Source organism: Clostridium sp. AF19-22AC (assembly GCF_003479085.1).
Taxonomy (GTDB): Bacteria; Bacillota; Clostridia; order Lachnospirales; family Lachnospiraceae; genus Faecalicatena_A; species Faecalicatena_A orotica.
This window is the reverse complement of record NZ_QUGN01000030.1, coordinates 1-53,871: the sequence shown is the minus strand read 5'-3', so window position 1 is coordinate 53,871 and position 53,871 is coordinate 1. Positions and strand designations below refer to the sequence as shown.

Below are 53,871 nucleotides of genomic sequence, written 5' to 3'. Positions count from 1 at the left end.
TATTAAAGGGACATAATATCTTCGAATATAAAAGCCCGGAAGACACCCTGAATATTGATGATTTTTATAAGGTTTATGGCTATGCCTGCTTTTACAAGTCCAATTCAGAGCAGACGAATGCAATTAAACAGGATGATATCACTATAACATTCGTCTGCAGCAGGTATCCGCGTAAAATGCTGGAAGAAGTTACACGTTTTCGAAAACTTGAAGTCCGAAAGACTGCCCCGGGAATTTATTATCTGGAGGGTGACCCCTTTCCAATACAAATTTTAATATCAAAAGAATTATCCCTGGAAGAGAACCGGTGGCTGGGCAGTCTGCGTACAGACTTACAGCCTGACCAGAGTCTGAATGTTTTGTTTGAAGACTATGAGCAGCATAAAGATTCTAAACTCTATCAGGCTGCTATGGATTTAATAGTGCGGGCTAACCCCGCGGCAATGGAGGAGGCGAGATCAATGTGCGAAGCGCTGCATGAATTATGGGCTGATGATCTGGAAAAGGCTACTAAGGAAATTGCTAAAGAAATTACTAAAGAAGTTACCAAAGAAGTTACCAAAGAAGTTACCAAAGAAGTTACCAAGGAAGTTACCCACAATGATATCCTGCTTTTTGTTGAAATTCTGCTTGAAGACGGATACGGGGAATCCACCGTCTGTGAAAAACTACATCAGAAGTTTCACATTCAGAAAGCGGATATTCAGGATTACATACGGCAGGTACAGGGCAAAAATGCTGTTTACAGACAGGCTTGTGAGCAGTGATTTGGAACATATAATTTATTTTTTGCATTTACCATAATTAAATATGAAGATACCGGGTAAGCGTCCACATCGTACCCGGCATTACATCAAGTTATCCACATAAGATATCAACAGTAAGCTTTCATCTTATGTGGATATTTTGTAGCTTTTCAAGATTTTGAACAGTTACGAGATTTTTTCTTAGACCCGTAGTACTGCTTTTTCACACAAGGAACAGTTTGAGTCTCCGCCGGCATAGAATACAAACTCTCCCGGGTCAATTACATAGTTCATGTTCCAGTCATAATATCCCAGTTCTGTAAATGGTATGATGAATTCTACCGATTTTGTCTCTCCTGCCTCTATTAGAACTTTCTCAAACGCTTTCAGCTGCCTTATGGGACGTACTCTTTTTGCAGTTTTATCCTGGACATAGCACTGCACGATCTCTTCTCCGTCCCGGCACCCGACATTTTTTACGCTAACATGGATTCTGAATGCAGACTCCTCACATCTCACCTGCAGACCACTGTATTCATATTTTGTATAGCTGAGTCCATATCCGAAGGGATAGACCGGGTCAAGGGGGGTGTCTATATACTTGGAAGTGAATTTTGACTTTCCACCCGGCCGTCCAGTTTGAATATGTGCGTAATATACCGGGCACTGTCCCGACGCATATGGAAACGTCGCAGTCAGCTTTCCACTTGGATTCGCATCTCCAAACAGGATATCCAGCACTGCGCTGCCCGCTTCTGTACCGGGATGCCATGCTTCCAGAATCGCAGGGACCTTTTCTGCAATATGCGGAATGGACAGAGGTCTGCCATTAAACAGTATCGCGACCACCGGTTTTCCTGATGCCAGCAGTTTTTCCACAAGCGCAATCTGTTCTCCGGGCAGCGTGATATCAGCCCTGCTGGCCGCTTCTCCACTTTCATCTTTCTTTTCACCAAGCACGGCAAGGAAAACGTCTGACTTCGCCGCCATTTCCGATATATTCTCAGCATCACGGCTGTAGTTATACGTAATCCCACTTAGCTCGCATGCCTCCAGAATACTGACACAATCCTCCGGATTGGAGCCAATGGCCCATGCGCCTGTCATCTCTTTCTTGTCTTCAGCCAGTTCCCCGAAAATGCCGAGACATGTGCCTTTCTGAAGAGGAAGAAGCGGTCCGGCATCAGATTTTCTCCGGGTACCATCCTTATCTGGCATGCAGTCGTTCTTGAGGAGCACCATCGACTTTACTGCCGCCTCTCTTGCCAGCGCTCTGTGATCTGTTTTCAATAATGTACTTTTTTCACGCTCTTCATTCGTCTGGTATGGGTTGTCAAACAGTCCCAGTTCAAACTTCACCCTGAGGATATGTTCCACGGCACGGTCTACAGTTTCAATTTCTGTCTCAGAATCCTGCACCAGTTTTAGAAGCTCCCCGGCATAGACATTTGAGGTCATATCCATCTCCATGCCCGCTTCCAGGGCTGCCTTTGCAGCCGTTTTTCTATCCGGGACAATCCCATGTTCCACGCATTCCGCAATGGCGTTGGCATCACTGATGGTCATCCCGTCAAATCCCCACTGTTCGCGCAGCACATGCTTCAGCAGCCAGCCATTTACAGAACAGGGCACACCGTTTATGTCATTAAAGGCCGGCATGATTGCCCGCGCCCCGGCATCCACACACGCCTTATACGGCGGAAGATATTCCTCGAACAGCTTTTGCATGGACATATCCACACGGCCATAGTCTTTTCCCGCCTCCACGGCCCCATATGCCGCAAAATGCTTTACACAGGCAGCCATCGAATCTGTTTTTTCAAGGTCTGCCCCCTGAAATCCACGAACCTTGGCCGCACCATATGCAGAATTTAGAAAAACGTCTTCCCCTGCCCCCTCGCTGATGCGTCCCCAGCGTGCATCCCTTGCGACGTCCACCATCGGGGCAAATGTCATATGGACACCGCCGGAGGTCGCTTCTTCGGCCGCCATTCTGGCCGTCCGCTCCCAGAGCCCGGGGTCCCACGCACAACTTTCCGCCAGCGGGATCGGGGTTACTGTGCGAAAACCGTGAATTACATCATACCCGAACAAAAGGGGAATACCAAGTCTCGTCTCTTCCACGGCTATTTTCTGCAGTCTGTTTGCAGTCTTCGCATCGCCTACGCCATTATAGGATCCAATCCGGCCCGCTTTCAGGTCATCTTCGTGAAAATCCTGTTCCGCAGTACTCATCAGTCTGCCAAATTCCTCTTCACTGATACGCCCGTCAAACATCATATCCAGCAGTTCTTCAAAACTAACCTCGAAAGCCCCGACTAAAGAAGGACCACACTGCCGGAGCTGTCCGATTTTTTCTTCCAGTGTCATTTGAGACATCAGGCTTTTAATTCTCTCATCATAATTTTTCTTCATTAAATACACCTCCGAAACCTGCAGGCACATGTTTCCTATTCGTTACTGTGCATACCTTTCTGATGCGCACAGTACTCCTATTCTGGCATCAGGTTTAGTTTTGCATGCTTTCCGTCTTCTGAACTGACTTGGACATTTATCTCACCGGGACCTGTCCTCATAAGAATAATCTGGGCCCGTCCATGAAATGTTTCTGTTACACCTTCGTTAAAATTATATGACGGCTTCGGATTCCCACTGCCGAAGCCCGCCGCCACCGCGCAGCCCTCTACATGCAGGTTCAGCCGGATATCCCGGTCTGTTACCAGATTCCCCGTACTGTCCTTAAGCAGCACGTCGATATAGAAGAAATCCTCCTTCATCTCCGGTTCGGCCGCCATTACAATCCTGTACTCCTCTGCCGCAGTATGAAGCTCCATTCTTCCCAGTTCATTCCCGTTCTCATCATAGGAAACCGCGGTTACCGTGCCCAGCTCATAAATGGTCTCAAAAAGTGTCCTGAATCCAGCTTTCTTTCCCGCCGTCTTTCTGCCGCAGGACTTTCCGTTGACCAGCAATTCTGTTTCGGTTCCCGGTGAATATACCTCCACTATGGCAGGCTGTCCCTCACAGCCTCTCCATGTCCAGCTTGATACCGTGTCACTTATGACCCACGGTGTTTTGATCAGCTTCTGTCCATACCGGTTCGGGTCCTGCACTGCAATATAAGGATCTTTTCTCAATCCAAAAACAACTTCACGGAAGTAAGATGCGGGCCTCCTGTAACCCGTAATATCCAGATCTCCCGGATACGCAAGCTGGCACGGGAATCCGGCACCGAATCCGCCTTCTCCCCATTGATAGGCGGGTACACCAACACCTGCTTCGCCAATATAGTCCCAGCCGGTCCATGTGAAATCACCAATAACATGGTTATGCTTCTCAACCAGATTCCAGTTTCTTGCAATTTCAGGTGGGTATGTCTCACTTCCCACAATCACACGGTTCGGATATTTCTCCCCATCTATCTCATATCTGGCTGTCATATAATTATAGCCTGCAATATCCACGCCTGCACATGCCTTTTCCAGCCGCTCTGTGATCGCCTCATGAACCACGATTTCATCCAGATGCCCATCCATCAGTGTCATGAAATCATTCACATTTCCGTCGATTTTTCCTTCCCGGCTCAGATCAGATACAACATCAGACACAATCCTGTCCACCTGGTCTCCAGCTGCAAACACACCATTGATCGATGCCAGTGTGTATCTCGTATCATCCAGCTCTTTTATTTTCCCGCTCAGGTCACTGCATATTTTTGCCCCGTGATCCGTTCCGATCTCGGGAATCTCGTTGCCGACAGAATACAGGATGACGGACGGATGATTATAATCTTTTCTTACCATAGCCGTCACATCGCTTTCCCACCATTCCTGAAAATACAGACCGTAATCATAATTGGACTTGCACCGGTTCCACATGTCAAAAGTCTCATCCATGACATACATCCCGAGAGCGTCGCATGCCCGGAGCATGGCCGGGGCCATCGGGTGATGGGACATACGGACCGCGTTAAATCCTGCTTCTTTCAGCTTCCTGATCTCACGGAACTGCACAGGTTCATACGTGGCAGTTCCCAGCAGCCCGCTGTCATGGTGGATACACGCCCCCCTTAATTTTACTGTTTTTCCGTTTACGCGCAGCCCTCTTTTTGCATCCAGCTGAAGCGTCCTGATCCCGAATTGTTCCTTGCTTTCATCCAGTACACCCTCTTGGTTAAGAAGTCGTGTCATACAGGTATACAGTGCAGGATGATCCTCTGACCAGAGCTCTGGCGCCTCCACGGTCACCCGCTGTGATACCGTCCGGGTTTCCTGAGAAAAGAGCACAACAGGTGTCACCTCACTCGATACAACGTGCCCTTTTGCGTCCCTGACCACCGTTTCCAATGTCAGTTCTGATGCCCCATGACAGTTGTTTTGCAGCTCCGTATTTATATGCAGTACTGCGTATTCCCTGTCCGCCGATTCTGTTTTAATCTGCACCCCTTCCGGTACAATATGTACAAGGCCGGATACCAGCAGATATACATCACGGTAGATGCCGCCCCCGGAATACCAGCGGCTGTTTGTCATCGCGCCGTTCCTGACCTGGACACGGATTTCATTTTCCTCACCAAATCTCAGGTAGTCGTTAAGAGCCACATAAAATGTCGTATACCCGAACGGGTTCTTTCCTGCAAGCTGCCCGTTCACATAGACAAAGGCGTTCATATAAACACCTTCAAATTTCAGCATAACCACCTTATCTTTATACTCTGCCGGAGCCTGAAACAAGTTAACATAGGTATAAATATCACCGTCCCGGTATCCGGTATTGCCTCCATTTTCGCTTTCCGCATGTGCGGGCTTCTCACTCATTGCATCGTGCGGCAGTGTCACATCTGACGCAATATCAGGTATGTTCCACACCAGGGCAAACGAGTCCTTATCCACCCAGAATTTCCAGTTATCATTAAATTTTTGTTCAAACATTTTTTTCTCCTCTTCTCTATCTTATAAATCTATATAAACCTGGGGTCAGTTCGTGAGTTTCCCCGTCCGGAAACTTGATTACGGCTCCGGCATGAAACGGCACCTGAACTTCATATGCCGCAGTCCCGTCATCCAGACAGTCCCACCTGCATCTGTAAGTCCCCGCCGCGGTATCCATTTTACACTCGGCGTATCCCAACCGCTTATCTGGATGCGGCTCAAACGCAGCCCTCCTGAATCCCGGTTTTACAGGACGGATTCCGCAAAGGTCACGGTACATCCACCCCACAATACTTCCATAGCTGTAATGGTTCAGACTGTTCATCCCCTCTTCGCTTATCCTGCCATCTGCAAGTACCGAGTCCCACCTCTCCCAGATCGTGGTCGCCCCGAGATTCACACAGTAAAGCCATCCGGGAAACTCTTCATTCAGCAGCAGGTCAACCGCTGTCTTATGGTGTCCCGTATGGGTCAGCGCGGGACACAGAAGCGTGGTCCCCACGAACCCGGTATTCAAATGCCCCTGATTCTCCCGGACTCTTTTTTCCAGTTCCCTGCCTTCTTTCTTCTGCTTACCCGGCATAAGGCCAAATTCTGCCGCGATTGCCGCTCCCGTCTGTGTCCTGCATTTGCACGTGCCATCTTCTTCAAAATAAGTATCCTGCACCGCCCTTAAAATCTCATCCGCCAGTCTGCCGTATTCCTCCGCATCTTTTTGATAATTCCTGCCTGTCAGTATTTCCGCCGCCTGGGAAACTATTTTCGTACACCTGTAATAATAAGCACTCGCTATATACAATGGGTCTGTCGCCCCGAATGGCCCCGGCTGCTCATTGTCCAGTGCCAGCCAGTCCGCAAAGTGGAACCCGTCTTTTACAAGATGGGGTCCGCCCAGTGCTTCTTCCCGCCTTCTCTCACATTCCACCCATGCCTTCATGCCCGGATAACATTCTTCCAGCAGTGTTTTGCTTCCATAATAAAGATACACGTTCCACGGAATTATGACCCCCGCGTCCGCCCACGGACAGGATCCGTGCTCCGCGACCATCCCCTGTTTCAGCCTCGGCACAACGTTCGGGACCGAGCCGCCTAAAATACTCTGCTCCGCCCTCATATCCCAAAGATATTTTCTGTAAAACGCAGGCATATACATGTTGCAGCATGCGGTTTCCGAAAATACCTGTGCATCTCCGGTCCAGCCGAGGCGCTCATCCCTCTGCGGGCAGTCTGTAGGAACATCCAGAAAGTTATCCTTCTGGCTCCAAAGTGCATTTAAAAACAGCCGGTTCACTTTTTCGTTTCCCGTTTCAATCCAGCCCGTCTGGTCAAAATCACTTCTTATGTGGTATGCCATAAAGTTTTCTGGTTCTATGTCAAACGGACATTCCACCTTCATATAACGGAATCCATAAAATGTAAAATGAGGCCTCACATGGGCTTTTTTTCCGTTTGAAATGTATGTGAATTCCGTTTTTGCCGTCCTCAGATTGTCATGGTAAAAGCACCCGTCCTGCAAAATTTCGGATGCCGTCAGCCTGATCCTTGCACCTTCCGGCAATTCACAGTCAAATTCAACCCAGCCTGTCAGATTCTGTCCAAAATCCAACACGAGTTCTTCTTTTGGCGTCCTGATAACCTGACAGACAGAAAGCTTCTCCTTTTTTACAATGGGAAGACTGAACCGGTCCGTCAGCGCTCCGCATTTTTCAGGTTCATACAGTCTTACGGGGCCCCAGTTTTGTGCATCCTCTAACCGGGCGTCGTATATTTCCCCATCATAAATATTGCTGAATGTAACCGGTGATGCCTTGCTCCTCCAGCTCTCATCCGTACAGACCAGTGTATTTGGGCCATCCTCATGCCCAATATGAAGTTCCGCTGCTGCACAGCACCTGTCACCATACAAATTCACATAGCCGCCGTCAAATCCAAGCCTGCCTTTATACCATCCATCGCCAAGCCAGATTTGAATTTCATTTTCCCCTTCCTTCAGATAATCCGTTACATCGTAGGTTTGAACCTGAAGGTGAAAATCATACGAATGATAGCCAGGGGCAAGGAATTCGTTCCCGGCCTTTTCCCCATTCAGATACAACTCATACACCCCGAGGCCGCAGACATACATTCTGGCTCCTGTTACACTTTTGTTTAGCGTAAATTTCTTCGAAAGAACAGGCTGTACAGATTGATCCAGTTCAGGAGTGATCCATTTTCCCTGCCACCCCTCAGTCATCTTTCCAGTCTCAAACCAGCTTTCCGCATATGCCGTTTCTCCGTTATCCGCCGTCACACAGACTGACCACTCATATCTTGTACGCGGTAAAAGTTCTATATCTGCCCGGTAATCCAGACTATCTGCTTTCGAATCTTCCCCGCTGTCAAAGACAGTCACATCCTTCCTTTTTACTATTATCCTTGCCGTCTTTTGGAACTTAGCGTTACCCGCGTCTTCCACCTTCCACGAAAGGCTTACCGGTGTAATATTAAACCCTGCCGGTGTTTCTATATGGTTCACCCTCAACTGTGTCAACTTCATATTGCACATCCTCTTCCTTTTCTTTCTGCTACCCTTATTTTAAAAGTGTTTTTCCTGAAATACCACTTCATAAATTTATGGAAATCCGACATTTTATAAGATGATCGATATAAGAGCACTTTTATGCATCGGATTTCTTTTAACATGATATAATAAAATTAAAGAAGAAGAGAAACAAGTATTGATGGAAGGAGGCCATACCCATGATGAAATCCCACAAAATGTCCCTCGCTGTTTTATGCATATTTGTCACCCTGTTTTCTGCCGCCTGTGCAAAGGCTCCAAAGCAGGAGGAGGATACCGAATGGGTATTCAACTCCATCCACACTTATAATCAGGACAGGGTAAAACAGTTCAGTAAAACCATCATCACAGAAACAGCAGCCGGTACCTATGAAAAGACGCAGATCCTGATTTCAGACTCCAATAATGACATCGTGTATATGAACTGTGTACAAAAAGGACCCGGCAATTATCATTTATATACCCGTGACTACATGATGCTCAAAGACGGGAAAGGTTATGACATTTACAAATATGACACACAGGAGACTTTTTACAAAACAGAAATCAACACAGACTTCATAAACAATGCTTTTAACTCTATGTATATAATCCTCTCGGATAAAGCAGAAGCCAAAATTCTGGGAAATGAGACAGTCGACGGGACCGACGCCGTCAAAGTTCTTGTGACGGACCGTGATTTCCCCCGCATCCAGAACTCCAGTGATTTCTCAAAACTATATGCACAGGCTGTTGTCTCTGACGTTTATCAGGAGGAACTAAAGGCTGCTCACGATAATTATATGAATATGAAAGAAAAGGAATGGACCTTCTGGTTTTCCAAAGAAGACTCTCGTCTGCTCAAGATGGAATATGACAACACGCTGGACACGACATTTACATATTACACCCTTGCCGCTGCCAATCAGGGGATCTGTGCTGAAAAAAATGTCCCGTCAAAGGAGATTGTAACAGGTTATATAAAGTCAGGAAATGACTGTGACAAGATTGAAGTTCCTTTAGAATATCAGACTTTATAGATGAGTTCGCGCTGCATCAATGCGGCACGTATATTTAAAAGCTATACAGGGCTGCTTTGTCCTGTATAGCTTTTTTATTCCCGGGGGCAGCGATTCAGTGCTGCCTGACATTAGCGGCTTTTCTGTTACTATGCATAGCCTCTGGCCGTGAATGGAGACGCTTTATATAAACAGATACGCCGTCTGTGCCACGATAAAGCACAGGACCATGCCCGCCAGTGTGGGGATTACCAGTGCAGTAAATGTCCATTTCCAGCTTCCGGTCTCTTTCTTTATGGTCAGCAGTGTTGTAGAACACGGCCAGTGCATGAGTGAAAACAGCATCGTGCAGACTGCCGTGACCCAGGTCCACCCGTGGCTGACAAACAAATTTCTCATCTCTGTCAGGCTATCCATTTCCAGAATACTCCCCTGTGCCATATAAGCCATGATGATAATCGGAACAACGATTTCATTGGCCGGAAGTCCAAGAATGAAGGCAATCAGAATCACACCGTCCAGCCCGAACAGTCTGGCAAACGGGTCCAGCATGGCAGCACAGTAATTCAGAAGACTCTGGTCACCGACAAAAATATTTGCGGCGGCCCAGATGAATAGACCGGCTGGAGCTGCCACCATTACCGCACGCCCCAGTACGAACAGGGTTCTGTCGAAAATAGACCTGACGATGACCTTCCCGAACTGTGGTCTGCGGTATGGCGGAAGTTCCAGTGTAAAGGAGGACGGCACTCCTTTTAAGATTGTTCTCGAGAGAAGCCACGACACGAAAAATGTCATACCGACCCCAAGCATGATAAATAAAGTCAGTAAAATGGCGGATAGCAGTGACGTACCTGCCCCTTTTGACGTTCCTATGAAGAACATCGTAATGATCGCAATCAGGGTCGGAAATGCGCCACCATCCAAACGGCAACTTTGCTCCATACGACGAGTAGATGGCTGACAGTTCCCTACTCGCCGTCGATAAAAATATGGAGGTCTTTGCCATCCCAGACAATTTTCTTAACCATCAGCTTGATTAAGGTACGCTTTTCTTCAATCGTCAGGGTATGGAAATTGTCTTTGAAGCTGGATAACGCCGTGGACAGCATATCCACTTGAATTTCCCTGTCCGCTATGATATTTACATCCTTTTGCAGACGGGCTTTTTCTTCTTTCATAGAAGCAAGCTCTTTGTCCAGCTCCGTGATTCTGGAATTTACTCGTTCAATGAACGCAGCTCCTAAATTCCCGTGTGATAGTGTGTTGATAAGATTGTCAATCTCACTATTGCATTTTTTGATTTTATCATCAATGACTGCAACGGGGCTTTTTTGTGTCTGTCCTTGTAAATCACGTTTCAGCTTTTCCAGCAGCTTGTAGATACCGGAATTTTCATCCGTGTACTGCATAAGATATTCACATACAATATCGTCTGCCTGCTGTCCGTTGAGATTTTGACAGTCGCATAAATCTAAGCCGCCACGCAGTTTATTGTTACAAATATAGTCGTAAAGCTCATGGTTACCGCCTTTGCCGCTCCGCTGCTTTGCGAACATCCGGCTCTGGCATTTATCACAGAAGATTAAGCCGGACAGTAAGGAATAGTCATTGTGCATAACAGCAGGCTTTTTCCCTGTGGGGATATTGTCTTTCAAGATATTCTGGATTGCGACCCACTTCTTACCGGATATGCGCCCTTTGTGCTTACCGATTGCGACAATCCATTTATCCATATCCTGTCTTGGGGCACTTTTCTTTCGGTAATCACGCTTATTGTATGCTAACAGACCGTATTTGTTGGAACACTCTGTTTTCTCAAAGCAAACGTCAGAATGGTGTTCCGTGAAGTATTCCCATGCGTCTTCATCAGCGATACAGTAAACCGGATTCTGTAATATCTCTTTAATGCCTAACAGGGAGAACATCTTTCCTGTACGTGATTTGATTCCCTGCTTGATTAAGTATTTGCTTACGCCGGATATGCTCCGAAACTCTAAGAACTTTTCCAGAATACAGTCAATGGCTTTCAATTCTTCTGGATTGTCCTTTAGCTTGCAGGAAGTCTTGATTTTACCGTCGATAATGATTTCCTGTATCTTTTCAGAAGTAAATCCTGTTGGGGTAGTGCCGCCTAGCCAGCGTCCAGTCCTTGCCAGCATTAGCATATTATCACGGACACGCTCTGCAATCGTTTCTCTTTCCAGTTGGGCGAAAACCGAAGCTATGTACATCATGGCTTTTCCCATAGGCTTTGAGGTGTCAAATTCTTCCTTGATACAGATAAAAGAAATATTGTAACTGTTCAAGTCTTCAATTAGAGAAGAAAAGTCGCTGACATTACGGCTGATACGGTCAAGGCGGTAACAAACAACATATTCCGGTTTGTTCAGCCTTATATCACGGAGCATTTGCTGGAATTGCGGTCTGTCCGTGTTCTTTGCGGAAAAGCCCTCGTCTTCATAGACAACAATTTCCGCATTATCCGATTCGGGGATTTTGGTTGAAATATATTCCCTGCACATTTCAATCTGGTTTTCAACGCTTTCCCCTTTGCCAGTATAAACCGATTTACGGCTGTATATATAGATTCTCAAAGGTTACTCACCATCCTTTTTCTGCTGCACATAGTCAGATAAAATCTTAGCGCATAAGTTGGAAAAGGTACGCTTGTCCTCTTTTGCCAGATTATCTAACTGCTGCTTTAATTCCTTTGGGATTGTTATAGGTACTCTTACGTTATTTTCAGAAACAGCCAAACTATCCACCTCCTTATATATAGTGTATCACAGTGTAACACTTTTGCCAAGGTTACGACGACTAACTTGCTATCATGTTCTGGGTGATGTGGTTGCATATATAGAACGGAATATTTTTTCAAAACAAAAAAACTCTTTTTGACAAATTCATCAAAAAGAGTTTTTAAACTTGTAAATAATAAATATGGTTTATAATTACAAAGGCTTAATTAATATTCTACACACTTAGACTACCGATATAAGTGCCATTATATGCATTAGGTTTCTTTTTATTATCAAGAAAACTGACAGAATAGTTTTCATTAGATACATAAATGTCAACTATCGCCGTATTACAATCTAAAATGATATCACCAGCAGTATTTTGAGTTATGGTATTATATCCTGATAGGTAATTAATTTTGTCGGATGGCGCTTCTCCTATAATAACAATTTTGGGATTGATACTATCCATCCACTCTTTGGGGAGTTTGCCGCTGCTTCTACCATGATGAGGTGCAAATATTATGTCAGCTTCGGGTAATTCAATTTCATCTTTTATTTTTTCAGTAAAAGAATTTTCTAAGTCGCCAAACCATAGAACAGTTACCCCATTATTTAACGAATATTTTATTATTGGCGAAATATTATTTGGACTTTTTCCTTCTTTAGCATTAAGTAGTTCAGCTTTGAAATCTTCATTATCAACAATAGGCCATAAGATATTAATACCCGATGAACCATAATTTTTTTCTTCATCATTTTCGTTCATCCAACGACGAGAACAACCTTTGTATAAGTAAAATGCTTTTTTATCGGAATCCCTTAATTCACAGTAACGTTTAAAATCCTCGGTTTCATCTTCTTTTGCTGCTTCATTAGCGACACAATAAAAATTAAGGATACCTATATTATCATCTAAATATTTTAGACCATGAATATGGTCTTCATCTGGATGAGTAGAGATAAACCTCTTAATATCTTTTTCCTTAGATTCACTGATGATTTCGTCAGTAATTGACTTTTTATTTGTATCATCCATATTACAATCAATAATTGTAAAATTGCTGCTACCATGCTTTATGTAAAACATATCCCCATCTCCAACAGAGATTGATTTAATAATACTCATTTCGTCTCCTCCTTTTTAAATATATCAAGTGCTATCACATTATAAACAAAACGTTTAGCTTTTATATGTGTTGCTACATTAGTAATGATTAATATACCCAGTAAATAAATAATATAAAGTTTTTCATATGTTAGCCATCTAAAGAAAAAACAGGATATAAAGTATAGTACAAAAATCACCCAAGTGGAAATATACATATCTCGCATTAACAAATAGTTTCGATTTGACATAAATACCATAGGTACTTCTCTATATAGATTATAGATTTTATACCATTGACTATTCTCATATTTTTTCCTTTCGTTTGAATTTTCTGGCATTTCAGAATATATAAGAGAATATTTTTGTAAAGCCATATTCGTGGTAAAACGAATGTCTTTATTCTTGTTTTTGATTTCAGTAAATATGTATTCCCCTGGTAACTTCATAAAATATAAATTGACCATTCTATTTTTTATTTTATCATCAATTACACTATCGACTAATATTGTAAAGATATATATTATTGACGCAAGGAGAGTTGTTCCCAACAAAGAAACTATCCCTTGAACGAATTTTATATTTTCAGTATCAGCAAAATTAATAAATCCATGAATCAATAAAAAAACTAATGCGTTTGCAATTACATATTGCTTCAATTCGTTTTCTCTATAATCTTTTAAATTATTCAGTTGAGTCACCCCATTCGTAATAGATAGTACTTATTTATAATACCATGAAAGTGGCGTGCTTTCAATGAATATGCCATGTAAAAGATAAAATAAAAATTATAAAAACTCCAGCATAGGCGTTCATCAATGAGCGTCTTTTTTCTTGTCCAAAATTCAGAAAGGATGTGATACCCATGCCCCGACAAGAACCGCAGGAGCGTTCCCCTCCGCATAACATTATGTGGAGATTCCGCCAGTCGCGAGCTGGCAGAAATCCCCCTTATTCGGCTTGGCTACCCTTTACCTGTCAGAATGGGATTTGTCAAGGGTGCGAAGCACAACGCCAGCCCTTGATAAATCACAGGCAGGCAGGTATTCTCCACAAAGCTGAATAAGGAACTATCAGAATCCATCAACCATCAATCATCAGAAAGGAAAGGTAAAAACATATGGAACTTAAATTTGTTATCCCCAACATGGAAAAGACATTCGGCAGCTTGGAGTTTGCCGGAGAAGACAAGACCGAACAGCGCAGAATCAACGGGCGCATGACTGTACTCACACGCAGCTTCAATCTCTATTCAGACGTTCAGAGGGCGGATGATATCCTCGTGATTCTGCCTGCCGAAGCTGGCGAAAAGCATTTTGATTTTGAAGAACGGGTAAAGCTGGTAAATCCCCGTATTACCGCAGAGGGTTATAAAATCGGCACTCGTGGCTTCACAAACTACATCCTCCATGCAGACGACATGGTAAAAGCATAAGGAAAGAGAGGTATCTATTTATGAGATTAGCAAATGGAATCGTCATTGATAAGGAAGCAACGTTCGGTGCATTGAAGTTTTCTGCCCTCCGCCGTGAGGTGCGGATTCAAAACGAGGACGGTACAGTATCGGATGAAATCAAGGAGCGCACTTACGATTTGAAGTCCAGAGGACAGGGGCGCATGATTCAAGTGTCTATCCCTGCCAGCGTGCCGCTGAAAGAATTTGACTACAACGCAGAGGTGGAAATCATCAATCCTGTTGCCGATACCGTCGCAACCGCTACGTTTCAAGGGGCGGAAGTGGACTGGTACATCAAGGCGGATGATATTATCTTGAAGAAAGGGGCCGCCCCTGCCGGAAATCCGCAGCCACCAAAGAAAGACATTCCGTCTGGGAAATAAAGTTATCCCACAAACAATAAACGAAAAGGAGTGAATCGAGCATGAAACAGTTACGTTCCCGTGGGAAACGGATTCGCCCCACGGATAAGGACTTGGTTTTTCATACCGCCATTGCCGCCCTGCTTCCAGTCTTTCTGCTGATTGTCATGCTGTTTCATGGCAGATCAATCATGCAGACAGACTGGCAGGATGTTTCCCTGTCGCAGATTGGGGAATCCATCCACATTCCCTACCTGCTTATCAGCATAGGAGCGGCAGGGCTTTTCTGTCTGGCGGCGGCTTTGGTATTCCGGCACTACCGCCGTGACTATGTAAAACAGCTTTACCACCGCCAAAAGCTGGCGAGGATGGTTCTGGAAAACAAGTGGTACGAAGCGGAACAGGTGCAGTCAGACGGTTTCTTCAAAGACCTGTCTTCCAGCCGTTCTAAAGAAAAAATCAGCTATTTCCCTAAAATCTACTACCAGCTAAAAAGTGGGCTGATTCATATTCGGGTGGAAATCACGCTGGGAAAGTATCAAGACCAGCTTTTGCACTTGGAAAAGAAGCTGGAGAGCGGCTTGTATTGCGAGCTGACCGACAAGGAATTAAAGGATTCCTACGTGGAATATACCCTGCTTTACGACACTATCGCAAACCGCATTTCCATTGAGGATGTGCAGGCAAAGGGCGGCAGGCTGCGGCTGATGAAGAATATCTGGTGGGAATATGACAAGCTGCCCCATATGCTGATTGCCGGAGGAACGGGCGGTGGTAAGACGTATTTCATTCTGACGCTTATAGAAGCCCTGCTCCGCACAAATGCCGTCCTCTACGTCTTAGACCCGAAGAACGCCGACCTTGCCGACTTGGAAGCCGTAATGCCGAATGTTTACTATAAAAAGGATGATATGACCGCCTGCCTTGACCGTTTCTATGAGGAAATGATGAAACGCAGCGAGGATATGAAGCAGATGGAGGGCTACAAGACAGGGGAAAATTACGCCTACTTGGGATTGCCAGCGAACTTCCTTATCTTTGACGAATACGTGGCGTTCATGGAAATGCTGGGAACAAAAGAGAACGCCGCTGTCCTTAACAAATTGAAGCAGATTGTTATGCTGGGGCGGCAGGCCGGATTCTTTCTGATTCTTGCCTGCCAGCGTCCAGACGCAAAATATCTGGGCGACGGAATACGTGACCAGTTCAATTTCCGTGTGGCTCTTGGTCGTATGTCTGAAATGGGCTATGGGATGATGTTCGGGGAAACAGACAAGGATTTTTTCTTGAAGCAGATAAAAGGGCGTGGCTATGTGGACGTGGGAACGAGCGTCATATCGGAATTTTACACGCCCCTTGTGCCAAAAGGACACGACTTCCTAAAGGAAATCAAACTACTCGCAAACAGCAGGCAGGACACACAAGCGGCGTGCAGAGCGGAAGCCGCAGGGGTGGACTGACCTGCTGGCTGGTGTGCCGCAAGGCACGCCAGCACCTAACCCCCCGTATCTAACAGGGGGGTACAAATCGACTGGAAACAGTCTGAAAATATAGCGGAATCCTGCTGGTTACATGGGATTCTTTAAAATCCGGCGTGTGTCAGTGAAGTACCGAAAGTTGACATACGCCTTTTTTGATTGGAGGGATGTTCACTGAATCACGATACTTGGGTACAGGAATTAAAGGCAAAACGCTCCGACTATGGAATCTCGCAGAGCAGGCTTGCGGTTGCCGCTGGCATGACACGACAGTATCTAAGCGACATTGAAACGGGAAAGGTACTTCCATCCGCTGAACTGAAAGCGGCAATCATGGAAGCTCTGGAACGGTTCAATCCAGACGCTCCCCTTGAAATGCTCTTTGACTATGTGCGGATTCGTTTTCCTATTCTGGATGTGAAGCACGTTGTTGAGGATATTTTGAGGTTGAAGCTGTCCTATATGCTTCACGAAGACTACGGCTTTTATTCCTACGCCGAACACTACTGTCTGGGCGACATATTCGTGCTGGTATCGCCCGAAGAAGAAAAGGGCGTGCTGCTGGAATTAAAAGGGCGTGGCTGCCGCCAGTTTGAAAGTTATCTGCTGGCACAGGAACGGAGCTGGTACGAATTTTTCATGGACTGTCTGGTGGAGGGCGGTGTGATGAAACGGCTTGACCTTGCCATCAACGATAAGACAGGGATTTTAAACATCCCCCATCTGACAGAGAAATGCCGGAATGAAGAATGTATTTCCGTGTTCCGCAGCTTCAAGAGTTACCGCAGCGGCGAGCTGGTGCGGAGGGATGAAAAAGAGTGCATGGGAAATACACTATATATCGGCTCTTTACAGAGCGAGGTGTACTTCTGCATTTATGAAAAGGATTTTGAGCAGTACAAGAAAAATGACATTCCCATAGAGGAAGCCGAAGTCAAGAACCGCTTTGAAATACGGCTGAAAAATGAGCGTGCTTACTATGCCATCCGTGACCTGCTGGCATATGACAATCCAGAACGAACCGCTTTTAAGATTATCAACCGATATGTACGGTTCGTGGACAAGGACAATACAAAGCCCCGTTCTGAATGGCGGGTAAGTGAGGAATGGGCGTGGTTTATCGGGGAGAATCGGGAAAGCATGAAGCTGACAACGAAGCCCGAACCATATTCATTCCAGCGCACCTTGAACTGGCTTTCCCATCAAGTAGCCCCAACCTTGAAAGTGGCTATGAAGCTGGATGAAATCAACCATACGCAGGTCGTAAAGGACATTATCGCCAGTGCAAAGCTGACGGAACGGCATGAAAAGATTCTAAAGCAGCAAGCCGCCACTGCAAAGGAGGTGGTTATCTAACGGCTTTTTATTCCCTGTTGACATTCAAGCAAAGAAAGGAGCGATTTTATGAATTTCGGACAGAACTTATACAACTGGTTTTTATCAAACGCACAATCTCTGGTACTGCTGGCAATCGTCGTGATTGGGCTTTACCTCGGATTCAAACGTGAATTTAGCAAGCTGATTGGCTTTCTGATTATCTCACTGATTGCCGTGGGGCTGGTTTTTAATGCTTCTGGTGTGAAAGACATTCTGTTAGAGCTGTTCAACAAGATTATCGGAGCTTAATAAGTCATTGTTACAATGCAAGGGAGATGATATAATCTAGTATAAACTATAAATTTTAAGGGGCAGTAATATGAGTAAATTAATTTTAGAAATTTATACATCTATACTTTCTTCATTTTTGGGAATTGATTTGAGAGATATAAAGAAAACCTTAGATAGAAAAAGATTGAGGGATTCAAACAATCTTGAAATAAGTGAAAGTATAGATACTGTAAGTCAAAAGTTAGAAGATTCTAAAGAAATTATTGAAAATGCACTTCTTGAAATGGATAAGCAAAAAAAACTTTTTGAACAGATGAAGAAAGAAGCAGAAATTAGTAAGCAAGTAACCACCATGAATAAAGAACAAGTAACCGCATTAAATGAACTTTTAGAAAATACACTAAGCAGGCAGGATAAAAAAGCATTTCCTATAAACTTCTTATTTAATTTATTTTTTTGTATACTTAGTGCTGTTTTGGGTTTTTTGTTAGGAAAATATCTATAATTATTATTTGCTACTATTTAGTAAAGTTAAGCAGTTAAATCATTATGAATTAACTGCTTTTTTTGTACTCAAGTTATAGAAAGGATGTGACGCACTATCGAAGAAATGAGAATCTACATTGCCAACTTAGGCAAATACAACGAGGGCGAATTGGTCGGGGCATGGTTCACACCGCCCATTGATTTTGACGAAGTGAAAGAGCGTATCGGCTTAAATGACGAATACGAAGAATACGCCATCCATGACTATGAACTACCCTTTGAAATCGACGAGTACACGCCCATTGAGGAAGTAAACCGCTTATGTGAAATGGTGGAGGACTTGCCGGAGGATATACAGGCAGAGCTTCACGAACTGCAATCCTATTTCGGCGGTATCGAAGAATTATGCGAGCATGAAGACGACATTATCCATTATCCAGATTGTGAGGATTTGGCGGATGTGGCACGCTATTTCATTGAAGAAACAGGGGTTTTGGGCGAAGTACCGGCAAGCCTGCAAAACTACATTGACTATGAAGCCTACGGGCGTGATTTGGAAATCGAAGGAAGTTTTGTTGTCACGAACCACGGCATATTTGAAATCACTTGTTAAGAATCTGGCAGATCACAACCCGACAGGGCTGTTCTGGCAGATTCTTTATTTTTCGGGGCGGCTTCCATGCTGCCCCACACTATTTTAGAAACACCACAAGGGTATACCTTGATGTCCAGAAAAACAGGACAACTAAAAATGAAAGGACTGATTAAATGAAGAAAATCCGAAGCTACACAAGTATCTGGTCGGTGGAAAAGGTGCTGTATTCCATCAATGATTTTAAGCTGCCATTCCCCATCACGTTTACGCAAATGACGTGGTTCGTGGTATCGCTGTTTGCGGTCATGCTGCTTGGGAATGTGCCGCCGCTGTCCATGATAGACGGGGCTTTCCTCAAATACTTTGGGATTCCCCTTGCGCTCACATGGTTCATGTGCCAGAAAACCTTTGACGGGAAGAAGCCTTACGGCTTTCTGAAATCCGTTATTGCCTATCTGGTGCGACCGAAACTGACCTATGCAGGAAAGACCGTGAAGCTGGGGAAAGACCATCCGGCAGAATCCATCACGGCAGTTAGGAGTGAAATCTATGGCATATCCGATTAAGTATATCGAAAACAATCTGGTATGGAACAACGACGGGGAATGTTTCGCCTACTATGAACTGCTTCCCTACAATTATTCGTTCCTTAGTCCAGAACAAAAATATCAAGTCCACGATTCCTTTCGACAGTTAATCGCACAGAACCGTGACGGGAGAATCCACGCCTTGCAGATTAGCACAGAATCCAGCATAAGGGCGGCGCAGGAACGCTCTAAAAAGGAAGTGTCCGGCAGGCTGAAAGAAATCGCCTATGAGAAAATCGACGCACAGACCGAAGCCCTTATTTCCATGATTGGGGAAAATCAAGAGGACTACCGCTTTTTTATCGGCTTCAAGCTGATTCTGAATGAGCAGGAAGTCACGATTAAAAGCGTGGGGAAAGAAGCGGCAAACGCCTTTTCTGACTTCATCCATGATGTGAACCATAAGCTCATGGGAGATTTTGTTTCTATGAGCAATGATGAAATCTGGCGTTTCTCTAAGATGGAAAAACTTCTGGAAAATAAAATCTCACGCCGTTTTAAAATCCGCCGTCTGGACAAGGACGACTTTGGCTATCTCATAGAACACCTATACGGGCAGACAGGAACGGCATATGAGGACTACGAATACTATCTGCCGAAGAAAAAACTGGATAAGGAAACGCTGATAAAATATTACGACCTTATCAAGCCGACACGCTGTCTGATTGAAGAAAAACAGCGGTATTTGAAAATCGAGCAGGAGGATTCCACGGCATACGTCGCTTACTTTACCATCAATTCCATTGTTGGCGAACTGGACTTCCCATCTTCTGAAATCTTCTACTATCAGCAACAGCAATTCACCTTTCCCATTGATACCAGTATGAATGTGGAAATCGTGGCGAACCGGAAAGCCCTGTCAACTGTCCGTAATAAGAAGAAAGAGCTGAAAGACTTGGATAACCACGCATGGCAGAGCGACAACGAAACCAGCTCCAACGTGGCGGAAGCACTGGACAGTGTGAATGAGCTGGAAACCACCTTAGACCAGAGCAAGGAATCCATGTATAAACTGTCTTACGTGGTGCGTGTCACAGCCCCCGACCTTGACGAGCTGAAACGCCGCTGTAATGAAGTCAAGGACTTCTACGACGATTTAAGCGTCAAGCTGGTACGCCCGTTTGGGGATATGCTGGGCTTACATGGGGAATTTTTACCTGCCAGCAAGCGGTATATGAATGATTACATCCAGTATGTGACAAGCGACTTCCTCGCAGGGCTGGGCTTTGGTGCTACACAAATGCTGGGAGAGAATGAGGGAATCTATGTGGGGTACAGCCTTGACACAGGCAGAAATGTATATCTGAAACCTGCCCTCGCCAGTCAAGGGGTAAAAGGCTCTGTGACAAACGCCCTCGCCGCTGCCTTTGTTGGCTCGCTGGGCGGCGGAAAATCATTCTCCAACAACATGATTGTCTACTACTCTGTGCTGTTTGGCGCACAGGCGGTCATTGTAGACCCAAAGGCGGAACGGGGGAACTGGAAAGAAATGCTGCCGGAGATTGCCGGCGAGATTAACATTGTCAATCTGACCTCGGACGAGAAAAACAGGGGGCTGCTTGACCCCTACGTGATTATGGAGAATCCGAAAGATTCGGAATCGCTGGCAATCGACATTCTAACATTTCTGACTGGTATTTCCTCCCGTGACGGAGATAAATTCCCTGTCCTTCGGAAAGCCATACGTGCCGTGACCAACAGTGAGGAACGGGGCTTGATGAAAGTCATTGAGGAACTTCGGGTGGAGGGTATGCCCGTCAGCGTGAGCATAGCCGACCATATCGAATCTTTTACAGATTACGATTTCGCACACCTGCTTTTCTCACATGGGGATGTGGAGCAGTCCATCAGCCTTGAAAAGCAGTTGAACATCATACAGGTGGCGGATTTGGTGCTGCCGGATAAGGAAACCAGCTTTGAGGAATACACCACAATGGAGCTTTTGTCCGTGGCTATGCTTATCGTTATCAGCACGTTTGCCCTTGACTTCATCCACACAGACCGCAGCATTTTTAAGATTGTAGACCTTGACGAAGCGTGGAGCTTCTTGCAGGTGGCACAGGGAAAAACCCTGTCCATGAAGTTAGTGAGGGCTGGGCGTGCCATGAACGCAGGTGTGTATTTCGTGACACAGAATACAGACGATTTGCTGGATGAAAAGCTGAAAAACAACCTCGGCTTGAAATTTGCGTTCCGTTCCACCGACATAAACGAGATAAGGAAGACCCTTGCTTTCTTCGGCGTGGACGCAGAGGACGAGAACAACCAGAAGCGTTTGCGTGACCTTGAAAATGGACAGTGCCTTATCAGTGACCTATACGGGCGTGTGGGCGTGATACAGTTCCATCCCATATTTGAAGACCTGCTGCACGCCTTTGATACCAGACCACCCGTCAGAAAAGAGGTGGAGGAATGACAATAGAAAAACTGTTACACCGGAATCCGGCGGCAGGCGGCAAGCTGGAACGGAAAAGAAAATGGAATATGCAGCGGCTTGGAAAAGTGGCAGTTACGGTACTTCTGGTATTCGTGATTGCCATTTTTCTATTAGCAACGCTGGGAACGGTCGCCCATGCCGCAGGACTGGTGGATGATACCGTCAATACCGCCAACGAATACAGCAAGTACCCACTGGATAATTACCAGCTTGATTTTTATGTGGACACGGGCTGGGATTGGCTGCCGTGGAACTGGCTGGACGGTATCGGGAAACAGGTCATGTACGGGCTGTACGCCATCACGAATTTTATCTGGATAATCAGCCTGTATCTTTCCAATGCCACGGGCTATCTGATACAGGAAGCCTATTCACTGGACTTCATATCGGCAACGGCGGATTCCATCGGAAAGAATATGCAGACCCTTGCAGGTGTTACCTCAAACGGGCTGTCCTCGGAGGGGTTTTATATCGGCTTCCTGCTGATTTTGATTCTTGCCGTGGGAATCTACGTTGCCTACACAGGGCTTATCAAGCGTGAAACTACAAAGGCAATCCACGCCGTTGTAAATTTTGTGGTGGTGTTCCTGCTGTCAGCGTCCTTTATCGCCTACGCTCCCGACTATATCGGGAAAATCAATGACTTTTCCGCAGACATCAGCAATGCCAGCCTTTCACTCGGCACAAAGATTGTGCTGCCAAACTCGGAAAGCCAGGGCAAAGACAGTGTAGACCTTATCCGTGACAGCCTTTTTTCCATACAAGTAAAACAGCCGTGGCTTCTGCTCCAATATGGCAACTCGGATATGGAGAGTGTTGGTGCGGATCGGGTGGAGAGTTTACTATCCACCAGCCCCGACACCAACAACGGCGAAGACAGGGGAGAAATCGTCGTGGAGGAAATCGAGGACAGGGAGAACACGAACCTTACTGTAACGAAGACCATCAACCGCTTGGGAATGGTGTTCTTCCTCTTTATCTTCAATATCGGTATTTCCGTGTTCGTGTTCCTATTGACAGGCATTATGATTTTCTCGCAGGTGCTATTCATCATTTACGCCATGTTCCTGCCAGTGAGCTTTATTTTGAGCATGGTTCCCACCTTTGAGGGAATGTCAAAACGTGCCATCACAAAGCTGTTCAATACGATTTTGACTAGGGCAGGAATCACGCTGATTATCACAACAGCGTTCAGTATTTCCACCATGCTCTATACGCTGTCAGCAGGCTATCCGTTCTTCCTTATTGCGTTCCTGCAGATTGTGACCTTTGCCGGAATCTACTTCAAGCTGGGGGATTTAATGAGTATGTTCTCCTTGCAGAGCGGCGATTCCCAAAGCATGGGAAGCCGTATTATGCGAAGACCCCGTATGCTCATGCACGCCCACATGCACCGCTTACAGCATAAGCTGGGGCGTTCCGTGGCGGCTCTTGGGGCTGGCGCAGCCGTTTCTAAGGCTTCTAAACAATCGGGAACGGCTTCCGGTTCGGGAGCTTCCAGAACCACACAGGCAGACCATACCCGACCGGATGGACAGACTGGCACAGAGGAAAAGGCTTCTTTTGGCAAACGGGCTGGACAGGCGGCAGGTGCGGTCATGGACACCAAAGGCAAGATTGTTGATACTGCCGCAGGGCTGAAAGAACAGGCAAAGGATTTGCCCGTCAATGCAAAATACGCCCTTTACCACGGGAAAACGCAGGTATCGGAGGGTGTGCGTGACTTTACATCCAGCATGACGCAGACCAGAACCGCTAGAGCGGAGGGGCGCAGGGATAAAGAGGAACAGCGCAGGAAGACCATTGCGGAGCGTCGGGCGGAAATGGAGCAGGTGGCGCAGAAAAAAGAATCTGCCACAGAACCAAAGAAATCCGCTGCCCCTGTCCATGAACGACCTGCCATCACTACACCCCAAACAGAATCACGTGAGCCTGTGGAGCGCAGCCAGACACAGACGGCCAGAGCTACGGCACAGGCTGGAAGTGCTGGCAAGCCTACGGAAAGACCTGTGGTATCATCCGGAAAAGAAAAGGCGGATATGCCAGCCATCACGGAACGGCAAGTTGCTTCCGGCAGTTCTTCCCATTCAGACAGACCGCAGCCAAAGGTGGCTGCCCCTGCCATAGCAGAGCAAGAGCCGAAGCGACAGTCCATCAAGGAACGTAGCTCCACCGTTAAGCGTGAAACCACCAGAAAGGAGAAGTCAAGAACCGCTGCCGAATTTAAGAAAGGGGAGAAAAAATGAAGCTGAAAGCTCTCATAATTGCTAGCTCTGGGATGTTCGTGCTGATTTTCTCCCTGCTCCTGTTTGTAGTCGTCCTATTCTCGGATGAAGAAGACGGGGGCGGCTCTCATATCCAGTATGGCGGCGTGAATGTGTCAGCGGAGGTGTTGGCACACAAGCCTATGCTGGAAAAGTATGCAAGGGAATACGGGATTGAGGAATACATCAACGTGCTTCTTGCGATTATACAGGTGGAATCCGGCGGAACGCTGGAAGATGTTATGCAATCCTCGGAATCGCTGGGATTGCCGCCTAACTCACTAAGCACAGAGGAATCCATCAAGCAGGGCTGCAAGTATTTCTCGGAATTGCTGGCTTCTGCCGAAGCAAAGGGCTGTGACCTAAACACCGTCATTCAGTCCTATAACTACGGCGGCGGATTCCTTGACTACGTGTCAAGCCGTGGAAAGAAATACACCTTTGAACTGGCGGAGAGTTTCGCAAGGGATAAATCCGGCGGAACAAAAGTGACTTACACAAACCCTATAGCCGTGGAGAAAAACGGCGGATGGCGGTACAACTACGGAAATATGTTCTACGTGCTGGTGGTGTCGCAATATCTGACGGTAGCGCAGTTTGACGACGAAACGGTACAAGCTATCATGGATGAAGCCCTAAAATATGAGGGCTGGCGGTACGTGTTCGGCGGAGCTTCCCCCACTACCTCCTTTGACTGTTCCGGTCTTGTCCAGTGGTGCTTTGGCAAGGCTGGAATCTCCATGCCACGGACGGCGCAGGAACAGTACAACGTGACGCAGCATATCCCCTTGTCCGAAGCAAAGGCTGGGGATTTGGTCTTTTTCCACTCTACCTATAACGCTGGTACTTACATTACGCACGTCGGGATATATCAAGGGAATAACCATATGTTCCATGCTGGCGACCCTATCGGCTATGCTGATTTGACCAGCTCCTACTGGCAACAGCATTTAGCAAGCGCAGGGAGAATCTCAAAATAGAAAGGATGAAAACCATGATTCAAATAAGAAAAAAAGAAAATCAGAAACCGGAAAAAGAAAAGAAGCCCCGTGTCTATAAGGCGAATACCCACAAGCGGATTGTAATTGCCCTGTGGGTGCTGCTGGCGGTCAGCTTTGTATTTGCGGTCTATAAAAATTTCACAGCGATTGACGTTCATACTATCCATGAAACAAAGGTCATTGAGGAAAAAATCGTTGATACCCATAAGATAGAGAACTTTGTGACAAACTTTGCAAAGGTCTACTATTCATGGGAACAGACGGCGGCTTCCATTGACAGCAGGGAGAACGCCATTAAGAATTATCTGACGGGAGAATTGCAGGCACTTAATACCGATACCATCCGCAAGGATATTCCCGTATCCTCGGCGGTCAATGGGGTGCAGATATGGTCTGTCACGCAGGCGGATGAAAACCAGTTCTCCGTGATCTTCACTGTGGAACAGTTAATCACGGAGAACGGAAGCACAAAGACAGTGCGTTCCGCTTATGAAGTCACGGTTTATGTGGATGGCTCTGGAAACATGGTTCTCATTAAGAACCCTACCATTACCAGCATACCCGTAAAATCCGGCTACACACCGAAAGCAAAGGAAAGCGACGGAACAGTGGACGCTGTGACAACGGATGAAATCAACGAATTTCTGACGACATTCTTTAAACTCTACCCAACCGCAACCGCTAAGGAACTGTCTTATTATGTGAATGAGGGAGTATTAAAGCCGATTGGGAAAGATTATGTGTTCTCGGAACTGGTAAATCCCATCTACAACCGCAGCGATAGTCAAGTGACGGTTTCTGTGGCTGTGAAGTACCTCGACCAGCAGACAAAGGCAACGCAGGTGTCGCAGTTTGAGTTGACGCTTTATAAAGATGGAAATTGGAAGATTATTAAATAATTTAACAAGGTGTAGCTTTTATAATGGCTACACCTTGTATTTTTCATAAAAAAACTTTTATAACTTCCATTAAATATTTGAAGACATAAAACCAATTTTTAATTTTTCAATTAATAATGCTGATGGAATATTCATATCACTTTCTATCCATTTTAATAGCATACTAAACATACCGCCTATACTATAAGCCAGCATGTATGGAAGCAACTCTGAATATTCCTCTTTAACTTCTTTGGTACGAACATATTCAAAAACATTAAATGAATATTTATAAGACCCCTCAAAAAGACGTGTCAATAAATTATTTTGCTTTAGAAGTAATAAAAGAGATTTGTGTCCTTCACAAAAATCAAAATAGTGCTGTACAACATCCCAGTAGTGCTGTATTTGCTTTGATTTAATCTGTTGGAAACATTCATTGTATAAGTGCTTAAAATAGAAGTTTAACAGTTCATCTTTATTCTTAAATAAGCGATAAAAAGTTTTTCTTGAAAGTCCTGCTTCTTGAGATATTTGTGTAATAGTAATCTCTTCAAAATTGTATTGCTCCATAATAGCAAATAGTGAGTTTACCAATTTTATTTTTGATTGTTCTGCAATTTTTCCATTATTCTTATTCATAGTACGTTTTATTCCTTTCAGTTACAATTCAGTCATAAGGTAACAAATAGTATGAATGTGTGGCATATTACCGTTCTTTGTTGACATTTATATGTCTTATCATATAATAAAATCAACAGGGTTACAACTGTAACACATTAGAAAGGAGAATTTTATGGAAAATATCATATATTATTTTAGTGGAACAGGGAACAGTTTAAGAGTTGCTAAAAGAATAGCTGAAATTATAGGCGGTGCTGAAATCATTTCTGTTCGTTGTAATCCCGAAAATGTTTCCGCAGAAAATGCAAAAATGATAGGTTTTGTCTGTCCTGTTTATGAATGGGATATGCCAACAACAATGCAAAAATTTGTAAAAAACCTTAAAATCAACTCAAATGCTTATATCTTTATGGTAGCTACTTATATTGCTATACATGGTAAATCCTTTGAAACAATGGACACATTATTACTTGAAAAAGGTTCACATCTTAAATATGGTTGTGCTTTACGTTGTGTTGCTAGTCAATGTACCGCTTATCCTCCTTTTCCACCAGGGAAAATTATGATACCACTCATGGAAAAAAAGATAGCAAAAGTTGGTAGAGAAATATTGAAAAGAAAAATAAAAGCATATCCTCATATGTCATTTCTTACAAGGAAATTATATCCAAAACTTATGATACCTTATCTAAATGTTGAAAAAGAGTACGATAAAGGCTTCTATACAAATGATAGATGTATAAATTGCAAAACTTGTGCAGAAGTATGTCCTACAAAAAATATCACCTATAACAATAAACGTCCAGTTTGGAATCATAGTTGTCATGGTTGTATGGCATGTGTAGTGTTTTGTCCAACAAAAGCTATTCAATTTAAAACTCCTAAAGCTTATAAAGAATTAAATACAGTTATCTCTAAAAATCTTTGCTTGCCAGAAAAGCGAAAGAGATATCATAATCCTTTTATCAAAGCAAGCGATATGAAAAAAAATAGGCAATATATAAAAGGAAATTAAAACGCCAGAAGAATTTATTTACAAAATCATAAAAAACAAAACTTTATTTTATGATGACTAATTATGAGGCAGGTGGTTTTATTGGCTGATAATCAACTATGGGTATTATGCCCTATATGTAACAGTAAAACACGAACAAAAATTCGCGAAGATACAGAGCTGATAAATTTTCCATTATTTTGTCCTAAATGTAAACATGAAAGTTTAATCAATATAAAAAATGGAAATATAAAGTTAATTAAAGAGCCAGACGCTAAGACGCAGAGCCGATAATTTAGAGGGTTTATACCTCATAGATTATCGGTTCATTTTTATTGCTTGCTTCATACGCTGTATGATCTGCAAGCAATAAAAATGGAGGAACTAATTTTCCTCCACTTCCTTAGATTTAATGATACCGTCAGCAACACTTTCCATGATAACCATTTCTTTGTCATTGAATGTATCAAGTTGCTTTTCCAGCCGCCTACGGTTGGAGTTCTTCACTTGACCGCTGGCAGGTAAGAAAAATTCATCAACAGACACATTGAGTAAAGATACAAGGTCATAAAGTACCTGTAAACTTGGGTGCTGTCCTTTATTTTCAATGTTTGTTAAATAGCGTGGGTCAATCTCAATCATTGCTCCCACCTGTTCACGGGTTAAACCTTGTTTTTTACGGGCTTCTTTTATCGCAAGCCCAAACGCCTTAAAATCGTACTTATCTTCTTTTTTACGCATAATAAACCACCTCTATACATTTTACTGTTCCTGTTACATGATTGACAGGTATAGAAAAACGTATTATAAGGTTGTACAGTTCCTATTATGCGATTATTGTAAAAAAACATACTGCCAGACGGCAAATAAAAAAAACCGTTCTCTGGCAGCATGGTTTTCGTTGCGTCAAAATCAGATTATAGCTAGACGACGGTTTGAATAAAGCCGCCGTCTTTTTGTTAGTCTAACAGAATCCACGGAGGATGGTGTTCAAGTCGGCTAGAAAGCTCGGCGGCTCATAAGGAGGTAGCCGCCATGCACTACATAATCATTCGACATAATTCTACAAGTGGTATGCCATTAAAAAAAGCCATTCTCCTACATTAGATAAAAATGCCTACCTATATGGTTTTTCACAATACATAGCAGGAACTAACAAAGCACAGAAGCAGATTGTAAAGTCTGTTTGTGTGCTTTTTTGGTTGCCGGAAAAAATTTTCATAGTTTTTTTGCCAGCAATGCAACTGGCAGCCCTTTCGTGTCGGGACTTAGTGCGAAAGGGGGCAAAAGAGTTCAATCCACTCCCTTTCATGGCAAGAAAGGGGGTGAGAAATTATGAAGCCATCTTCTTTTCAGACAACCATTGAAAATCAGTTTGATTATATCTGTAAGCGTGCAATGGAAGACGAGCGCAAGGACTATATGAAAGCTCTGTCCAGACAGTCCAAACGGGAAACACTGTTTTCCGATATGGGCGATTATCTCGTCAGCCAGTTTGCAACCGTGGACAGCTATCCATCTGATTTTCATATGTTCACGCTGAACGGTTCAACCGTTGGCGTGGAAAGTGATTTGTTAAGCGAAGCGTTACGGAATCTGACAGGCAAGAAACGCGAAATTATCCTGCTGTATTATTTTATGGATATGAACGACACAGAAATTGCAGAACTGTTAAATCTGAACCGTTCCACAGTTTACCGTCACAGAACCAGCGGACTTGCTTTTATTAAGGAATTTATGGAGGAAAACGAAGAATGAAGACTACATACCCCATGATTCCCTTTCCTGTTATTGTGGCAGCAACGGACGGCGATACAGAAGCCATCAATGAAATTGTAAAACATTACAGCGGCTTTATCGCAAAACGCTCCCTCCGCCCCATGAAAGACGAATACGGGAATCAACACATGGTCGTGGATGAAACCTTACGGCGCAGGATGGAAACCAGACTGATTGCTAAGATTTTATCCTTTGAAATAGGAGAAAAATAAAACATTTTCCCTTTCGTGGAAGCGTGATGATATGCTCCACGCTTCCCGAACAGGGGTGTTTGCCACTCTATCAAAGCATACCGCCGCCGGTATGTTTTGACAGGCTGACAAGCCGTTGTTCCTTGAAAACAGAATAAAGCAATCGAATACGTTTCGATAGGGAAAGAGCCGACGGGCTGACACGCCATGACCCCGAAAGGAGGGATAAAAAGCGAGCGATTCATGCCAGCGTTCCGTATGCAGCTTTTGGCAGAGCTGCCGCCATGACTTCCCTATTGTGATAATGATACTCCCGTACAGCCACAGTCCGAGCGTGAAAAAACCGTCGCAGGCAAAGGGTACGGCTGCATGAGAACCATGCAGGGGTGGGATTCCCGTGAGCTTTGCCAGAGCTGTTCGATTTGCTTATAGCTAAAAAATGAAGCTGCACCACATTGGAACAGCTTCATAAGATGTAATAGGACATACAGACATTTTCATAAGATGAAGTGTCTAGTATTCATTGAAGGGAGGGCGTGAATGAAAAAGAATTGTGTTCAGAATGTTATTATCCATATTCCTGACAATATGGATTTTCACGCCCTTTCCGATAAAATCAATGAGTTTCATTTAGAGGTGGTGGAACGCAGGCTAAACAGTTCTACCCTAACTACCGAAGATAAGGTAGCCGTCATAGATAAAATACTGGATAACCTAAAATCACGTGAGCTTGATGGAATCATCAAATAAGTGTTTATGAAGCCGCCATACATGATAAGGTGGCTTTGTTTGTTTCTGTTCCCAGCTACGGAGGGTAAAATGCTTCACGCCCATAAGCTGTGCAAGCTCCTGTTGAGTGATATGGTTTTTCTTGCGATAGGCTTTTATTCTTGAAGCCCAATCGCCAAAGTCATACAATGGTACGGTTAATTCGGCTGTTTCTTCATTGTCAGCGCCGAGGAACATTTTTGTTTCCCTTTGTATGGTGGTGGAAATCTCCCGTTGCACGGCACAAGGCTGTTGGTCAGAATGGCGATCAGACGTTCTCTCGGGGAGTCTATAATCCGACATCCGGTGACTCCCGCAGCGTTGCACCCGAATCCCATGCAGAGTGTTAATGCCTGTTTCCCGCAGGCGCAGCATTTTTTAAACGGTTTATCCAGATTATATGCAATCCTCGGCAGATACCCCACATCCTCAAGCAGGGTAAATAATGGGAAAAATATTGCCATCGGCGGCAGCATGACTGAAACGACCCACGCCAGCACTCTGTATACGCCCAGCACAAGCATCCCATGCAGCCAGGCCGGCGCCCCCATATAACGGAAAAACTCTGTCAGCCGGTCCTGCACCCAGAACAGTGCTTTTGACAACATCTGTGACGGATAGTTTGCCCCGGTTATGGTAAGCCACAGGATCACCATCAGAAGAACCGCCATAATCGGATATCCAAGCCATTTTCCAGTCAGTATATGATCGATCTTTCTGTCCTTTAAGTCAGACCGTTCTTTTTCATTTGCTACAGCTGCCCGGCTGATTTCTTCGGCCGTGGCCATTACGGAAGAGACGATCTCTTCCTCCAGCCGTTTCTGGTCCAGACCAGCCTGTGCCAGAAGCTTCTCTGCACGAGGCAGCGCCTCTCTGACAGGCAGTTCCTGACAGATGTCCTTCTGAAGGTATGTACGCACCCCTTCATCCAGAGCACTATCATAATCCAGAAGTTTTAGTGCAAGCCATCTGGGTCCCGGGCCTTTCAGTTTCCTCTGCCCTATCCTGCATTTCTCATATTGAAGCGCAGTCTCTTCCAGCACCGCCTCTGCCGCAGGTTCCAGTATGGCAATTGCCTGCTCAACCGCATCCGGATAGCATATCCGGTATCTCCCGTCAGAATCATACATCCTGCGTCCGCCGTCTGCGCAGCAGACAGCTACAGCCTTCACGGTAATCCTTTCACTGTCCATCATATCGTCCAGTGTATCTAAAAGTTCATCAATTCCCTTCCCGTCACGGGCGACCATGCCGATGACGGGAACCCCCAGTTCCTTTGAGAGGGCATCCAGATCAATATGAATCCCCTTTTTTGCTGCTTCATCCAGCAAGTTCACACATACGATGACACTGCCTGTAATCTCCATAGTCTGGAGTACGAGATTCAGATTCCTTTCCAGACACGTTGCATCGCACACTACGACAACCGCATCTGCGTCACCAAAACAGATAAAGTCCCGGGCGACTTCCTCCTCCGCAGAGTGTGCCATGAGAGAATAAGTGCCCGGTATATCCACCATTTTGTAAGAAAATTTTTCGGTACTGCAGTACCCCGTTGCGTTCACAACCGTTTTTCCCGGCCAGTTTCCTGTATGCTGGTGCAGGTTCGTCAGATTATTAAAAACCGTACTTTTCCCTACATTCGGGTTGCCCGCAATCGCAACAACACGTTCTCTGTCCATACTATACTCCTTCCGGCAGCTGAATCATAATATTCCCGCAGTCTTCTGAACGGATTGCGATCACCGCACCGCGGATCAAGAATGCACAGGGGTCCCCGCCGGGGCTTCTGCCCACACATTCCACTTTTGTCCCTTTCACCAGGCCGATATCCAGAAGCCGCCTGTGGATATTCCCGTCAGCCTTTAGTTCTCTGATGACTGCCTTCTGTCCCGGGTGTATATCATTTAAACAGAATTCCTTTTTCATAAGCGCCACCGCCTTAACATAGAATTTAGGAGAAGGAAACTTTCTTTCCTGATTCTATAATATTAAATGATTCTCATTGTGTTACTAATCTCTGAGAAATTCATAATTAAATATGGAATTACAAACGTAGATTTATGATGAATGGGAGAAATATTTTAATGGACAATAGAAATGATTTTTATACGCAAAAAGGATATGAACTTCACAGTACAGATGATTTAACTGCTTCTATGGAAGATTATCTGGAAATGATATGCCGGATGCTGAAATTAAACGATGTGGTAAGGATACAGTCCTTATCTGAAAATCTGCACGTCAAGCCCTCCTCGGCCTCTAAGATGGTAACCGCCTTAAAGGACAGAGGGTATATTTCCTTTCAGAAATATGGTTATCTGACTGCCACGGAGAAAGGACTTGATGCAGGAAATTATTTACTTTACCGTCACGATGTCCTGCATGAGTTTCTCTGTCTGCTAAATCATTCTGATAATGAACTGGAACAGGTTGAAAAAATTGAGCACTACATAGACCGCAGGACCGTGCATAATCTTCAGATGTTACTGGGAGAACTGAAATCTTCGACCTCTTTTTTCCAGTAAATCTGAAACTGTGTGTCATCAATGCGCTCCACAAACTGCCGCTTATAATTCAGGAAATCTTCCAGATCCATCAAGATATGATAGAGCACCGCACGGCTTTCAAATTCTTCCCGGGTCTTCGGAAGTTCCTCTTTTTTCATATCATTTGACAGCTGTTCCAGCCTTTTCAACTGATTTTCAGGGTCATTCATCTCAGTCACATGCCGGGACAGATAGTGGATATACTCCGCGATCACGGCTGCCTGTCTGGGCACCTGCTTAATCTTTTCCATTTCATAATGCAGATTATGAAGAGCTTCACACTGCTTTTCCCGCATCTCAAAGTAGCGGCCGTAATAACTCGTATGGGGCTGAAAAGTATTATTATAGTATACCCGGGCCTGCTGGATAAAATCATCCAGATCTTTTGTCAGCAGTTCCAGTTTTTCCCATACGGCATCCGCGCCTGTCCCCTCCTTCTGACCTTCCCGGTTCTCCGAATGCAGGAGGTACCAGGACAGTTCATTCAATATATTCTGGAAGGCACCTTCTGTATATCGCATATTTGCAATTATTTTATTTCTTTGTAAATTATTATTTTGAAACAAGTTTACGATGACAGCTATGGTAATCCCCAGCAGTATGATCAGAAACTCATTCATAATAAAAGAGAAACTGAAGTCACGTACAGCCAGAAAATGGGTCCCGATCACGGCATTTACGGACGCGGTCACTCTCCAGCCAATCCATTCACTTGCAAGAATCAGGAAAAATACGAACACTCCGAATGCGGCCCCCTCATTCTTAACCTGCGTAAATATTATCCAGCATAGGAGAACCGCCATGAAAAACGTGATAATACGCGCGGCCGAAAGCTTCAGTGTTTCCCATTTCGTCGTAAGAATTGTGAGCAATGTTACCATCCCGGCCGACGCGGCAAATTCCAGATTGAGCGCCGATGCCGCAAACATCGCCGCGCCGCTTCCCGCTGCAATCCTGACTGCCTGTACGATTGTATCCGCAGCCGGCATTTTGTCTCTTTTTTGTATTCTTTTCATCTTCGACTTTAAATTTTCCATATCCGTCATCCCTTCTTTCCATATCATGTCCTCTTTTCTTTCAGACTATCCTGACGTATCGCAGACTCCATTCAGGACACCCACCAGTGGTATTGAAAAACGCTGCAGACTGAGAGACTTTCTCCGTTCTGCAGCGTCTTTTTATTTTATATTCATTCCGATCATAGTAAAAAAGTCCAGCAGCGGTTTCCATAATCCGGGATGATGTTCCAAAAGGAATCTCCGTATCGTGGTTTCTGCAATTCCGTCATAGTACGTCAGCTCATGAATTCCGCGGGTGCTCTCCCCGATGACCGTCTTTCCTCCTGCCGCAACACCGACCGCAATCTGGCTTCCGTAAACCGCAACACCGCCTGCATAGACTCCGACTGCCGCGGTTCCAAATGCCAGTAATCCGAATGCCACGACCCCCAGAGCCGCAATTCCCACCGAAATAACACCAAGTGCAAGCGCTCCCAGTGCCAGACAGCCAAACGAAAATATGCCTGTGGATAAGATTCCTATGCTAATCACCCCTACAGAAACATTACCGATTGCGATTATCCCTTTCGCGACTGAGCCTTTCCCTAATCTGCGCGAAAGCCTTATAGAAACGAGCGGAATCCCGGCAATCTTCGTCTTGCTTGTAAACTCGTATCCTCTCATATAGCTTCGGATTTCATCCACTGTTTCCTCAAGTCTTGCAGCATCATAACCATTCTTCCTGTCTGAATCCCCGTCACCGGAATCATCTCTTTCTGTCTCATTCTCAATATAATCCTTTACCAGATAGTCCACACTTACATCAAATATCTCCGACAGGGTGATTATTTTCATCAACTCCGGCAATGCCAGTCCTGATTCCCATTTACTCACGGACTGTCTTGTGACTCCAAGCCGGTCCGCAAGCTGTTCCTGGGACATCCCCCGCTGCTTTCTCAATGTAATTAGTTTTTCATCAAATCTCATGTCCGCCTCCTGATCTCCTCTTTAAATGAATGAAAGGGTATGTCTGATGTTCATGTGCACCAATGCAATGAATCATTAAACATACCCTAAACCATCCTGCTAAATCTGACAAGAACATGCTGCATTGCAATTTGTCAACCAGAGGTTGCAGGGCCGCAGAACTGTGGTTTAAGCACTATATTCTTCCATCGCTTTGCTGATACTTTCTTCACAGGAGCGCATCGCCAGAATGGTCTTTTCAAACAGATCGTTCAATTCCCATCCAAGCTTCAGGGCGCCCTCGCGGATCACATCTCTGGAACATCCGGCGGCAAATCTTTTATCTTTAAATTTTTTCTTTATACTGGATACTTCCATATCCATTACGCTTTTTGAAGGACGCATCAGGGCAGCTGCACCGATCAGCCCTGTCAGCTCATCCGCGGCAAACAATACCTTTTCCATCTCATGCTCCGGTTCGATATCACTGCAGATCCCATATCCATGTGAACAAATGGAACGGATCATATCCTCCCCCACACCGCCTTCTCTCAGCAGTTCCGGTGCCTTCTGGCAATGCTCTTCCGGATAAAGTTCAAAATCAATATCGTGGAGAAGCCCGGTAATTGCCCAATACTCATCTTCGTCCGCAAAACCAAGTTCATTTGCATACCAGCGCATTACACCTTCTACCGTCAGTGCATGCTGAATATGAAACGGTTCTTTATTATATTTCTTAAGCAACTCTAATGCATCTTCCCTTGTGATTTTACTTTTCATTTTCTCTTCCACCTTTCTTAATCATGATACCAGCAGTATTTAGCTTTACCGGAGGCTTTCGCCATGTACAGGGCCCGGTCTGCCTTATAATAAAGATCTTCAAAGTCTGCCTGCCGGGCTTTCGCACAGGCAATCCCGATCGAACAGCTTTGTTCGAATTGTACCTCACCAAGCACCTCACTGATCTGGCTTATCAATCTTTCCGCGAATTTTTCTCCCTCTTCCTTCGTCCTTTCTCCCGGAAGAAAAATCATAAACTCGTCACCGCCGACCCTTCCCGCAATTTCCGGGGACTTTACATTGTCTGCCAGTATGCGGGATGCTTTCTTGAGTAATTCATCCCCCGCAAGATGTCCAAAGCAGTCATTCACATGCTTGAAATCATCCAGGTCAATCACAAACATCAGTCCTCCAGCTTTATCTTCTGTCAGCAGCCTGTTAATATGCAGTTCTGTATACTGCCGGTTATACAGCCCGGTCATCGAATCCAGCTGGATGCTCTTCTCCAGAACAGCGCTTCTCTTCAGAGCCTTTTCTGCAAGATTAGCAAACGTCTTCGGGTAATATTCCCCCTCCTGCTGGTAAATATATGGCACAGACTGGTGAATACTGTCAATCATCAGTTTCCCATCGGCTTCTCTGTGCACCGATGCCGTAATTCTCGTATCCATATTGATGATCACCTGTTTTCCCTCAGTATTCGTCTCACAGGCCTCAAACTCCCCATATACCACACATGCATCTTCCGTAATCTGCTTCGCCTCAAACCATTGCCTCTTGATCGTAAACTCAATCCCGCTGGCTTCTTCCTGATCCTTCTCCAGCCATTGTAAAAGTGATTCAAGATTATGATAAAACTCATGCTTTCCTGTTCCAATCACAATGATATCAGGAGAAAAATACGGAATCATGCTTTCAATCTTTACCGGATCGCCCGATATATAACTCTCCATCACACGTCCAGTCAAAAGGCTGGCTTCCCTGCATATCGAATCCTTCATATCCGCCTCCCGTGTCCTAAAATTCTGAAATCATCATAACATAAAAACGCCTGCATTGTCGACTTTATTTCTGTCTGCATTTCCAGCCTTAATTTCAGAAAATTCTGAAAACGGTCCGCAAAAGGGTCTGACCCCTTTGAACCGAATACTCCGATGCCTCCGCATTATTCCATATTCAGGTTTCCCTCCCCCTGTTCCAGATCTTTTATCCCCAAAAAGGCCGGTCTGGCAGCTACACTTAGCAGAATGATACATACAGCCGATCCGACCATAATCCACATCACATTATTTCTGAATGCATCAAAGAGTACGCCATATATAACCTGCCCAAGCGGCTGTGCACACAAGGTCACTGTTGCAACATATGCCATCACCTTTCCCAGCAGCTCATTCGGTGTCCTCTGCTGAATCAGTGATACGCAATAAATGGAAAAAATGCTGACCAGTACCTGCATAACTGCAATTGAGAGTAAAATAATCAGGTAAATCATTTTTTCATTATCAAGCAAAAACCCCATTCCCATTGGAATCATACATATCCCCACTGCTAAAGGGTATTGATACATCTTATCAGCCTTCAGCCGGCCTGCGGCGACTCCTACAATGACACTCCCTAAAATAGCTGTAAGACCGCAAACGCTTTCCGCCGCCCCCGCATATTCCGCATTCAGTCCCAGAATCGTCCGTATCATAAAGGGCATGCCTACGTTTACCGTTCCCATGATGAAAAAACTGATTGCCGATGCTGCAAGGAGGATCTTCATGATCTCGGGCCTTTCTCTTGTAATAAAGCTGAAACTGATTTTGAAATCGTTTCTTATTACACGTATCCAGCTCTCATGAAGAGTTTCTTTTGTAAACGGGAGTCTGATAAAAATTTCCAGAAATGCAGTCAGGAAAAATCCAAGGACACTGACAGCAAGAACTGTTTTTACACCGAAAGCAGTATAGCATGCGCTCCCGATAAACGGGGCGACCAGCGCAGCCAGTGCCGCCACCTGGTTGACAACCGCATTCGCCTTGATGATGTTGTCCCCTGTCTGCATTTGTGGCACCGCGGCCTGCACAGTCGGGGATTCGAATGCCGCAAGTATGGAGTATGCAGTCAGCGCCGTTCCTACAATGATAACAGCATTGGATTCGCGAATCGTAAGCATCGTAAACACAGCGATTACCCCTGACAGAAAATCAAGTCCCACCATAATGTTTCTCCGGTTGGCCCGGTCGGCCAGAACACCGCCAAACGGGGACAGTATCACCGTAGGAATCATGGAGACCGCCAGAAGCCCTGCAAATATAGACGCAGAACCCGTCAGATCAAGTATATACATGGATAACGCAAACCTGAGGATCGTATTGGCAAACAGAGAACTTACCTGCCCAAAGACCAGAAGGGTAAAATTTCTGCTGAATAATTTTCCCTCTGTATTTGTTTTCATTTGACTCATAAAATTTCCTCCTATTATTTATACATGTTGTATGTATGTATTTAGTTAAAAAAATATTGCCTGGCTTGTTTGAATATTCACGATGCCGAGGAGGACGCACTGCAACATATAATTCTTACGCTGCAATGCGGTTCCTGACCGCAGGACTCCTTATCACTCTTCCCCTGCAGTCTCAAGAACTGTCTCCAGCCGGGCAAAAGTTTCATCATCCAAGAGCGGGACCCCCAGAAAGGCACTCAGATCTTTTACCATCTCCAGCCTTGCAAGCCCTTCTTCCCTGGTAAAAGGAAATATGGTCGGCACCATCCAGAAATTGGTCAGAAAAGTAAATAATTCAGCAATCTGCTTCGGATGCCTGCACTTCACAGACCCATCCCGGATGCCTTCCTCGATCAGTTCCTGATACGCAGGAACAAGCACATCCCGGTTACTCTCGATAAACTCGGCTAAAAACTTCGGATTCTCCAACAGATATACGGCCTGCCCGCTCAATTTACGATAATCCGTCTCCACCGTAGTGTCCTTTATGATCTGCTGCAGTTTCTGAAGCCCGTTCAGCTCCTTTTGCTGTTTCACCTTCTCAAACGGATTGTTTTCACGAAACATCTGATCCGTCAGGGCATCAATCACTTCCTCCTTTGACTTGAAATGATGGTAAAAAGCCCCACGCGTCAACCCTCCCAAGTTGTCTACGATATCAAGCACGGTCGTATTCTCATAGCCTTTTTCCATAAATAGCTTCATAGAAACCTCCAGAATCTTCTGAACCGTCTCTTCCGGATATTTATTTCTCGGCATATTATCACCTCTTTACATACAGTTTGTATGTTTAACTTAACAGATGGTTCCGGCCTTGTCAAGTAATAAATACATTGTGTATGTAACTTATGTCAGACCCCGGCTTTTGGAATTAATGAAATTAGCATTTCCAGTGACATAAAAACTGTATAATATGATAAAATGAGAAAAGCATCTGCAAGCGGCCGGAAGGGAAGGACCTTTCAATTATTATAAGAGCTATGCAGGCCGACAAACCGAAATGATATTGTCTGAATACAAAATGTAAATCAAGGAGGATTACCCGTATGAAACGTTCCCGAATCAACCAGGTCATCAAGGACATGGAAAGCCTGATAAAAGCGCATGGATTTGAAATGCCGCCCTTTGCCTGCTGGACGCCTGAAGACTGGCACAGCACCGGCCATGAATATGATGAGATCCGCGACAATAAATTAGGGTGGGATATTACAGACTTTGGTCTTGGCAGATTTGACGAGATCGGCTTCTCACTATTCACAATCCGAAACGGCAACCTGAAGATGCCTGAGAAATATAAAAAAACATATGCCGAAAAGCTCCTGATGTTATACGAAGGCCAGACAGCGGCCATGCATTTTCATGTAAGTAAGATGGAGGATATTATCAACCGGGGCGGCAACGATGTATACATAACCGTATATAACGGTACACCGGATGAAAAAATGCTGGATACGGATGTTGTCGTATGTTCGGACGGGAAGACAGAATCCGTACCTGCCGGAACAAAAGTCTGCCTGCATCCGGGACAAAGCATTACGATCACACCGTATATGTACCATAATTTTATAGTACCTGAGACGGGCGGCCCGGTGCTTCTGGGTGAAGTTTCTATGTGCAATGATGACGATAACGATAACTTCTTCTATAATAAAGAGATCGGACGTTTCCCGGAGATCGAAGAGGATGAAGAGGCCTACCGGCTGCTTTGTAACGAATATCCTAATGCGGATTAAGAAGTTTTTAAGGCCCGCCTGTGTATCAGGAGCACAGGCGGGCTTTTACTATTTTTCTTTGAATGTATGGACCACATAGAAGCCCACCATCAGGTGGCAGCACTTCAATGCAGCTGGAAAATTAAAATAAAAAAGTTGTAACGAATTACTTTTCAAGGACACTTATAGGCAAGGAGGTAGGACATGAAAGACATGGAACAGATTTATAAGAAATATATGCCACAGGTATATAAATATCTGTTTAGCCTTTGCCATGACACCCAGCTGACAGAAGAACTGACACAGGAAACCTTCTTCCAGGCCGTGAAGTCCATAGAAAGTTTCCGTGGGGACTGTAAGCTTTATGTCTGGCTATGCCAGATCGCGAAGCATCTGTGGTGCAGAGAATTGAAGCAAAGAGGGAGAGAAAACCTCACGGAACTAACAGAAGATATCCCCTCTCCAAAGCAGCCACCGGAATCAGCCGCAATTCAGAAAATGGATACGATTCAATTGTACAAGCTGCTTCACGCCCTCGAAGAGCCGATGAGAGAAGTCATGTATTTAAGGCTAAACGGGAATTTCAGTTTTAAGGAAATCGGGGAAATTCTGGGCAGAGACGAAAACTGGGCACGTGTAACATTTTACCGGGGCAAACAGAAAATCAGAAAGGAGAGCCATTATGAAATGTGAACTGATCCGGGACCTGCTCCCGCTGTATATCGACGGTCTGACAAGCGAAGAAAGTAACAGGGAAATCGAAAAACATCTGAAAAGTTGTAAAGAATGCAGAATCTACTATCTGGAAATGAAGGGCGAAATTCCTGAAGCTAAAGCCGTATCGGAAGAGGAGATCGAAGATGCCGGCCTGATAAAGAAGATAAAGAAAAAAAGGAAACACAGAATCACAGCCGCCTGCGCGGGCGCCGCCGCAGTACTGCTGCTTGCTATTTTCGTACTGCTTCCCCGTACCTACGGTGAAGTAAAATATGAGGATATAACATTAAGCTACGGCACAAGAGAAAACAAGGCCTATCTCCAGATGACCATAAAACCGGGACACGAAATAGTCTTTTCCGGTGAAACAAATCGTAACGGTACTTACTTTAAAGTACTGTCAGCTACACGGATTTTGAACAATGAGAGTGACAGCATGGGATGGGAAGATGAACTCGGGACGAAAGATTCCCCGTGCAAATGGACACTCGAGTTTAAAAACAAAATCCTGTACTTCGAAAACGGAGAACTAATTCAGGAAAAAAACAAATAACCACAAACAGAGCGCCCGTACCGCTTGATACAGGGCGCTTCTGTTTCATGGAGAAAATATTCGTTGTTTCAGTCAGTTTCACTCATCCTCGAATTCAAACAGTTCTTCTACTGTAACCTGAAAGATCCGGGCAATATCCATCGCCAGCTTCAATGACGGATTATAACGTCCGTTTTCCAAATGCCCGATCGTCTCGCGTCTGACCCCCACCCGTTCCGCCAGATCTGTCTGGCTTAAGTCGAATGCCAGCCGGTATTCTTTTATCTTTGTCTTTAGCATCCTACTCCTCCATATATTTTCTTTCCTGCCGGTTGATCTGCCAGAGCATAACAATGAAAATTGCCATCGCTGCCACAAAACTGATGAGATACAGCCTCATAACCAGCGTAACCATGTCAGCCGAAATATACTTTATATGTTCGAGAACCGCAACGATAACCAATATAAGACTATTGGCTGCCACTTCAAAAATAAACGCCCTGAACCCCGCTTTTCTTACATTCATCCAAAACAACTCATCAGCTGGCATATTCGTGTAAATGAAGAAAAAGAAATAAATCAGAAACAGCTGCAGCAGCCAGTCTCCTGTATTGATCCCCACTACACCGACCAGCCCAAGCCATCCTAAATAAGACAGTGGATTATGTTTTTTCGCTTTTGCCATACTAATCCCTCCTCCTGACAGGCCTGCCGCATCTTACTGTGCTCTCTTTGCAGCGCCTTTGTGTTATAAATATATCACATTTGTTGTTATAAATATATAACATAAGAAAGTAAAAGTCAATAGCAAATCACAAACTCTTATCTTTTATTTTCTACAGCTGTTTCCGGTACTCCCGCGGAGTAATTCCTGCCGCCCGCTTAAACTGCCGGATGAAATAACTCACATTTTCAAATCCGCAGTCCAGGCTCACCTCCAGCACTGTTTTGGTCGTATCCTCGAGCATCTCCTTTGCCTTTTCTATGCGGTATCCGATGAGATACTGAACAGGCGAAATATTTGCTATCTCCTTAAAGAAATGGCAGAGGTACTGCGGGTTACACTGCGCCTCCCCGGCCAGCTGTTCCAGAGTAATCTTCTCCATATAATGCTTCTCCACATAGGAAACAATCTTTTTATACCGGTCAATCCGCTCCTTCTCCGATGCATTCAGAACACTCGCTGCCGCCACCATCCTGCGGTTCCTGTCCAGTTCATACATCATTTCAAGCAAAAAGAGCTTTGCCCGGAAATACCACCCCTCATTTTCTTCCAGTCCACACTTCGCCGCCTGATCAAACAATTTCGATATCTTCCTGTATATCCCATCCCGCGGCCCGATCACTCTAGGAAGCGAAGAAATATGTGCGAGCAGCGGTGCGGCAAACTCTTTCTGAAATTCATCCTGATAAGTAAACTCTAGTATATGAGGGTTAAAAATAAGAACGTCATGCACGGTATCCTGTCCGGTTCCCTCTATCTGATGGAGCTCGCCACTGTTTATAAAACCTATCTCCCCCTCTTGCAAAATAAAATTTTCAAGGTTCAGCTCGACTAAAAAACTTCCTTTTATAGCCTTTAAGATCTCAATATTATGATGCCAGTGTCTCTCGACATAAAAATGTTCCGGGTAAATCGTTCCCGGCCCGGTGGTAAAATGCATGGCCGTCAATGGCCGCTCCTGTGTGCCGTGCCTGACATCTTCTTCCAGAGAATGATCCTTATTCATATAAATCCTCCCGTCTCTGCACGCATTTAAGAAACATACGCAGATTTTCCACAACCTCAATATTGTGTTATTATTTTAAGTAATAATGCAAGATATTTCAATCTTTTTTTCTTATACTGATAAAAAAGTGTTACAGGCGTGCCTGTAAACAGTAATACAGATTGTATATCAGGAGGTCACGAAAATGATTCAGAAGTATGTATATGGAAGTCCATTTGAAACCGGGGCAGTTACCGAAGCCTTAGAACCTGCTTCAGGCTCCCCGAAACACGGCAGCATTTCCTTAAATAACGGTTTTCATTTCACCTGCGAAATGGAGGAGGAAGACATCGTGTATGGTCTGGGCGAGGCCAACAGAGGCATTAACAAGAGAGGTTTTCTCTATATCAGCAATTGCAGCGACGACCCTAATCACACCGAAAACAAGAATTCCTTATACGGCGCACACAATTTCATCATCGTTTCCGGACAGGAAACCTTCGGTCTTTTTCTCGACTACCCCGGCGCAATGCGGTTTGACATCGGCTATACAAGGCAGAACCGGCTGGAAATCAGCTGCGAAGATGCGGACCTTGACCTGTATGTCATCGATGGTGACAACGCCTATGATATTGTAAAACAGTTCCGTAAAATCATCGGCCAGAGCTATATCCCGCCAAAGTTTGCATTCGGATTCGGACAAAGCCGCTGGGGATATACAACCGAAGAAGATTTTAAAAATGTAGTAAAGGGATACCGCGAAAACCACATCCCAATTGATATGCTGTATATGGACATCGACTACATGGACAATTATAAAGATTTTACTGTAAACAAGGAAAACTTCCCTGACTTTAAAGGATTTGTAGATGAAATGAAGGCGGAGAATATCCATCTGATCCCTATCATTGACGCAGGTGTCAAGATTGAGGAAGGATACGATATTTATGAGGAAGGAAAAGAAAAAGGTTACTTCTGCAAACGGGAAGACGGAAGTGAATTTGTAGCCGCAGTATGGCCGGGCTGGACACATTTTCCGGATGTCCTGAATCCTGATGCCCGCGCATGGTTCGGAAGCAAGTATGAAAGACTGATCTCCCAGGGAATCGACGGATTCTGGAACGATATGAATGAACCGGCAATCTTCTGCACTCCCGAAGGAGTCGATGACCTGAAGAGCTATTTTAAAGACCTGCTTGAAAAAGAGGATGAAGTACCGGGCTTCCTCCTCAATGACAAGGTGATCGGCCTCGCCAATAATCCGGACGATTACAAACGTTTCTACCATGAGGTTAACGGAAAGAAAATCCGCCATGACAAGGTCCACAACCTGTACGGCTTCAACATGACCCGCGCGGCATCAGAAGCGTTTGAAAAAATCGTTCCTGACAAGAGAATCCTGATGTTCTCCCGCTCCTCCTACATAGGAATGCACCGTTACGGCGGAATCTGGACCGGCGACAACCAGTCCTGGTGGTCACACATCCTTCTGAACCTGAAAATGATGCCGTCCCTCAACATGTGCGGTTTCCTCTATACAGGGGCTGACTTAGGCGGTTTCGGTTCCGATACGACAAGAGACTTAGTCCTTCGCTGGCTGGCGCTCGGCGTATTCACACCGCTCATGCGCAACCACGCCGCACTCGGGACAAGAGAGCAGGAATGCTACCAATTTGAAAACATCGAAGATTTCCGGCATGTAATCTCCGTCCGCTACCGCCTGCTGCCATACCTTTACAGCGAATACATGAAGGCCGCCTTAAACGACGATATGTATTTTAAGCCGCTCGCATTCGAATACCCGGAAGATGCAATGGCAAAACAGGTCGAGGACCAGCTCATGATCGGAAACGAAATCATGATCGCCCCCGTCTACACCCAGAATGCCGCCGGAAGATACGTCTACCTCCCGGAAAACATGAAGTTCATAAAATTCCTTCCGGACGGAAACATCTCCGAGAAAGAACTGCCAAAGGGCCACCATTATGTAGAAATAGCACTAAACGAAGTTTCCTTATTCATCCGCAGCGGAAAAAACATACCAATAGTCGATGCAGCAGAATGCGTAGAAAAAATCGATATGGGCACAAAACAAACAATCGGATATCCTGACGGCGAATATGCACTTTATGAAGACGATGGAATCTGCAAAGGGGTCTGACCCCTTTGCAGTCCGTTTTCAGAATATTCTTAAAATTCAACTCCGCAGCATATTTTCGCTGATGTTTGCGAGTATCTCCAATACTTTCTCGTTTTCATCGTTCATATGCTGTTCGAAGGCACGGAACGTGCCCTGAATCAGGACGGTAAACAGCAGGTCCTTTTCCAGATCGCCCTGATATTCCGGACAGTTACTGTATATCACTTCTTTCAGAAGCTGTTCCAGACGGTCCACAAGCAGCGGCCTTCTCGTGCCGGAATACAGGATGTCGAGCATCGGGCGCCGGGAAAGAATGGCATTTGCAATTTCCATGACACCCTCCCGCGGGTCTGAGATAAGATTTTCTGGATGGTTCATATCCTGGATTGCCGAAGTGAGCACTTCCATCTCTAATTTTTCCGATAAATCATAGATGTCCTTATAATGCTGGTAGAAGGTGGCTTTGTTTATACAGGCCAGCTCTGCCAGCTCTTTTATCGTAATCCGTTCCAGCTCCTTTTTTGAGCGCAGTTCAATAAATGCATTGATAATGCTGTTTCTTGTCTTCTTCACTCTTAAGTCCATAGACTCCACAGTTATTCAACAATATCCCGAAAGCGTTGAATAACATACTCCTTTCAAAAATTGTCGATTGATTCCATCTCTAGATCCTTTATAATGATAATAGTACTAAGAAAAGCGACGGTAGTCAATTAAACTATTATAGTAAAAAAACAAGTACGGGAGGATAAGAATGGATTATTACGGATTTTATACGGGAAAAATATTTGATGCCTATAAATTCCTCGGATGCCGGCTCACCGGAAACAAAGCTGTATTTACTGTCTTTGCCCCTGCGGCCCAAAAGGTAGGTTTGATCGGGGAGTTCAATGGCTGGACTGAAACGCCGATGGAAAAGATTTATAACGGCCAGTTCTGGCAGATTACGCTCGACAACATGAAAGACGGTATGCTGTATAAGTACAGAATCTATAAAAACGACGGCAGCTGCACAGACCACTGCGACCCATACGGCTACGGAATGGAACTCCGCCCGCAGAGCGCTTCCGTTGTGCGTGACCTGAACAGTTATACCTTCCACGATGAAAAATGGATGAAAAAAAGAACCGACTGCAAGAACAGTCCCCTCAATATTTATGAAATGCACCTCGGTTCCTGGAAAATGAATAAAAATGACGAAAATGGCTGGTATACTTATGCCGAAACGGCTGACCTGCTCATTCCTTATCTCAAAGAATACGGTTACAACTATGTCGAAGTCCTTCCCGTCAGCGAGCACCCCTCGGACGATTCCTGGGGCTATCAGGGCACCGGCTATTTCAGTCCCACCTCCAGATACGGAACGGTAAACGACCTGAAATACTTTATTGATCAATGTCATTTAAATGATATCGGTGTCATACTGGACTTCGTTCCGGTCCATTTTGCAGTCGATAACTACGCCCTTGCTGATTTCGACGGAACACAGCTTTATGAGTACCCGAACAGCGACGTCAGTGTCAGCTCCTGGGGAAGCAAAAACTTCAACCATTCCAGAGGTGAGGTCCAGAGTTTCCTGCAGTCCAACGCAAATTACTGGCTTGCAGAATATCATTTCGACGGACTGCGCATGGATGCCATCAACAATATCATTTACTGGCAGGGCGACCCCCAGCGGGGAATCAACGTAAATGCCACCGAATTTCTGAAAAACATGAATCGCTATATCAAGGAAACTTACCCGACTGTCATTCTGGCCGCAGAAGATTCCAGCGCTTACGCAGGAGTTACAAAAAAGACGGAAGAAGGCGGTCTTGGGTTTGATTACAAATGGGACATGGGGTGGATGAACGATACACTGGAATATTTCCGCACAGACCCGCTCTACCGCGGCAGGGACTATCACAAACTAACCTTTTCCATGCAGTATTATTATGACGAACATTTCCTGCTGCCGTTTTCACACGATGAAGTTGTCCACGGGAAGGCAACCATCATCCAGAAAATGTTCGGTGAATACGACGGGAAATTCCCGCAGGCACGGGCCCTGTACCTCTATATGATGACGCATCCCGGAAAGAAACTGAACTTCATGGGAACCGAACTGGCCATGTTCCGAGAGTGGGATGAAAAACGGGAACTGGACTGGGATATCCTCAAGTATCCCCTTCATGATGCCTTCCACCATTACATTCAGTCACTCAACAAGCTTTATCTGGAGCATCCGTCCCTGTCCGCTCTTGACTTTGACAGGTCCGGCTTCCAGTGGCTCGACTGCCATCAGGAGGAAAAGGCCATCTATGCCTTCATGCGCTCCGACGGAAAAGAAAAAACCGCCGCAGTATTCAATTTCTCCGGGGAAGATATCGAAGATTATGAATTACCAGTTGGGGAAGGACACGAACTGAAACTGCTGATAGCAAGCGATATGGACTGCTATGGCGGAGAAACTAATTATAAAAAAGGCCAAAGCTGGAAGATCAAAAACGGAAAGGCTGTTCTGAAAATGCCTGCATTTTCTGGAAAACTGCTAGATTTAAAATAAGTTTTTCAGCATAATTTTATATAGGAAAGAAGAAAAAGGCGGGTGCTCTACTGCATCTGCCTTTTCCCGTAATTCTACATTTCTTTACTTACGCACTTATAAAACGCCTCAAAAAGTATTGCTGTTGACACAGCCCCTGAATCAGCATGCCCTAATGCCTTTTCCGCGTATTGTCTGGAACGCCCTGCTCCTGGAATCATGTTTCTGGTATCCCCGGCACCTTTACACGCTGCTTCTGACGCTGCCTCCAACGCTTTTTCAAGCGGTTCATCCCGATACTTTTCCAAAGCTTTTACAGCCGGACCTAGTGCGTCCAGCATCGTCTTCTGACCAAACTCAGCTTTTCCCCTTCTCTGTATCGACTGTAGTGAATGCTCCATATAATCTGCCAGAAATTTTGCATCCAGTACATCGGCCGCTGGCATATCCTTCATTCCGCCGATAAATAAAGTTCCGAATATAACACCAGATGCACCTCCCATTGACTTAATCAGGGCTATCCCGGTTTCATAGAAAACCTGATTGATACTGTCATATGTATGAGATAATAATGTATCTTTTACGCTTGTAAACCCCAGTTTCATATTAATCCCATGATCCCCGTCTCCAATTTTCTGATCCAGTTCAGTCAGATAAGGCTCATTTTCAATAATTGCCTCACTCATCCTGCAGACTGCCCTTTGTGTCTCTTCTATTGTTAATGCCTTTTTCATATCACACCCTGCCTTTTACACTCAAACATCTCTCTGTATACTTGGACTTCTTTTCATATAAAACGGTGTATAGGCCGGATAATCATAATATGGTTTCAGCTCCGGCACCATATGCAGCAGAGTCACAGTAATTCCCCCCATCCCCTGAATAGGGGAATACCATCCTGAAATAGCATCATAAACAGAAATATCCCGGCTTCTTAAACCTTTGATTATCTTACCTTCCAGTACATGTAAATCCAGAAATCCGAGTGATCCTAAGCTATTCACCATCAAACATACATGATCCTGTTCTCCGGCCTCAAATTCATCCAGAAGAAGGGTAAGAATTTTTTCTGCCAATTCCCCTGCCTTTGGCATTTTCATTGACAGAAAGCCCGGTTCGCCGTTAAATCCCATACCAAACTCGATATGGTCCCGTACAGGCATCTGGAACATAGGGGTTCCCGTAACTGGAAGATATCCCGTATCAAATACAATAGGAAGCGTATAGATATGGTCTGCCGCAATTCTCGCTATATTTTCCACTTCATCGAGATCAAGTCCCATAGAAGCGGCGGCGCTGGCCATCTTCAAGACCCACAGCATTCCTCCTATACCGCCTCTCCTTTCCTTGTGATCCTTTCCTGCTGCACCGATATCATCCCGTACATATACGCATCTGGCCTGATATCCCTCTATCTCTAGCAATTCTGCTGCCAGATCATTATTCAGGAAGTCCCCTGTAAAATTTCCAGTCAGCAAGAGGACCCCTTTTCCAGCATAAATGTATTTTGCGGATTCATAGATATGGTAGGCAGACGGCGCCGAGAACAGATGTCCTGTACACACAGCATCCGCCATGCCTTCCCCTGCAAGCCCTGCAAACATTGGCTCTGCACCGCCTCCGTTATTGGCAAGAACAACTACCTTGTCTTGTTTTCTTTCCTTTACGGCAATACATCTGTACTGAGGCAGATACTCATAAAGAGAAGGATTTTCCAGAACGACGCCTTCCATTTCTTCTAAGATAATGTCGTCTGTATCTCCTATGATACGAATTCTGTTCTCCATACTCTTCCTCCTCTGTTAAGAATCCTGCTCTAATCCATTGTCTTCAATGCTTCCTCTACACTCCATCCCTTATGTAAGATACCACATATAGCTTTCGTAATGCCTGTTACATTCTGATGTTCAAAAACAGCCCTTCCAATCATAACACCTTTGCACCCGGCCTCCACAGAATCATGTACCATCTGAAGAAGACACTCATCCGTCCTGCTCTCGCCTCCGCCCAGAACAAGAATCGGCCTGTAACAGCAATCTACTACATTTTTCTTGTATTCCTCGACACTTCCTGTATATGGAGCCTTGATAAAGTCTGCCCCTTGTTCGGCAAAAGCTCTTGCAGTAAATCCAATTTCTTCAGCAGTATGCAGCCCTTCAGGCGCTCCGGGAAAACCACCCGGCATGACTTCTACGCCAAGAACAACGCCCCATTCCCTGCACTTTGCTGATAATCTGGAAACTCTCGCAAGAAATTCCGGTTCATCTTCCTGATGGGTAAATCCCATACATAAAATTCCGTCTGCCCCCAGTTTCAATGCATCCTCGACAGAAGCCGTCTCCAGAACATTCTGAAAAAATTTACCGGACGGATGTTTTTCCGTTGTCCCTATATCCACCCTGAGCAGGAGACCGGCATTGCCAAACGCATCCGGATAAGCAGAAGCTACTCCACATGTAGTAAATACCGCATCGGCACCACCGTCAATTACCTCCTTAATTACTTTTCCCGGGTCCTTAATTGTCTTTTGTCCTGCTCTTGTTACCGCTGCATGGTCCATTGCTAAAATGAACGCCTTTCCGTCTGATTCAAAAATATTATTCCAACGTTTTTTCATACCCATTTCTGACATGCTTACTTCCTGCTGCCATTTCCTCCATTCTTATTTTGTGTTTGATCCAGTATAACTGCTAATAAAATAATAATTCCCATAATAATGGTCTGCCAATATGAACCGACCTGCATCAGATTCAGGCCATTATTAATCACCCCAATTGTAATAACACCAATAACAGTCTTTTCAATTCCACCTTTGCCTCCCAGAAGGCTTGTACCTGCCATAACAACTGCTGCCACCGCATCCAGTTCATAGCCGTTGGCCGCGCCCGGCTGGCCCGTTCCTAGTTTTGATGCAAGACAGCACCCTGCCAGTGCAGACAAAATTGCCGATATAACATAGACCGACGACTTCACGTAGGCAATGTTTACCCCGCTTAAATATGCCACTTCCTCATTATTTCCAATTGCATATACCTTTCTTCCATAAGGCGTCTTCCGAAGCACAACTGCGGAAATCACCATAACGAGGATCATAACCAGTACCAGGATAGGGACCTTCCCCAAAATTCTGCCCTGCCCGAAACGGTTAAAAGATTCCGGGAGCTGAAATATCGGCGTACTGTTCGTGATTACATAACAAACTCCGCGTGCAATGGACTGCACTGCAAGAGTTGCAATAAACGGAGTGACATCAAACTTTGACACAGCCAGTGCAGTCAGCATACCACATGCAAATCCCACAATAATACTAATACCAATAATGAACAAAATACTGGTCTCAAATGACGGCGAAGGCACTTTTTTAATCATATATGTCACACAAATCCCCGCCAATGCTGCCACTGCGCCGACTGAAAGGTCAATTCCCCCGGTTAAGATAACAAAAGTCATCCCTGTTGCAATCAGTGCATTAATTGAAATTTGTATCAGAACATTGGTGACATTGGAAATCGTTAAAAACCTCGGCACCTGAACAGTAATAACAACTACTAAAATTACAAGGAACACGATCAGAACATTGCTTTTTAAAAATCTGCCAACCTTTCCTTTCATGCCTGTCCACCCCCTTTCCTGCTGATTTCCTCTTCTGAAAAGCTGGCATAACGCATAATTCCTTCTTCCGTGGCTTCCTGTGCCAGCAATTCCCCTGAAAGTCTGCCTTCTCTTATGACGATAACCCTGTCACTTGTGTTAAGCACCTCCGGAAGTTCTGACGATACCATTAGGATACTGCCGCCTTTTTCTGTAAAAGCATTTAACAGTTCGTAAATTTCTGCTTTTGCATTCACATCTATTCCTCTTGTCGGTTCATCCAAAAGTAATATCTCTACATCAGCGGCAAGCCATTTTGCAATGACAATCTTCTGCTGGTTCCCTCCGCTCAATGTTTTAACTGCCGTTTCCATCGATGGAGTTTTGATTCTCATCTGTCCGATGTATTTCCGGGCCGTATCCCCTGCCCATTTATTATCAATAAAAATCCCTCTTCTGTGTCTCTTTAAATTGGTCAGGTAAATATTTTCCCGTACATTCTGCTCAATGATAATTCCCTGGCTCCTTCTCTCCTCAGGCACCAGCCCGATCCCATGCTCAATTGCATTTTGCGGGCGCCTGAACTCTACTTTTTTCCCTTTTACAAAGATCTCTCCTGCATCATATGGGTCGGCTCCAAAGATACATCTCAGCAGCTCCGTTCGTCCTGAACCGACTAATCCTGAAATGCATAATATTTCTGACTGGTATAACTGAAATGAGATGTTTTGAAAACAGCCTTTCTTACCAAGTCCCTTCACTTCCAGTACTGGTTTCTTTTCTATCTCTCTATGATTCCTAACACTTCCCTTAATTTCCCGTCCAACCATTAGCCTGATCAGCATATCCGCATCACTGGCATACATCGGCATTGTCTTAATTAACCGGCCGTCCTTTAAGACAGTCACCATGTCCCCTATTTCAAATATTTCCTGCATCCGATGGGAAATATAAATAATACAGACCCCTTTTTCTTTCAACTGTGAGATAATGCGGAACAGGGACATGGTTTCTTTTTCTGACAGGCATGCTGTTGGCTCATCCATTACAACAATCCCTGCCTCCTGTGATACGGCGCGGACAATCTCCATAACCTGCATCTGTGCCGTACTTAAATCTCTTACATAGTCTTCCGCATGGAAATCAGCTCCAATGTCTTTTAGGTAAGAATCCACCATGTCATTCATTTTCCTGCCATTGATAAATAATTTCTTTTTTAACGGCTCCCTGCAGAGACATATATTCTCGGCCACAGTCATGTCCGGAAGTACATTCATCTCCTGATGGATCACACTAATACCTGCTTTAAGCGCTTCATTCGGCGTATGAAAACTGACTTCCCTGCCAGCCAGCATAAGGCTGCCTTCATCCGGGTGATAGATTCCTGAGAGAACTTTAATTAAAGTCGATTTGCCTGCGCCGTTTTCTCCGACAAGAACATGAACCTCACCCTTGTAAAAATCAATGCTCACATGGTCAAGAGCAGTTACCCCGGGAAATCTCTTACATATCTGGTTCATCCTAACAAATGGTTCCCGTTCCATGATTTCCTCCTGCTTAGCACCGATCCCCGGTTTAAAGATTATTTTCTTTAATATAATCTGCGTCAATAATATAAGGATCAATCAATACCGTCTTATCAACTTCTTCGCCTTCAAAATGCTTTTTAACAGCTTCAATGACCGCCTTGCCCTGTCCGTCCGGATCCTGTGCCACATCTGCAATCCATACTTTTCCGTCTGTATCCGACTTAATAGCTTCGATGCCTTCAGGATTTCCATCGTAACCAATGATACGGATATCCGATCCTGCCGCTTTAATCGTATTGAGTGCACCTACCGCTGCCGGATCGCCAACAGCAAAAATAAGATCCAGTTCCGGATACTGGGTTATAAAATCCTGTGTAACATTTGCTGCTTTCGCGGCATCCCCTGCATAATTACCGGTTGTTAATACCTTCATATCCGGATATGCCTTCAATGCCTCTTCAAATCCCTGTGCCCGCTGCACACAAGGTTCGATCTCTTCATAAGTAATAATGGCTGTATTTCCTGCACCTCCTAATAATTCAGCTGCATACTCCCCAGCCAGCTTTCCTCCCAGAATCTCATTCGTACCCACATGACAGACCGGCTCTCCGTCTGACGTGCAGTTTAAAGTAAATACCGGGATTCCTGCCTCATCAGCCATGTCAATCGCAGCAGCCGAGCCCGAGCTGGATGCCGGGGATAATATAATCGCATCTACTTTTTGAGTAATAAAATCCTGAACCTGACTGAATTGGGTATCGCTGTCCTGCTGTCCGTCCGAAAAAATCACCTCGTAGCCATTTGCGTCTGCCTCCTTCTGGATCGCCTTTTCCATCATGTTCCAGAATACATGCTCTCTTGTCAGAAGAACACAGCCAATCGTCTTCTTTTCAGAAGCAGGCTCATCCTTTTTACTTTCTCCGCCATCACCTCCGCCCGTACCGCATCCGGGCAAATGCAGAACCATACACAACACGAGTGCCGCTGCAAACCACTTTTTTGCCTTTTTCATACTTATATCCATTCCTTTCGCTTCGCTCAGGC

At 44.9% G+C, this 53,871-nt stretch carries 50 protein-coding genes and 4 pseudogenes; 26 read left to right on the top strand and 28 right to left on the bottom strand.

From position 1 onward, the window contains the following. Positions 1 to 767, top strand: a pseudogene (locus DWX43_RS23785) (hypothetical protein); the annotation flags it as partial. A 180-nt stretch (positions 768 to 947) separates the two neighbouring features. Here the strand turns inward: DWX43_RS23785 and DWX43_RS23780 are convergent. The 3 genes from DWX43_RS23780 to DWX43_RS23770 form a co-directional block, all read right to left on the bottom strand. Further along, entirely contained in the window at positions 948 to 3,161 is a 2,214-nt protein-coding gene (locus tag DWX43_RS23780; protein ID WP_118622320.1) for a glycoside hydrolase family 3 N-terminal domain-containing protein, read from the bottom strand. 77 nt (positions 3,162 to 3,238) lie between these two features. Beyond that, positions 3,239 to 5,677 carry a glycoside hydrolase family 2 TIM barrel-domain containing protein gene (locus DWX43_RS23775; protein ID WP_118622318.1) on the bottom strand — a complete coding sequence of 813 codons (2,439 nt, stop codon included), beginning with the start codon at positions 5,675 to 5,677 and terminating at the stop codon, positions 3,239 to 3,241. Positions 5,678 to 5,693: 16 nt separating this feature from the next. Next, positions 5,694 to 8,213, bottom strand: coding sequence for an alpha-L-rhamnosidase (locus DWX43_RS23770; RefSeq protein ID WP_182440804.1), 2,520 nt, complete (start codon positions 8,211 to 8,213; stop codon positions 5,694 to 5,696). Positions 8,214 to 8,416: 203 nt separating this feature from the next. Between DWX43_RS23770 and DWX43_RS23765 the strand changes: the two genes are divergently transcribed. Continuing rightward, positions 8,417 to 9,256, top strand: a complete 840-nt coding sequence (locus DWX43_RS23765; RefSeq protein ID WP_109732885.1) for a hypothetical protein — start codon at positions 8,417 to 8,419, stop codon at positions 9,254 to 9,256. 162 nt (positions 9,257 to 9,418) lie between these two features. Here the strand turns inward: DWX43_RS23765 and DWX43_RS23760 are convergent. The 5 genes and pseudogenes from DWX43_RS23760 to DWX43_RS23740 form a co-directional block, all read right to left on the bottom strand. After that, positions 9,419 to 10,153, bottom strand: a pseudogene (locus tag DWX43_RS23760) (nucleoside recognition domain-containing protein); the annotation flags it as partial. A gap of 53 nt (positions 10,154 to 10,206) precedes the next feature. After that, positions 10,207 to 11,832 (bottom strand): recombinase family protein, encoded by a 1,626-nt coding sequence (locus DWX43_RS23755; RefSeq protein WP_118622312.1) that lies wholly within the window; start codon positions 11,830 to 11,832, stop codon positions 10,207 to 10,209. A gap of 3 nt (positions 11,833 to 11,835) precedes the next feature. Continuing rightward, positions 11,836 to 12,003 (bottom strand): DNA-binding protein, encoded by a 168-nt coding sequence (locus tag DWX43_RS23750; protein ID WP_227187772.1) that lies wholly within the window; start codon positions 12,001 to 12,003, stop codon positions 11,836 to 11,838. Between the two features lie 208 nt (positions 12,004 to 12,211). Next, positions 12,212 to 13,105 (bottom strand): hypothetical protein, encoded by an 894-nt coding sequence (locus tag DWX43_RS23745; protein WP_118622310.1) that lies wholly within the window; start codon positions 13,103 to 13,105, stop codon positions 12,212 to 12,214. Next, positions 13,102 to 13,743, bottom strand: a complete 642-nt coding sequence (locus DWX43_RS23740) for a hypothetical protein (RefSeq protein WP_243099456.1) — start codon at positions 13,741 to 13,743, stop codon at positions 13,102 to 13,104. The genes DWX43_RS23745 and DWX43_RS23740 overlap by 4 nt, the downstream gene beginning before the upstream one ends. Before the next feature lie 461 nt (positions 13,744 to 14,204). On the opposite strand from DWX43_RS23740, the gene DWX43_RS23735 reads away from it, so the two are divergent. The 13 genes and pseudogenes from DWX43_RS23735 to DWX43_RS23680 all read left to right on the top strand — a co-directional run bounded on the left by DWX43_RS23735 (position 14,205) and on the right by DWX43_RS23680 (position 26,257). Beyond that, a complete protein-coding gene (locus tag DWX43_RS23735) occupies positions 14,205 to 14,519 on the top strand; it encodes a YdcP family protein (RefSeq protein ID WP_118622308.1) in 315 nt (104 codons plus the stop codon). A 20-nt stretch (positions 14,520 to 14,539) separates the two neighbouring features. Then, positions 14,540 to 14,923 carry a YdcP family protein gene (locus DWX43_RS23730; protein ID WP_118622306.1) on the top strand — a complete coding sequence of 128 codons (384 nt, stop codon included), beginning with the start codon at positions 14,540 to 14,542 and terminating at the stop codon, positions 14,921 to 14,923. A 41-nt stretch (positions 14,924 to 14,964) separates the two neighbouring features. Continuing rightward, entirely contained in the window at positions 14,965 to 16,362 is a 1,398-nt protein-coding gene (locus DWX43_RS23725; protein ID WP_118622304.1) for an FtsK/SpoIIIE domain-containing protein, read from the top strand. A 1-nt stretch (position 16,363) separates the two neighbouring features. Further along, positions 16,364 to 16,453 (top strand): annotated as a pseudogene (locus tag DWX43_RS27485) (conjugal transfer protein); the annotation flags it as partial. Positions 16,454 to 16,539: 86 nt separating this feature from the next. Then, positions 16,540 to 17,736 carry a MobT family relaxase gene (mobT, locus tag DWX43_RS23720; RefSeq protein ID WP_118622302.1) on the top strand — a complete coding sequence of 399 codons (1,197 nt, stop codon included), beginning with the start codon at positions 16,540 to 16,542 and terminating at the stop codon, positions 17,734 to 17,736. Positions 17,737 to 17,784: 48 nt separating this feature from the next. Continuing rightward, positions 17,785 to 18,006, top strand: coding sequence for a hypothetical protein (locus tag DWX43_RS23715; RefSeq protein WP_021636460.1), 222 nt, complete (start codon positions 17,785 to 17,787; stop codon positions 18,004 to 18,006). Positions 18,007 to 18,076: 70 nt separating this feature from the next. Continuing rightward, positions 18,077 to 18,493, top strand: coding sequence for a hypothetical protein (locus DWX43_RS23710; protein WP_118622300.1), 417 nt, complete (start codon positions 18,077 to 18,079; stop codon positions 18,491 to 18,493). Positions 18,494 to 18,589: 96 nt separating this feature from the next. Next, positions 18,590 to 19,087, top strand: coding sequence for an antirestriction protein ArdA (locus tag DWX43_RS23705; RefSeq protein WP_118622298.1), 498 nt, complete (start codon positions 18,590 to 18,592; stop codon positions 19,085 to 19,087). 155 nt (positions 19,088 to 19,242) lie between these two features. Next, complete coding sequence (locus tag DWX43_RS23700; protein ID WP_054354528.1) at positions 19,243 to 19,635, top strand: conjugal transfer protein; 393 nt, start codon at positions 19,243 to 19,245, stop codon at positions 19,633 to 19,635. After that, the gene (locus tag DWX43_RS23695) at positions 19,619 to 22,072 is read left to right on the top strand and encodes an ATP-binding protein (RefSeq protein ID WP_118622296.1); all 2,454 of its coding nucleotides are present in this window, start codon (positions 19,619 to 19,621) and stop codon (positions 22,070 to 22,072) included. The genes DWX43_RS23700 and DWX43_RS23695 overlap by 17 nt, the downstream gene beginning before the upstream one ends. 68 nt (positions 22,073 to 22,140) lie before the next feature. Continuing rightward, complete coding sequence (locus DWX43_RS23690) at positions 22,141 to 24,339, top strand: YtxH domain-containing protein (protein WP_182440806.1); 2,199 nt, start codon at positions 22,141 to 22,143, stop codon at positions 24,337 to 24,339. Further along, on the top strand, positions 24,336 to 25,337 hold the full coding sequence (locus DWX43_RS23685) for a bifunctional lysozyme/C40 family peptidase (protein WP_118622292.1): 1,002 nt from the start codon (positions 24,336 to 24,338) through the stop codon (positions 25,335 to 25,337). Before DWX43_RS23690 ends, DWX43_RS23685 begins: the two co-directional genes overlap by 4 nt. Positions 25,338 to 25,351: 14 nt before the next feature. Beyond that, entirely contained in the window at positions 25,352 to 26,257 is a 906-nt protein-coding gene (locus DWX43_RS23680) for a conjugal transfer protein (protein ID WP_118622290.1), read from the top strand. Between the two features lie 69 nt (positions 26,258 to 26,326). Here the strand turns inward: DWX43_RS23680 and DWX43_RS23675 are convergent, their stop codons facing one another. Next, the gene (locus DWX43_RS23675; RefSeq protein WP_118622288.1) at positions 26,327 to 26,878 is read right to left on the bottom strand and encodes a TetR/AcrR family transcriptional regulator; all 552 of its coding nucleotides are present in this window, start codon (positions 26,876 to 26,878) and stop codon (positions 26,327 to 26,329) included. Positions 26,879 to 27,032: 154 nt separating this feature from the next. On the opposite strand from DWX43_RS23675, the gene DWX43_RS23670 reads away from it, so the two are divergent. Continuing rightward, the gene (locus DWX43_RS23670) at positions 27,033 to 27,875 is read left to right on the top strand and encodes an EFR1 family ferrodoxin (RefSeq protein ID WP_118622286.1); all 843 of its coding nucleotides are present in this window, start codon (positions 27,033 to 27,035) and stop codon (positions 27,873 to 27,875) included. A gap of 63 nt (positions 27,876 to 27,938) precedes the next feature. After that, positions 27,939 to 28,148: a cysteine-rich KTR domain-containing protein gene (locus tag DWX43_RS23665; protein WP_118622284.1), complete on the top strand. Its 210-nt coding sequence runs from the start codon at positions 27,939 to 27,941 to the stop codon at positions 28,146 to 28,148. 90 nt (positions 28,149 to 28,238) lie between these two features. Here the strand turns inward: DWX43_RS23665 and DWX43_RS23660 are convergent, their stop codons facing one another. Next, on the bottom strand, positions 28,239 to 28,595 hold the full coding sequence (locus tag DWX43_RS23660) for a helix-turn-helix domain-containing protein (protein WP_118622282.1): 357 nt from the start codon (positions 28,593 to 28,595) through the stop codon (positions 28,239 to 28,241). A 594-nt stretch (positions 28,596 to 29,189) separates the two neighbouring features. Here DWX43_RS23660 and DWX43_RS23655 point away from each other — a divergent pair. The 3 genes from DWX43_RS23655 (at position 29,190) to DWX43_RS23645 (ending at position 30,574) form a co-directional block, all read left to right on the top strand. Next, entirely contained in the window at positions 29,190 to 29,612 is a 423-nt protein-coding gene (locus tag DWX43_RS23655) for a sigma-70 family RNA polymerase sigma factor (RefSeq protein WP_118622280.1), read from the top strand. Further along, positions 29,609 to 29,845: a helix-turn-helix domain-containing protein gene (locus DWX43_RS23650; RefSeq protein ID WP_118622278.1), complete on the top strand. Its 237-nt coding sequence runs from the start codon at positions 29,609 to 29,611 to the stop codon at positions 29,843 to 29,845. The genes DWX43_RS23655 and DWX43_RS23650 overlap by 4 nt, the downstream gene beginning before the upstream one ends. Before the next feature lie 519 nt (positions 29,846 to 30,364). Then, positions 30,365 to 30,574, top strand: coding sequence for a hypothetical protein (locus tag DWX43_RS23645; protein WP_118622276.1), 210 nt, complete (start codon positions 30,365 to 30,367; stop codon positions 30,572 to 30,574). A gap of 239 nt (positions 30,575 to 30,813) precedes the next feature. Here DWX43_RS23645 and DWX43_RS23635 read toward each other — a convergent pair. Both DWX43_RS23635 and DWX43_RS23630 read right to left on the bottom strand, forming a co-directional pair. Then, positions 30,814 to 32,274 (bottom strand): annotated as a pseudogene (locus DWX43_RS23635) (ferrous iron transporter B); the annotation flags it as partial. Position 32,275: 1 nt separating this feature from the next. Continuing rightward, positions 32,276 to 32,521 (bottom strand): FeoA family protein, encoded by a 246-nt coding sequence (locus tag DWX43_RS23630; protein ID WP_118622270.1) that lies wholly within the window; start codon positions 32,519 to 32,521, stop codon positions 32,276 to 32,278. A 158-nt stretch (positions 32,522 to 32,679) separates the two neighbouring features. Here DWX43_RS23630 and DWX43_RS23625 point away from each other — a divergent pair, with 158 nt between their 5' ends. Further along, complete coding sequence (locus DWX43_RS23625; protein ID WP_109732882.1) at positions 32,680 to 33,120, top strand: iron dependent repressor, metal binding and dimerization domain protein; 441 nt, start codon at positions 32,680 to 32,682, stop codon at positions 33,118 to 33,120. Here DWX43_RS23625 and DWX43_RS23620 read toward each other — a convergent pair. The 6 genes from DWX43_RS23620 to DWX43_RS23595 form a co-directional block, all read right to left on the bottom strand. Then, positions 33,072 to 34,178: an aromatic acid exporter family protein gene (locus DWX43_RS23620; protein ID WP_242996194.1), complete on the bottom strand. Its 1,107-nt coding sequence runs from the start codon at positions 34,176 to 34,178 to the stop codon at positions 33,072 to 33,074. The two genes, DWX43_RS23625 and DWX43_RS23620, sit on opposite strands and share 49 nt — an antisense overlap. Before the next feature lie 141 nt (positions 34,179 to 34,319). Further along, the gene (locus DWX43_RS23615) at positions 34,320 to 35,126 is read right to left on the bottom strand and encodes a helix-turn-helix transcriptional regulator (RefSeq protein ID WP_109732881.1); all 807 of its coding nucleotides are present in this window, start codon (positions 35,124 to 35,126) and stop codon (positions 34,320 to 34,322) included. Positions 35,127 to 35,294: 168 nt separating this feature from the next. Next, on the bottom strand, positions 35,295 to 35,885 hold the full coding sequence (locus tag DWX43_RS23610) for a hydrolase (RefSeq protein ID WP_118622268.1): 591 nt from the start codon (positions 35,883 to 35,885) through the stop codon (positions 35,295 to 35,297). A 17-nt stretch (positions 35,886 to 35,902) separates the two neighbouring features. After that, complete coding sequence (locus tag DWX43_RS23605; RefSeq protein WP_118622266.1) at positions 35,903 to 36,886, bottom strand: diguanylate cyclase; 984 nt, start codon at positions 36,884 to 36,886, stop codon at positions 35,903 to 35,905. A 164-nt stretch (positions 36,887 to 37,050) separates the two neighbouring features. Continuing rightward, the gene (locus DWX43_RS23600; RefSeq protein WP_118622264.1) at positions 37,051 to 38,334 is read right to left on the bottom strand and encodes an MFS transporter; all 1,284 of its coding nucleotides are present in this window, start codon (positions 38,332 to 38,334) and stop codon (positions 37,051 to 37,053) included. A 153-nt stretch (positions 38,335 to 38,487) separates the two neighbouring features. Further along, positions 38,488 to 39,132, bottom strand: coding sequence for a TetR/AcrR family transcriptional regulator (locus tag DWX43_RS23595; protein WP_118622262.1), 645 nt, complete (start codon positions 39,130 to 39,132; stop codon positions 38,488 to 38,490). A gap of 287 nt (positions 39,133 to 39,419) precedes the next feature. On the opposite strand from DWX43_RS23595, the gene DWX43_RS23590 reads away from it, so the two are divergent. The 3 genes from DWX43_RS23590 (at position 39,420) to DWX43_RS23580 (ending at position 41,355) form a co-directional block, all read left to right on the top strand. Next, positions 39,420 to 40,106: a D-lyxose/D-mannose family sugar isomerase gene (locus tag DWX43_RS23590; RefSeq protein WP_118622260.1), complete on the top strand. Its 687-nt coding sequence runs from the start codon at positions 39,420 to 39,422 to the stop codon at positions 40,104 to 40,106. A gap of 183 nt (positions 40,107 to 40,289) precedes the next feature. Beyond that, positions 40,290 to 40,778 (top strand): sigma-70 family RNA polymerase sigma factor, encoded by a 489-nt coding sequence (locus DWX43_RS23585; protein WP_118622258.1) that lies wholly within the window; start codon positions 40,290 to 40,292, stop codon positions 40,776 to 40,778. Further along, complete coding sequence (locus DWX43_RS23580) at positions 40,768 to 41,355, top strand: zf-HC2 domain-containing protein (RefSeq protein WP_118622256.1); 588 nt, start codon at positions 40,768 to 40,770, stop codon at positions 41,353 to 41,355. Before DWX43_RS23585 ends, DWX43_RS23580 begins: the two co-directional genes overlap by 11 nt. A gap of 78 nt (positions 41,356 to 41,433) precedes the next feature. Here DWX43_RS23580 and DWX43_RS23575 read toward each other — a convergent pair whose 3' ends face one another. From DWX43_RS23575 to DWX43_RS23565, 3 genes are all read right to left on the bottom strand, one after another. Then, positions 41,434 to 41,634, bottom strand: a complete 201-nt coding sequence (locus tag DWX43_RS23575) for a helix-turn-helix transcriptional regulator (protein ID WP_109732858.1) — start codon at positions 41,632 to 41,634, stop codon at positions 41,434 to 41,436. 1 nt (position 41,635) lies between these two features. After that, the gene (locus tag DWX43_RS23570) at positions 41,636 to 42,019 is read right to left on the bottom strand and encodes a DUF3796 domain-containing protein (protein ID WP_118622254.1); all 384 of its coding nucleotides are present in this window, start codon (positions 42,017 to 42,019) and stop codon (positions 41,636 to 41,638) included. Between the two features lie 151 nt (positions 42,020 to 42,170). Then, complete coding sequence (locus DWX43_RS23565) at positions 42,171 to 43,064, bottom strand: AraC family transcriptional regulator (RefSeq protein WP_118622252.1); 894 nt, start codon at positions 43,062 to 43,064, stop codon at positions 42,171 to 42,173. 184 nt (positions 43,065 to 43,248) lie between these two features. Here DWX43_RS23565 and DWX43_RS23560 point away from each other — a divergent pair, with 184 nt between their 5' ends. Further along, complete coding sequence (locus tag DWX43_RS23560; protein ID WP_118622250.1) at positions 43,249 to 45,204, top strand: TIM-barrel domain-containing protein; 1,956 nt, start codon at positions 43,249 to 43,251, stop codon at positions 45,202 to 45,204. Positions 45,205 to 45,240: 36 nt separating this feature from the next. Here the strand turns inward: DWX43_RS23560 and DWX43_RS23555 are convergent, their stop codons facing one another. Then, positions 45,241 to 45,768, bottom strand: coding sequence for a TetR/AcrR family transcriptional regulator (locus DWX43_RS23555; protein ID WP_118622248.1), 528 nt, complete (start codon positions 45,766 to 45,768; stop codon positions 45,241 to 45,243). A gap of 169 nt (positions 45,769 to 45,937) precedes the next feature. Here DWX43_RS23555 and glgB point away from each other — a divergent pair, with 169 nt between their 5' ends. After that, complete coding sequence (gene glgB / locus DWX43_RS23550) at positions 45,938 to 47,728, top strand: 1,4-alpha-glucan branching protein GlgB (protein ID WP_118622246.1); 1,791 nt, start codon at positions 45,938 to 45,940, stop codon at positions 47,726 to 47,728. Between the two features lie 74 nt (positions 47,729 to 47,802). Here the strand turns inward: glgB and dhaL are convergent, their stop codons facing one another. The 6 genes from dhaL to DWX43_RS23520 all read right to left on the bottom strand — a co-directional run. Beyond that, positions 47,803 to 48,441: a dihydroxyacetone kinase subunit DhaL gene (gene dhaL, locus DWX43_RS23545; protein ID WP_118622244.1), complete on the bottom strand. Its 639-nt coding sequence runs from the start codon at positions 48,439 to 48,441 to the stop codon at positions 47,803 to 47,805. Positions 48,442 to 48,462: 21 nt separating this feature from the next. Then, positions 48,463 to 49,494, bottom strand: coding sequence for a dihydroxyacetone kinase subunit DhaK (locus DWX43_RS23540; RefSeq protein ID WP_118622242.1), 1,032 nt, complete (start codon positions 49,492 to 49,494; stop codon positions 48,463 to 48,465). Between the two features lie 29 nt (positions 49,495 to 49,523). After that, positions 49,524 to 50,339 (bottom strand): hypothetical protein, encoded by an 816-nt coding sequence (locus DWX43_RS23535; protein ID WP_118622240.1) that lies wholly within the window; start codon positions 50,337 to 50,339, stop codon positions 49,524 to 49,526. A 2-nt stretch (positions 50,340 to 50,341) separates the two neighbouring features. Next, the gene (locus DWX43_RS23530) at positions 50,342 to 51,319 is read right to left on the bottom strand and encodes an ABC transporter permease (RefSeq protein ID WP_118622238.1); all 978 of its coding nucleotides are present in this window, start codon (positions 51,317 to 51,319) and stop codon (positions 50,342 to 50,344) included. Next, positions 51,316 to 52,842 (bottom strand): sugar ABC transporter ATP-binding protein, encoded by a 1,527-nt coding sequence (locus DWX43_RS23525; RefSeq protein WP_118622236.1) that lies wholly within the window; start codon positions 52,840 to 52,842, stop codon positions 51,316 to 51,318. Before DWX43_RS23525 ends, DWX43_RS23530 begins: the two co-directional genes overlap by 4 nt. Positions 52,843 to 52,873: 31 nt before the next feature. Next, the coding region (locus tag DWX43_RS23520; RefSeq protein ID WP_207666102.1) for a substrate-binding domain-containing protein at positions 52,874 to 53,871 on the bottom strand (998 nt) is incomplete at its 5' end.

Bases quoted from the DNA above. Each gene is read 5' to 3' on its own strand.
- DWX43_RS23780 (WP_118622320.1), bottom strand. From the start codon at position 3,161: ATGAAGAAAAATTATGATGAGAGAATTAAAAGCCTGATGTCTCAAATG.
- DWX43_RS23775 (WP_118622318.1), bottom strand. From the start codon at position 5,677: ATGTTTGAACAAAAATTTAATGATAACTGGAAATTCTGGGTGGATAAG.
- DWX43_RS23770 (WP_182440804.1), bottom strand. From the start codon at position 8,213: ATGAAGTTGACACAGTTGAGGGTGAACCATATAGAAACACCGGCAGGG.
- DWX43_RS23765 (WP_109732885.1), top strand. From the start codon at position 8,417: ATGATGAAATCCCACAAAATGTCCCTCGCTGTTTTATGCATATTTGTC.
- DWX43_RS23745 (WP_118622310.1), bottom strand. From the start codon at position 13,105: ATGAGTATTATTAAATCAATCTCTGTTGGAGATGGGGATATGTTTTAC.
- DWX43_RS23735 (WP_118622308.1), top strand. From the start codon at position 14,205: ATGGAACTTAAATTTGTTATCCCCAACATGGAAAAGACATTCGGCAGC.
- DWX43_RS23730 (WP_118622306.1), top strand. From the start codon at position 14,540: ATGAGATTAGCAAATGGAATCGTCATTGATAAGGAAGCAACGTTCGGT.
- DWX43_RS23725 (WP_118622304.1), top strand. From the start codon at position 14,965: ATGAAACAGTTACGTTCCCGTGGGAAACGGATTCGCCCCACGGATAAG.
- DWX43_RS23715 (WP_021636460.1), top strand. From the start codon at position 17,785: ATGAATTTCGGACAGAACTTATACAACTGGTTTTTATCAAACGCACAA.
- DWX43_RS23710 (WP_118622300.1), top strand. From the start codon at position 18,077: ATGAGTAAATTAATTTTAGAAATTTATACATCTATACTTTCTTCATTT.
- DWX43_RS23700 (WP_054354528.1), top strand. From the start codon at position 19,243: ATGAAGAAAATCCGAAGCTACACAAGTATCTGGTCGGTGGAAAAGGTG.
- DWX43_RS23695 (WP_118622296.1), top strand. From the start codon at position 19,619: ATGGCATATCCGATTAAGTATATCGAAAACAATCTGGTATGGAACAAC.
- DWX43_RS23690 (WP_182440806.1), top strand. From the start codon at position 22,141: ATGCAGCGGCTTGGAAAAGTGGCAGTTACGGTACTTCTGGTATTCGTG.
- DWX43_RS23685 (WP_118622292.1), top strand. From the start codon at position 24,336: ATGAAGCTGAAAGCTCTCATAATTGCTAGCTCTGGGATGTTCGTGCTG.
- DWX43_RS23680 (WP_118622290.1), top strand. From the start codon at position 25,352: ATGATTCAAATAAGAAAAAAAGAAAATCAGAAACCGGAAAAAGAAAAG.
- DWX43_RS23675 (WP_118622288.1), bottom strand. From the start codon at position 26,878: ATGAATAAGAATAATGGAAAAATTGCAGAACAATCAAAAATAAAATTG.
- DWX43_RS23670 (WP_118622286.1), top strand. From the start codon at position 27,033: ATGGAAAATATCATATATTATTTTAGTGGAACAGGGAACAGTTTAAGA.
- DWX43_RS23665 (WP_118622284.1), top strand. From the start codon at position 27,939: ATGAGGCAGGTGGTTTTATTGGCTGATAATCAACTATGGGTATTATGC.
- DWX43_RS23660 (WP_118622282.1), bottom strand. From the start codon at position 28,595: ATGCGTAAAAAAGAAGATAAGTACGATTTTAAGGCGTTTGGGCTTGCG.
- DWX43_RS23655 (WP_118622280.1), top strand. From the start codon at position 29,190: ATGAAGCCATCTTCTTTTCAGACAACCATTGAAAATCAGTTTGATTAT.
- DWX43_RS23650 (WP_118622278.1), top strand. From the start codon at position 29,609: ATGAAGACTACATACCCCATGATTCCCTTTCCTGTTATTGTGGCAGCA.
- DWX43_RS23645 (WP_118622276.1), top strand. From the start codon at position 30,365: ATGAAAAAGAATTGTGTTCAGAATGTTATTATCCATATTCCTGACAAT.
- DWX43_RS23630 (WP_118622270.1), bottom strand. From the start codon at position 32,521: ATGAAAAAGGAATTCTGTTTAAATGATATACACCCGGGACAGAAGGCA.
- DWX43_RS23625 (WP_109732882.1), top strand. From the start codon at position 32,680: ATGGACAATAGAAATGATTTTTATACGCAAAAAGGATATGAACTTCAC.
- DWX43_RS23620 (WP_242996194.1), bottom strand. From the start codon at position 34,178: ATGGAAAATTTAAAGTCGAAGATGAAAAGAATACAAAAAAGAGACAAA.
- DWX43_RS23615 (WP_109732881.1), bottom strand. From the start codon at position 35,126: ATGAGATTTGATGAAAAACTAATTACATTGAGAAAGCAGCGGGGGATG.
- DWX43_RS23610 (WP_118622268.1), bottom strand. From the start codon at position 35,885: ATGAAAAGTAAAATCACAAGGGAAGATGCATTAGAGTTGCTTAAGAAA.
- DWX43_RS23605 (WP_118622266.1), bottom strand. From the start codon at position 36,886: ATGAAGGATTCGATATGCAGGGAAGCCAGCCTTTTGACTGGACGTGTG.
- DWX43_RS23600 (WP_118622264.1), bottom strand. From the start codon at position 38,334: ATGAGTCAAATGAAAACAAATACAGAGGGAAAATTATTCAGCAGAAAT.
- DWX43_RS23595 (WP_118622262.1), bottom strand. From the start codon at position 39,132: ATGCCGAGAAATAAATATCCGGAAGAGACGGTTCAGAAGATTCTGGAG.
- DWX43_RS23590 (WP_118622260.1), top strand. From the start codon at position 39,420: ATGAAACGTTCCCGAATCAACCAGGTCATCAAGGACATGGAAAGCCTG.
- DWX43_RS23585 (WP_118622258.1), top strand. From the start codon at position 40,290: ATGAAAGACATGGAACAGATTTATAAGAAATATATGCCACAGGTATAT.
- DWX43_RS23580 (WP_118622256.1), top strand. From the start codon at position 40,768: ATGAAATGTGAACTGATCCGGGACCTGCTCCCGCTGTATATCGACGGT.
- DWX43_RS23575 (WP_109732858.1), bottom strand. From the start codon at position 41,634: ATGCTAAAGACAAAGATAAAAGAATACCGGCTGGCATTCGACTTAAGC.
- DWX43_RS23570 (WP_118622254.1), bottom strand. From the start codon at position 42,019: ATGGCAAAAGCGAAAAAACATAATCCACTGTCTTATTTAGGATGGCTT.
- DWX43_RS23565 (WP_118622252.1), bottom strand. From the start codon at position 43,064: ATGAATAAGGATCATTCTCTGGAAGAAGATGTCAGGCACGGCACACAG.
- DWX43_RS23560 (WP_118622250.1), top strand. From the start codon at position 43,249: ATGATTCAGAAGTATGTATATGGAAGTCCATTTGAAACCGGGGCAGTT.
- DWX43_RS23555 (WP_118622248.1), bottom strand. From the start codon at position 45,768: ATGGACTTAAGAGTGAAGAAGACAAGAAACAGCATTATCAATGCATTT.
- glgB (WP_118622246.1), top strand. From the start codon at position 45,938: ATGGATTATTACGGATTTTATACGGGAAAAATATTTGATGCCTATAAA.
- dhaL (WP_118622244.1), bottom strand. From the start codon at position 48,441: ATGAAAAAGGCATTAACAATAGAAGAGACACAAAGGGCAGTCTGCAGG.
- DWX43_RS23540 (WP_118622242.1), bottom strand. From the start codon at position 49,494: ATGGAGAACAGAATTCGTATCATAGGAGATACAGACGACATTATCTTA.
- DWX43_RS23535 (WP_118622240.1), bottom strand. From the start codon at position 50,339: ATGTCAGAAATGGGTATGAAAAAACGTTGGAATAATATTTTTGAATCA.
- DWX43_RS23530 (WP_118622238.1), bottom strand. From the start codon at position 51,319: ATGAAAGGAAAGGTTGGCAGATTTTTAAAAAGCAATGTTCTGATCGTG.
- DWX43_RS23525 (WP_118622236.1), bottom strand. From the start codon at position 52,842: ATGGAACGGGAACCATTTGTTAGGATGAACCAGATATGTAAGAGATTT.